At 36.4% G+C, this 57,671-nt stretch carries 44 protein-coding genes, 1 tRNA gene and 1 pseudogene (2 of these 46 cut by a window edge); 32 read left to right on the top strand and 14 right to left on the bottom strand.

Features of this window, described 5'->3' with window-relative positions:
• From C1A40_RS05215 to C1A40_RS05145, 16 genes are all read left to right on the top strand, one after another.
• Positions 1-789, top strand: the final stretch of a protein-coding gene (locus C1A40_RS05215) for a SusC/RagA family TonB-linked outer membrane protein (protein WP_102994970.1). The gene continues 2,427 nt to the left of window position 1, outside the view; only the last 789 of its 3,216 coding nucleotides appear in the window; its start codon lies beyond the left edge, outside the window; it ends in the stop codon at positions 787-789.
• 6 nt (positions 790-795) lie between these two features.
• A complete protein-coding gene (locus tag C1A40_RS05210) occupies positions 796-2,343 on the top strand; it encodes a RagB/SusD family nutrient uptake outer membrane protein (RefSeq protein WP_102994969.1) in 1,548 nt (515 codons plus the stop codon).
• A 13-nt stretch (positions 2,344-2,356) separates the two neighbouring features.
• Positions 2,357-3,550 (top strand): hypothetical protein, encoded by a 1,194-nt coding sequence (locus C1A40_RS05205; protein WP_241910492.1) that lies wholly within the window; start codon positions 2,357-2,359, stop codon positions 3,548-3,550.
• 12 nt (positions 3,551-3,562) lie between these two features.
• Positions 3,563-5,053, top strand: a complete 1,491-nt coding sequence (locus C1A40_RS05200) for a PKD domain-containing protein (protein ID WP_102994967.1) — start codon at positions 3,563-3,565, stop codon at positions 5,051-5,053.
• Between the two features lie 37 nt (positions 5,054-5,090).
• Complete coding sequence (locus C1A40_RS18735; protein WP_338418080.1) at positions 5,091-5,246, top strand: hypothetical protein; 156 nt, start codon at positions 5,091-5,093, stop codon at positions 5,244-5,246.
• Positions 5,243-6,016, top strand: coding sequence for a polysaccharide lyase family 7 protein (locus C1A40_RS05195; protein WP_338418079.1), 774 nt, complete (start codon positions 5,243-5,245; stop codon positions 6,014-6,016). Before C1A40_RS18735 ends, C1A40_RS05195 begins: the two co-directional genes overlap by 4 nt.
• A gap of 241 nt (positions 6,017-6,257) precedes the next feature.
• On the top strand, positions 6,258-6,965 hold the full coding sequence (locus tag C1A40_RS05190) for a FadR/GntR family transcriptional regulator (protein WP_102994966.1): 708 nt from the start codon (positions 6,258-6,260) through the stop codon (positions 6,963-6,965).
• Positions 6,966-7,205: 240 nt separating this feature from the next.
• Positions 7,206-8,450, top strand: a complete 1,245-nt coding sequence (locus C1A40_RS05185; protein ID WP_338418078.1) for an MFS transporter — start codon at positions 7,206-7,208, stop codon at positions 8,448-8,450.
• Positions 8,451-8,483: 33 nt separating this feature from the next.
• Positions 8,484-9,248, top strand: a complete 765-nt coding sequence (locus C1A40_RS05180) for an SDR family NAD(P)-dependent oxidoreductase (protein ID WP_102994964.1) — start codon at positions 8,484-8,486, stop codon at positions 9,246-9,248.
• Positions 9,249-9,508: 260 nt separating this feature from the next.
• Positions 9,509-13,492, top strand: coding sequence for a hybrid sensor histidine kinase/response regulator transcription factor (locus C1A40_RS05175; RefSeq protein ID WP_158651275.1), 3,984 nt, complete (start codon positions 9,509-9,511; stop codon positions 13,490-13,492).
• Between the two features lie 166 nt (positions 13,493-13,658).
• Positions 13,659-16,622 (top strand): SusC/RagA family TonB-linked outer membrane protein, encoded by a 2,964-nt coding sequence (locus C1A40_RS05170; RefSeq protein ID WP_102994962.1) that lies wholly within the window; start codon positions 13,659-13,661, stop codon positions 16,620-16,622.
• An 18-nt stretch (positions 16,623-16,640) separates the two neighbouring features.
• The gene (locus C1A40_RS05165) at positions 16,641-18,203 is read left to right on the top strand and encodes a RagB/SusD family nutrient uptake outer membrane protein (protein ID WP_102994961.1); all 1,563 of its coding nucleotides are present in this window, start codon (positions 16,641-16,643) and stop codon (positions 18,201-18,203) included.
• Between the two features lie 20 nt (positions 18,204-18,223).
• Positions 18,224-19,393, top strand: a complete 1,170-nt coding sequence (locus C1A40_RS05160) for a SusE domain-containing protein (protein WP_102994960.1) — start codon at positions 18,224-18,226, stop codon at positions 19,391-19,393.
• Between the two features lie 182 nt (positions 19,394-19,575).
• Complete coding sequence (locus C1A40_RS05155; RefSeq protein WP_102994959.1) at positions 19,576-20,820, top strand: glycosyl hydrolase 53 family protein; 1,245 nt, start codon at positions 19,576-19,578, stop codon at positions 20,818-20,820.
• A gap of 18 nt (positions 20,821-20,838) precedes the next feature.
• Entirely contained in the window at positions 20,839-23,382 is a 2,544-nt protein-coding gene (locus tag C1A40_RS05150) for a cellulase family glycosylhydrolase (protein WP_158651274.1), read from the top strand.
• The gene (locus C1A40_RS05145) at positions 23,383-26,250 is read left to right on the top strand and encodes a glycoside hydrolase family 2 TIM barrel-domain containing protein (RefSeq protein WP_102994957.1); all 2,868 of its coding nucleotides are present in this window, start codon (positions 23,383-23,385) and stop codon (positions 26,248-26,250) included.
• A 9-nt stretch (positions 26,251-26,259) separates the two neighbouring features.
• Here C1A40_RS05145 and C1A40_RS05140 read toward each other — a convergent pair whose 3' ends face one another.
• Positions 26,260-27,321: a LacI family DNA-binding transcriptional regulator gene (locus C1A40_RS05140; RefSeq protein ID WP_241910491.1), complete on the bottom strand. Its 1,062-nt coding sequence runs from the start codon at positions 27,319-27,321 to the stop codon at positions 26,260-26,262.
• Between the two features lie 129 nt (positions 27,322-27,450).
• Here C1A40_RS05140 and C1A40_RS05135 point away from each other — a divergent pair, with 129 nt between their 5' ends.
• Genes C1A40_RS05135 through C1A40_RS05125 form a run of 3 tightly spaced genes read left to right on the top strand, consistent with a single transcriptional unit; the run spans position 27,451 to position 30,447 of the window.
• A complete protein-coding gene (locus C1A40_RS05135) occupies positions 27,451-28,497 on the top strand; it encodes a sugar kinase (protein ID WP_102994956.1) in 1,047 nt (348 codons plus the stop codon).
• A gap of 48 nt (positions 28,498-28,545) precedes the next feature.
• Entirely contained in the window at positions 28,546-29,763 is a 1,218-nt protein-coding gene (locus tag C1A40_RS05130; RefSeq protein WP_102994955.1) for a 6-phosphofructokinase, read from the top strand.
• A 15-nt stretch (positions 29,764-29,778) separates the two neighbouring features.
• Positions 29,779-30,447 carry a bifunctional 4-hydroxy-2-oxoglutarate aldolase/2-dehydro-3-deoxy-phosphogluconate aldolase gene (locus C1A40_RS05125; protein WP_067147016.1) on the top strand — a complete coding sequence of 223 codons (669 nt, stop codon included), beginning with the start codon at positions 29,779-29,781 and terminating at the stop codon, positions 30,445-30,447.
• A gap of 88 nt (positions 30,448-30,535) precedes the next feature.
• Here C1A40_RS05125 and C1A40_RS18460 read toward each other — a convergent pair whose 3' ends face one another.
• Both C1A40_RS18460 and C1A40_RS18455 read right to left on the bottom strand, forming a co-directional pair.
• On the bottom strand, positions 30,536-31,057 hold the full coding sequence (locus tag C1A40_RS18460; RefSeq protein ID WP_241910490.1) for a hypothetical protein: 522 nt from the start codon (positions 31,055-31,057) through the stop codon (positions 30,536-30,538).
• 21 nt (positions 31,058-31,078) lie between these two features.
• Positions 31,079-31,618, bottom strand: coding sequence for a sialate O-acetylesterase (locus C1A40_RS18455; protein ID WP_277871392.1), 540 nt, complete (start codon positions 31,616-31,618; stop codon positions 31,079-31,081).
• A 389-nt stretch (positions 31,619-32,007) separates the two neighbouring features.
• Here C1A40_RS18455 and C1A40_RS18450 point away from each other — a divergent pair, with 389 nt between their 5' ends.
• From C1A40_RS18450 to istB, 3 genes are read left to right on the top strand one after another with little or no spacing between them, the layout of a single operon-like run.
• Positions 32,008-32,673: a helix-turn-helix domain-containing protein gene (locus C1A40_RS18450; RefSeq protein WP_241910488.1), complete on the top strand. Its 666-nt coding sequence runs from the start codon at positions 32,008-32,010 to the stop codon at positions 32,671-32,673.
• Positions 32,674-32,731: 58 nt separating this feature from the next.
• Positions 32,732-33,562, top strand: coding sequence for a Mu transposase domain-containing protein (locus C1A40_RS18445; RefSeq protein WP_241910487.1), 831 nt, complete (start codon positions 32,732-32,734; stop codon positions 33,560-33,562).
• Positions 33,563-33,599: 37 nt separating this feature from the next.
• On the top strand, positions 33,600-34,340 hold the full coding sequence (gene istB / locus C1A40_RS05110; RefSeq protein WP_102994954.1) for an IS21-like element helper ATPase IstB: 741 nt from the start codon (positions 33,600-33,602) through the stop codon (positions 34,338-34,340).
• Positions 34,341-34,412: 72 nt separating this feature from the next.
• On the opposite strand, the pseudogene C1A40_RS05105 reads toward istB, so the two are convergent.
• The 7 genes and pseudogenes from C1A40_RS05105 to polA form a co-directional block, all read right to left on the bottom strand.
• Positions 34,413-35,039, bottom strand: a pseudogene (locus tag C1A40_RS05105) (IS256 family transposase); the annotation flags it as partial.
• Positions 35,040-35,214: 175 nt separating this feature from the next.
• Complete coding sequence (locus C1A40_RS05100; protein WP_102994953.1) at positions 35,215-35,517, bottom strand: type II toxin-antitoxin system RelE/ParE family toxin; 303 nt, start codon at positions 35,515-35,517, stop codon at positions 35,215-35,217.
• Entirely contained in the window at positions 35,514-35,756 is a 243-nt protein-coding gene (locus C1A40_RS05095) for a type II toxin-antitoxin system ParD family antitoxin (RefSeq protein ID WP_102994952.1), read from the bottom strand. Before C1A40_RS05095 ends, C1A40_RS05100 begins: the two co-directional genes overlap by 4 nt.
• A gap of 160 nt (positions 35,757-35,916) precedes the next feature.
• The gene (locus tag C1A40_RS05090) at positions 35,917-39,054 is read right to left on the bottom strand and encodes a DUF3427 domain-containing protein (RefSeq protein ID WP_102994951.1); all 3,138 of its coding nucleotides are present in this window, start codon (positions 39,052-39,054) and stop codon (positions 35,917-35,919) included.
• Entirely contained in the window at positions 39,051-39,437 is a 387-nt protein-coding gene (locus tag C1A40_RS05085) for a (deoxy)nucleoside triphosphate pyrophosphohydrolase (protein WP_102994950.1), read from the bottom strand. Before C1A40_RS05085 ends, C1A40_RS05090 begins: the two co-directional genes overlap by 4 nt.
• Positions 39,438-39,440: 3 nt before the next feature.
• Entirely contained in the window at positions 39,441-39,689 is a 249-nt protein-coding gene (locus C1A40_RS05080; RefSeq protein WP_158651273.1) for a hypothetical protein, read from the bottom strand.
• A gap of 18 nt (positions 39,690-39,707) precedes the next feature.
• The gene (gene polA / locus C1A40_RS05075) at positions 39,708-42,563 is read right to left on the bottom strand and encodes a DNA polymerase I (protein WP_102994948.1); all 2,856 of its coding nucleotides are present in this window, start codon (positions 42,561-42,563) and stop codon (positions 39,708-39,710) included.
• Between the two features lie 549 nt (positions 42,564-43,112).
• Between polA and C1A40_RS05070 the strand changes: the two genes are divergently transcribed.
• Positions 43,113-44,348: a metallophosphoesterase gene (locus tag C1A40_RS05070; RefSeq protein WP_102994947.1), complete on the top strand. Its 1,236-nt coding sequence runs from the start codon at positions 43,113-43,115 to the stop codon at positions 44,346-44,348.
• 151 nt (positions 44,349-44,499) lie between these two features.
• The gene (locus C1A40_RS05065) at positions 44,500-44,796 is read left to right on the top strand and encodes a thioredoxin family protein (RefSeq protein ID WP_068601051.1); all 297 of its coding nucleotides are present in this window, start codon (positions 44,500-44,502) and stop codon (positions 44,794-44,796) included.
• On the opposite strand, the gene C1A40_RS05060 is transcribed toward C1A40_RS05065, so the two are convergent.
• Positions 44,793-45,455, bottom strand: coding sequence for a polysaccharide deacetylase family protein (locus C1A40_RS05060; RefSeq protein ID WP_102994946.1), 663 nt, complete (start codon positions 45,453-45,455; stop codon positions 44,793-44,795). The genes C1A40_RS05065 and C1A40_RS05060 overlap by 4 nt on opposite strands.
• A gap of 17 nt (positions 45,456-45,472) precedes the next feature.
• On the bottom strand, positions 45,473-48,781 hold the full coding sequence (locus C1A40_RS05055) for a glycosyltransferase family 117 protein (RefSeq protein ID WP_102994945.1): 3,309 nt from the start codon (positions 48,779-48,781) through the stop codon (positions 45,473-45,475).
• A gap of 151 nt (positions 48,782-48,932) precedes the next feature.
• Here C1A40_RS05055 and C1A40_RS05050 point away from each other — a divergent pair.
• A tRNA-Gln gene (locus C1A40_RS05050) sits at positions 48,933-49,005 on the top strand.
• Between the two features lie 159 nt (positions 49,006-49,164).
• Here the strand turns inward: C1A40_RS05050 and C1A40_RS05045 are convergent.
• Positions 49,165-49,995, bottom strand: a complete 831-nt coding sequence (locus C1A40_RS05045) for a universal stress protein (protein ID WP_102994944.1) — start codon at positions 49,993-49,995, stop codon at positions 49,165-49,167.
• Between the two features lie 128 nt (positions 49,996-50,123).
• Here C1A40_RS05045 and C1A40_RS18105 point away from each other — a divergent pair, with 128 nt between their 5' ends.
• The 6 genes from C1A40_RS18105 (at position 50,124) to C1A40_RS05020 (ending at position 56,438) form a co-directional block, all read left to right on the top strand.
• Positions 50,124-50,285: a hypothetical protein gene (locus C1A40_RS18105; RefSeq protein ID WP_158651272.1), complete on the top strand. Its 162-nt coding sequence runs from the start codon at positions 50,124-50,126 to the stop codon at positions 50,283-50,285.
• 118 nt (positions 50,286-50,403) lie between these two features.
• Positions 50,404-50,865: a ribosome assembly cofactor RimP gene (gene rimP / locus C1A40_RS05040; protein ID WP_102994943.1), complete on the top strand. Its 462-nt coding sequence runs from the start codon at positions 50,404-50,406 to the stop codon at positions 50,863-50,865.
• A 12-nt stretch (positions 50,866-50,877) separates the two neighbouring features.
• Positions 50,878-52,110, top strand: a complete 1,233-nt coding sequence (gene nusA / locus C1A40_RS05035; protein WP_102994942.1) for a transcription termination factor NusA — start codon at positions 50,878-50,880, stop codon at positions 52,108-52,110.
• A gap of 79 nt (positions 52,111-52,189) precedes the next feature.
• Positions 52,190-55,051: a translation initiation factor IF-2 gene (infB, locus tag C1A40_RS05030; protein ID WP_102994941.1), complete on the top strand. Its 2,862-nt coding sequence runs from the start codon at positions 52,190-52,192 to the stop codon at positions 55,049-55,051.
• Positions 55,052-55,155: 104 nt separating this feature from the next.
• Complete coding sequence (locus C1A40_RS05025) at positions 55,156-55,740, top strand: phage tail protein (RefSeq protein WP_241910486.1); 585 nt, start codon at positions 55,156-55,158, stop codon at positions 55,738-55,740.
• Between the two features lie 11 nt (positions 55,741-55,751).
• Positions 55,752-56,438, top strand: coding sequence for a T9SS type A sorting domain-containing protein (locus tag C1A40_RS05020; RefSeq protein ID WP_102994940.1), 687 nt, complete (start codon positions 55,752-55,754; stop codon positions 56,436-56,438).
• Between the two features lie 80 nt (positions 56,439-56,518).
• On the opposite strand, the gene C1A40_RS05015 is transcribed toward C1A40_RS05020, so the two are convergent.
• Positions 56,519-56,902: an SPOR domain-containing protein gene (locus C1A40_RS05015; protein ID WP_102994939.1), complete on the bottom strand. Its 384-nt coding sequence runs from the start codon at positions 56,900-56,902 to the stop codon at positions 56,519-56,521.
• 216 nt (positions 56,903-57,118) lie between these two features.
• Here C1A40_RS05015 and C1A40_RS05010 point away from each other — a divergent pair, with 216 nt between their 5' ends.
• A protein-coding gene (locus C1A40_RS05010; protein ID WP_102994938.1) for a c-type cytochrome crosses the window boundary here: on the top strand, positions 57,119-57,671 show its 5' end (the start). 743 nt of this gene lie beyond the right edge of the window; 553 of the gene's 1,296 nt are visible here — the first part of the coding sequence; its start codon is at positions 57,119-57,121; the stop codon falls past the right edge of the window.

Genomic DNA, 57,671 nt, shown 5'->3' with positions numbered 1-57,671 from the left:
TATACTTCAGAAAATATGAGCTGGAAAGCTTCAGGTCAGTTTGCCTTAAATAGAAATGAGGTGGTAAGTTTAGGTAAAAATGATCAAATTCTTTCTAGAATTGATCAAGATACCAGACCAACAGAGTTTATTGCACGTGTTGGACAACCAATTACGTCATTCTATGGTTGGGTTTATGAAAAAGAAATGCCTTTAGAATGGGTTGATAATCCTTTCAATAGATTTAATAATGATTTTGCACACGTTTATGTAAAAGATTTAAATGGCGACGGTATTATTGATGGTGAAGATAGAACCGAACTTGGTAATCCTTATCCAGATTTTACATGGGGTTTCAACTCTGATTTTTCTTACAAAAACTTAGATTTCTCTTTCCAATGGCAAGGTTCTCATGGAGGTGAAGTTAGGGTAGCCGATTTAGATCAAATGTATTACGCTAGTGAGTCTGCTGTTAACGCCGTTTCTAATTTCCCAGATAGAGATTTATTAGTACATAGAAGATATACCGACGATCATATTCAAGATGCTTCTTTTATAGCATTAAGAAATATTACGCTTGGTTACACGATTCCAGAATCTTTTACTTCTAAGTACAGTATAGATAGATTAAGACTTTATTTAACAGGAGAGAATTTATTATTCTTTACTGCAGCCGATTACGAAGGGTTCAACCCGGAAGCTGCTGGTCAAACTTCAGACAATGCCAATACGCCTTTAACAGCTGGTTATCAAAGAGGGGATGGTCCAGTAGTGAGAACAATTTCAGCAGGGATTAACTTTCAATTTTAACGAACTATGAAAAAGATATATAAAAATATTATTGCTTGTTTTTCTGCAGCAGCCTTACTAACAGGTTGTGCAGAAGAATTAGACCTTAGTAACCCAACGGCACTTTCAATCGATGAGTTACTTCAAACCGAAAACGGATTTCAATTTTTAGCAAACGGTGTGCTTGATGCGTATCAAAAAGTACCGGCTAACGAGTTTTTATTAACAGAACTTAGATCGGATAACGTTAGAGCGAATTCTGAAAATGGAAACTATCCAGATTTTAATGCTTTTAATATCGATCCTAACAACGGTGATGTAGCAACTTATTATTCTAATAATTATGCGACTATAAAACATGCTAATACTATAATCGATAACCGCTTTCTTGCTCCTGAAAAATATCAGTATGCCGTAGGTGAAGCTTATTTTATGCGTGCGTTATGTCATTTTAACTTGGTAAGATCGTACCAAAACATTCCTTATGTTGATAAAGTTTTGGATGTTACTAAAGATGAAGCTTTAGATTACCCACAATTACCAGAAGAGGAAGTTTATGAAAAGATTATTGAAGATTTTAAAACTTCGATTGCTTATTTAAGTGGCGAATCTTTAAATAGATACCGTCCTTCTGCAGGTGCTGCTATTTGTTTAGCTGCTAAGGCATATTTGAGTCAGCCAAATCCTAATTATACAGAAGCAGAATTATTATTGGCTTCTGTAATTGATAATAACGATGATTATGGTTTCGATTTAATCACAACACCTAGAGGTGGTAACTCTATTACCGATCATTTTGAAAATTTAATCAAAGATTATGGTCATGTATTTGGTAATGCTTTAGATAGCAATGGATTTACCGATGGTGTGCCAGATGGTTCTTGGGTTAACAGTCCAGCTTTAGAGATTAATAAAGAGGTGATATTTTCTATCGCTTATGATTTAGCCTTAAGTGATAATTATGTTACGGCTGATAGTGACTTAGGTTCACAAGTTCAAACAGATTCTGAATCTCATAGTTTTGCGATGACCTTACAAGGGCCTTCTAACGGGGTTAATATTGCATCACTAGATTTTTTACAAGTGATGACGCCAGATTTACAACCTGTTAGATTCTATGGCAGTATTGATGCGTTGTCTTATAACCCTTCTATTCCTACAAATGATACTTTTAATGCCAAATTTCCTACTGCAGGTGAAATTGGAGATAACGATTGGATTGTTTTAAGATATGCCGATGTGTTATTATTATATGTTGAAGCCATCATGGCAGGAGGTGAAACAACTACAGATTCAAGAGCCTTAGATGCTTTCAATCAAGTTCGTGAACGTGCAGGTTTAGATCCAGAGTTTATCATTTCTAAGCAAATCTTATTAGATGAAAGACGTGTTGAATTTGTTTATGAAAACCAACGTTTATTCGATTTAATACGTTTAGGTGAAGCTGATCGTGTGTTACAGAAATTCTCTGATGACAACAGCTTATTCTATACCAATGAAAAGAAATACCTGCCTTTCCCTCAAAGAGAAAGAGATAACTTACCTAATTTTTATAAACAAAATGATGGATACTAAAAACTTAAAAATTATGAAAAAACACTTGTTTAATTTAAAGTATATAGCCGCAGGCGTAATGGTATCCCTAGCTTCTTGTGTTAGTGATGATTTACCAGAGGTAGGTGATTTACCCGACTTTACTGGACCTACACCATTTTATAGTTATTCCGACGTGACATCGTCTGAGTTTGACTGTAATGATATAGAATTAGCAGCTAATTATGATTACTTTTTCCAAGCTGGTACAAATCTGGCGGTTAATGGAATACAATATGATTGGACAATTACTCCTGATACGGGTGTAGTTTTAATCAATAAAGATTTACCTGTTTTAGAGCAAAGTATCGCAGCAGTTGACGCTACTGTTGTTGGTATTCAGTCTGAAATCGATAAGTTAGAATTTAAAATACCATGTGAATCAGATCCAGCGAAACAGGCTGTAATGCAACAGCAGGTAGATGATTTAAAGGTGCAATTAGCTGCAGCGGAAGCTAACCGTAGCGATGAAACAATTCAAGCTATTCAGGATTTTGAAGAGCAAATTACTAATTTGCCTCCGGCGACTTTACAAGATCGTGAAGTTATTTTCCAGTTCCCTGGACCAGGGGTTTATGATGTTGTTTTAAAAGTTACTGATAAACTTGGAAAATCGGAAGAAACTGTAAAAACGGTTAATGTTTTACAAGCGGTTCCTACGATACCAGTTCCTGAAATTTCTGAGGCTGGTTTTGAAGATAACGATTTATTTGATGGATCTGGAGACGGTAGAGATTCTTGGAGAGTACCTAGCAATGCCGCTTGGAGTCCTCTAGGTGGTGGTACAACAGTACCTCAAATTAACTCGAACTCAGAACTTGGTTCTGTACCTGAAGGTTATCAGTCAGCTAAATTCCCATCGGGTGGTGATCGTGTAGCTTATCAAGAAATTGAAGTGACGCCAGGAGCTACCTATGTGATTTCGTACTTTACTGCATTTAACCTAGATAATCCAGGAGAAATGACCGTGTCTATCTTAACACCTAATACTTCGTCTTACGCCGAGTCTCTATTACCTGAAAATATCATAGTTTCAAGAACTGAAACTAATACGGATAGAATCCCGGATGTATTTAAGAAGCATGCTGTTACTTTTGATGCAGGTACTAACGAATCTGTAATCATTTATGTTACCAATTCTGGTGACGAATACAGATTAGATGCTTTTGAAATTTCTGTTAAAAATTAAAAAAACTAAACTATGATGATTTATAATATAATTAAAAAACACACAAAAAGTATTATAGCGCTGTTTGTGTTGTCTTTGGGGGTGGTATCTTGTTACGATGATGGATACGAACCGTTTGAACCGCCTACTGGTAATGTGAACAATATTCAGCCTAGTACCGAGTTTACTACAAGTTTAGATGCTTCAAACCAATTGACGGTTATTTTTAGAAGTTATTCCACAGATGCGACAGCTTACTTATGGAATTTTGGTGATGGTAATACATCTACCGATGCGAATCCGAATTATACTTATGCCCAAGGCGGATTGTATGATGTTAAATTAACAACTACAAGTTCTGATGGTCTGGTTGCTAAAGATTCTACTCAAGTAGGCCCTGTTTCTGTAGCTTATGATTATTCAGTAGTGGATTCTGAAGTATCTTTTAATAATATGAGCTCTGGAGTTAAAAGTCTAACTTGGGATTTTGGTGATGGTAATTCAGTTTCATGGAATTCTGAACAGGATACGGCACAAGATCCAGATTATAGTCCTACACATATATATAGTGATGTAGGGCCATATGAAGTGACTTTAACAGTTGTAAATTTTGCTGGTGATGATTATTCAGTTACTAAAGAAATTGATGGTTTAGTATTGTCGACTGTTCCAGATTTTACTTTTAGTGTTTCTGGATTAGAAGCTACTTTTACAGATGCTTCTTTACTTGCGGAATCACATTCTTGGGATTTTGGAGATGGTAACACGTCTACGGAAGTAAACCCAGTACATACTTATGCCACAGGAGGTACTTATGAGGTTGTATTAACAACAACCAATGCCGCTGGTGTGTCTAAAAGTAAATCACAGTTTGTACCTGTAGGAGGTGTTGTTCCAACATTTAAAGCTATTGTGCAAAATGCGACTTGTGATGACCATCAGAAAAATACCAGTGATAATGCTGATGCTTGGGATATGACACCAAATGCCGAAATAGAGGATGATGTATTAGGAGTTATTCCTAGCCCTTATAGAGCTGTTTGGAATAATACCGCTTTAAACGGTTATATCGACACCGCATATTGTACTAGCGAGCAACCAGGTTCTTCTAGTGATGGAAATTATGTTAATGGTGTTAAAACAAGAGGTGTTAAAATTTCACAACCTTGTCGTCGTCTGTATCAACGTTTAAAAGTTGAACCGGGTGTAGAGTATACCTTTACAATCGATTCTAGATCTGAAGCTGCTGGTGTTAACTCTGAAGTTTTCATATTAAACAATGAAATTTCTACCGAAGCTGGTATTGATGCAGATCCTATGTCTGAGTCTGACGCTTATTACGAAATCACAAACGATTTTAATCCTGATAAGCCTTCAGCTGGGAATGATACCTTTACAACATCAACGTTTACATTTAAAGCATCAGGTGACTTTATTGTAATTTACGTAAGAGCTTTAAATGCGGTTGATGATGCCCATGAAGTATTCTATGATAATATTGATATCATCACTCCTGGATTCTAGTATTAAAACGAATCCAAAACATTAAAAATAAAGTAAAATGAAAAATTTTCGAAAAGAAATTTTAGGATTATTACTTATAGCTTTTATATCTGTAAACGCTACTTGTCAAGAAAAGACAAGTAGCGCTACAGATTCTAAGGCGAAAACGGAAAAAAAATCTAAAAAGAAGAAAAAAGAAAAGGTAAGAAAGTGAGACTTCCAGATATAGACTTAAGTCATTGGAAGGTTACCTTACCGGTTCTTAATGAAAAGGGTAAACCTTACGAAATTGACCCACCAGAAATTTTAGATTTTTCATCTAACGAGGTTGCAAAACCTTATATGTATATTGATTCTACCGATGGATCTATCGTTTTTCACGCTATGCCAACGAAATCAACTACAAAGAACACCAAATACACAAGGTCGGAACTTAGAGAACAAATGGTTCCTGGTGAAAACAATGTGAATTGGACCTTTAAAGATGGTGGTTATATGAAGGGTACCATAGCCATGGATGCGGTTTCTAAAGATTCAAATGGGAAGTATCATAAAGTTATCATTATGCAAATTCACGGGCGTTTATCTAATGAGCAACGTGATTTAATAGGTGAAGATGACAATAATGCACCTCCAATTTTAAAAATTTATTGGCAAAATGGTAAAGTGCGTGTTAAAACTAAAGAGTTGAAAAATATCTCGGCTTCGAATGAAGAGATTTTACATGAAGACGCTTGGGTTGATGATGAAGGGTTTAATTTTGAAGACCAAGTTGATTTTAGGAAGTTCACTTTAGAAGTGAAAATATCGGAAGGAAAGATGGTAATTGTTCTCAATGGTAACGAGTATAAAGTATATGAAAATATACACATGCAACGTTGGGGTGTGTTTGAAAATTATTTTAAAGCAGGTAATTATTTTCAATCTAGAGATGATGGTGCATTTGCCAAGGTTAAGTTTTACGATTTAGAGGTAAGTCATTAATAAGTAATTAATTAAAAAGATAATTGGCTATAGTACTTTTATGGGTAATTTGTTAGAGTCAGATATCTCTTAAAATACAACTCTTATAAAATAATAATATTTGTTTCACTTGTTGTTAAGTGTTAGTTTAGCAGGTTTTTTTTGAGTTTGTAAAAAGGTATGAACTTCGTTATATATTTGTATGTTTTTAAAATTTAAAGAAAGAGCTAAATTAATTTGGTTATAAAATCTCGTAAGAAAAATGAAATTAGACGTATTTACAGTAAGTGACAACAACAATAAAGCGCAAAAGGTTATTATAAGTCAGATTAAGGAATTAATTAATTATAAAAATTTAGAACCTGGCGATAAATTACCTTCTGAAAGAATGCTTTCAGAAAAGTTTGGAGTTACTCGTGGATTAATACGTGATACCATTCAAAAATTGGAATTTTACGGTTTGTTAAAGTCCATACCACAAAGTGGAACTTTTGTTGCCAATATTGGTGTTGTAGCAATGAATGGGATGATAGACGATATATTAAGGTTAGAATCACCAGATTTTAAATCTCTAGTCGAAACAAGGATTTTGCTAGAGTTAAAAACAGTGAGCTTAGCAGCACTGAGACGTACAGATGAGGATCTTAAAAATATTGAAGAGGCTTTAGTGGCTTATGAAGTTAAAGCCCTTGCTGGTGAAGATGCCGTTCAAGAAGATTTACTTTTTCACTTGTCCATTGCAAAAGCCAGTGGTAATGCAACCATGAACATGTTCATGTTAACCATAATCCCACAAATTATTATGGATTTTGAAAAGTACCATGTTTGCGATAAAGATAAATCAGTGTTAGGTATTCAAGAGCATCGTTGTATTTATGAGGCTATTAAAACTCAAAATTCAGCGCAAGCAAGAGATAAAATGAAAGAGCATTTTAGTTTCTTATATCAGTACTGTTACAGTACGCAATAACAAAATAATAATAGTGTTAGTTATAATATTTATGGTGTAACTAGTGCTTATAAGTAGTGTTTTTAGTAAAAAACAACTTTGTTGGTAAGCTTTAAATACAATTTATTAAAAAAAATACAAATAACGATTTGTATAATGCTTTTAAGACTTTTGTAAGTTTTGAAGTGTCATTAATGTTTATAAATAAATAGAAATATGAAAGTAAAAGGTTTACGTTGGTTCATAATTGGACTAATCTTTGTGGCAACGGTTATCAATTATATTGATAGAAGTGCGCTGGCAATTATGTGGGGGAGTAGTGATCAGCCTGATTCTATCTCTGGATCATTAGGACTCACAAAAAGTGATTATGGTCTAATTCTAAATATTTTCATGGTGTTTTATGCACTAGGACAATTATTTTCAGGTAAATTATTTGATAAAGTAGGGACTAGAATTGGTTATGTAATTAGTATTGGTGTTTGGGGATTATCTTCATTCTTACACTCTACAGTTCGTGGTTTAGTTGGTCTTACTATTTTTAGAAGTACATTAGGTATATCTGAAGCTGGTAACTGGCCTGGAGGTGTTAAAAGTAACGCCGAGTGGTTCCCAATTAAAGAACGTGCATTTGCGCAAGGTTTATTTAACGCGGGAGCTTCTATTGGTTCGGTAATTGCACCACCTTTTATTGCTACTTTATTCGTTGCTTTCGGATGGAGAACAACATTTATGGTTATTGGTTCTTTTGGTATCCTTTGGATTATTCCATGGTTAATTATTAACAAATCAGGACCTAAAACTCACCCTTGGATTACAGAAGAAGAACAAAAATTTATTATTGAAGGTCAGAGTAAAGCAGATCAAGCAGCTACAGCAGATACTAAAGGTTTAAGCTTAGGACAAATTTTATCTCACAAAGAATCTTGGGCTATTGTATTAGGACGTTTCTTTTTAGAGCCTATCTGGTGGTTATTTGTAGGTTGGATGCCACTTTACTTGGCCGATGTTTACGGTTTTGATGTAAAAGAAGTTGGTATGTTTGCATGGGTGCCTTACGTTGGTGCTGCTCTTGGTAGTATCGCTGGGGGGTATGTTTCAGGACAAATTATCTCTAAAACACATTCTATAGATAAAGGTAGAAAATTAACCATTCTAATTGGTGGTGTTATCATGTTCTTAGGATTAATTGCTACTATTATGTTTGGAGATTCTCCAGAACGTTTTGTGGCTATCGTATTCTTTGTATTATTTGGTTTCCAATTTGCTATCGGAAATGTTCAAACATTACCAAGTGACTTATTTAGTGGTAAATCTGTTGGATCATTAGCAGGACTTGCTGGTATGGTTGGTGTATTCTCTGTAATCTTAATGAACTTCTTAGTTCCTATTATTCAAGAGAAATTTTCGTACACGCCAATTTTTGTAGCCATTGCTATTGCGGTTCCATTAGGATTAGGTTCCATTTACTATTTCGCAAGAGAAATTAAATCAGTAGAAGAATAAATAAAAAATAATCAAATTTAAATTATAATAAAAATGAGTAATTCAGGAAATAAAGTAGCGGTTGTAACCGGAGCCACAGGTGGTATAGGGTTTGAAGTTGCAAAGCGCTTAGGAAAAGACGGTTATACTGTTGTATTAAATGGTATTGAAGACGAAGCTGGAGCTAAAAGAATTGAAGAACTTACAGCTTTAGGTATTAAAGCTGAGTACTACGGTTTTGATGTAACTAAAGATGAAGAGGTTACTGAAAACATTACTAAAATTGGTGAAAAGTATGGTAGAATTGACGTTCTTGTAAACAATGCAGGTGGTATTGGTGTGAGAGCTAGATTTGAAGAAATGACAACGGAACAATACCGTTTTGTTATGGCTTTAAACCTTGATTCGGTATTTTTTGCTTCAAGAGCAGCGATTCCTTTCCTTAAAAAAGGTGAAAATGCATCTATTATTAACTATACATCAAATGCTGCATGGAATGGAGCAGGACCTGGTGCTGGAATCTATTCTGTATCAAAAGGTGGTGTACAATCTATAACAAGAGCATTAGCTAAAGATTTAGCGGAATATGGAATTAGAGTAAACGCAGTATCTCCAGGTACAATTGATACGCCTTTCCATGCGCAAATTAAAGCTACTAAGCCAGAAGTTTTCGCTTCTTGGGCAAATAGTGTTTTACTAGGAAGATTAGGACAACCAGAAGAAGTTGCTGGTGTTGTTTCTTTCTTAGCGAGTGATGATGCATCTTTCATGACTGCTGAAACTGTCCAAATTGGTGGTGGTCAAGCTTTAGGTATCTAATTAGTACACTTTATTCAATATTTGAAGAGGCTGTCTTATACTTTTAAGGCAGCCTCTTTTTTCGATTTAAAAAGTTGCAGGAGGTATTTTATACTAAATTTGTAGTTTTAGGTCCTGTTTATCAAAACAAATCCTGAACTATTAATTGACCCATGAATATGCCCATCCTAAAAAAGAAATTACGCTTACTTTCTTTGCTGTTCCTTTTTTCTAGCTTTCATGGCTTCGCGCAATCTCAAGTGAAATTCGATAAAATTGATATGGGAAACGGCCTTTCAAGCAACCGTGTTTCTAGTATCATTAAAGAGAAGGACGGCTTCGTTTGGGTGGGGTCCGACGATGGTTTGAACCGTTACGATGGCAATCAATTAAAAGTATATAGTAAAAAAAATAGCGGTATCAGTTCCAATAATATTACCGATGTGTTGTTGGACAAACAGGGGCAAATTTGGATTGCAACGCTTGGCGGCGGGTTAAACGTTTACGACCAAAGGTTAGATGAATTTACCGTGTACAAGCATGACGAGGATCGCTTAAATTCCATTGGATCCAATCACCTTAGAACCCTATTTCAAGATTCTAAAGGTCAATTGTGGATAGGGACCGAAAACGGCGTGAGTGTTTTTAATCCGAATTCGCTAAGCTTCACGAATTACACCTATAACCCCAACGATAATCACAGCATTAGCCACAATAGTGTTACCAGTATTTTTGAAGATGAAAACCATACCATTTGGATAGGGACTTTTGGAGGCGGATTAAATAAGTTTAATCCCGAAAGCAGTAATTTTCAAAGGATAAGCTCCAATAATACAAATGCCACGCGTTTAATTCATACGGTTTCAGACCTAGACGACCATACGTTGTTGGTAGGAACTAGTGGTGGCGGACTCCTAAAATTCGATATAGCAAGTTTACAATACCGTCCTTTCTTCAATGAAAATTTAAAGGTTAAGGAACCGCCAGAAATTGTGCGTTCGCTTCTTAAAGATAGCAATCATGATATTTGGGTGGGCACTGATGGAAACGGTGTCATTAAAGTCGAGTTCTCAGCAAATAAAACCAAACCTAATATTGTTAACTACAGTTATAATACGCAATTTGAATCTTCCTTATCTGGAAATGCCATTTATGAAATTATTGAAGATGATGCGTCCAATATCTGGATTGGAACGGCTTGGAATGGGATTAATATTTTAAATCCGAATAACAATTTCGAATTTCTATTTAGTGATATGGAAGGTCAAAATTTAGCCCCTGTGTTATCGGTTTTTAAAACCGACAAGCAGCTTTTTCTTGGTCTTGATGGCGATGGATTAACGGTGTACAACCAACAAACAGGGCAGGTAGAGCAATATACCGATAGGCTTAATACCGCTATTGGAGGCGATTATATTCAAAATATTTACCAAAGTAGCGAAGGTATGATTTGGATGGGAACTTTTGCCAATGGCCTCATAAAATACGATGCTAAAACCCATAAGTTTAAACAATACAAGCACGACCCAGCGCGCAGCCATTCCATTAGTTTTAATGATGTACGAAGTATTGTAGAAGATGAAAAGTCAAATCTGTGGATTGCTTCTTGGGGAGGGGGACTCAATTATTTTAATCCGAAAACCGAAGTGTTTCAGAGTTTTAGAGAAAACAAATCGGAAGCAAACGCCATCAGCAGCGATAATATCGTGTCTGTTGTCAAGCAAGGAAATCAGCTTTGGTTAGGGACTTTTGGAGGGGGCTTAAGCCTGTTCGATATCAAAAGTAAAACCACAACAGCTTTTAGGTTTTCCGATGCCGATTCTAAGTCCATAAGTAGTGATAATATTTTCAGCTTACTTTTAGATAGCAAAAATCGACTTTGGATTGGCACCGCTGGTGGTGGCGTCAATCTTTTTGACACAGAAAATCATACGGTCAACAGGTTTGAAGATGATGAAGAAATGCGCTACCAAACCATTACAGGTATTGTTGAAGATGATCATGGTGCCATTTGGTTAAGCACCAAATTAGGGGTTTATAAATATGATGATACGACTAAACATTTTTCCAATTACCCCAATTTAGCTGGGGAGTATAATATTAATGCTGTTTTTAAGGATGATATGGGCCTGATTTATTTCGGGACTAAAAATGGAGTTGTTCGATTTAACCCGAACATGCTATTGCACCAAAATACCACTCCAAATGTGAAAATTATCAACTTTAAGTTGTTTAATAAGGAGCTTCTTATTGGTGAAAATGAGATTATTTCCCAAAACATATCATTTGCTCAAAACATTACCTTAAAACATAATTTGAATGTTATTACCTTCGATTTTGCAGCTATTAAATTGCCGTTTTCTACAAAGTGCGAATACGCGATTCAAATGGAAAATTTCGACAAAAATTGGCGTTACATTGGCAAAGATAGAACCGTAACTTATACCAACTTAGCTCCAGGTAAGTATACCTTTAAGGTAAAAAGTAAAACAATAGGTAGCGATTGGGGCAATACTTATTCTTCTTTAAATATTAAAGTTTTAAAGCCATTTTGGCTGCAATGGTGGGCTTTTGCTATTTATTTTGCCTTGGTTGTTTTAATTTTTTACCTGTTTAGAAAATACATTATTGCTTGGGAACAAATGAAAACTACTCTAGAATTGGAGCGGGTAACTCATGAAAAGGATATTGAACTTTATAATTTAAAACATCAATTTTTTACAAACATTTCACATGAAATTAGAACGCCAGTTACGCTTATCATTGGAGCGGTAAACAAACTTTTAAAATCCAATACCCACGATGGCGAAGTCGATTTTAATTCCGTGAAAACGGTAAAGAAAAACGGAAATCTATTACTCAATTTAGTTAACGAGCTTTTGGATTATAGAAAGCTGGAACAAAACGAAATAAAATTGAATGTCACCAAGCAAAACATCGTTAGTTTTTGTGAAGAAATTTATTTGTCGTTTAAGGAATTGGCCCATCAAAAAGGGGTGCAGGTGGGGTTTCATGCCACTTCGGATGCCATCGATTTATGGTTCGATAAAAACCAAATGGATAAAGTACTGTACAATTTATTGTCCAATGCCATTAAATTTACGGAAGAAAACGGATTGGTAGAATTGTCGATTCTAGAAAGGGAGGAGCAGGTGGTTATCGAAATTCGCGATGAAGGTATCGGGATTCCTAGCGGTCAATTGTCAAAAATATTCAATCGATTTTATCAAACTAAAGATTCAGAATCCTTGGCGAAACCTGGTTTCGGACTCGGTTTAACCATTGCCAAGGAGATTGTAAAAATCCATAAAGGTGATATTTATGCTTTAAGTCAGAAGGGAGAAGGTAGCGTTTTTAAGATTGAATTGTTAAAAGGCAACAACCATTTCACTAAGGCCGAAATTGGTCGGCATGAAGATGTGAGTGAAAGGATTGAAAATTATGTAGAAAAAAGTCCGACTGAAGTTTCAACCATAAAATTATTCGATCAAGACACCCAAAATAAAGAAGGCATTCAAACCCTGTTAGTGGTTGAAGATAATAAGGACATTCGCCAGTACATTGTTGAATTATTGCAAAATGAATTTAACATTATGGAAGCTTCCGAAGGCGAAGAGGCTTTAAGAAAAGTAAATAGCACACCACCAGACTTAATTATTAGCGATGTGATGATGCCGGTTATGGATGGGGTTTCGCTTACGCGGAAATTAAAAACCAATGCGAGAACCAGTCATATACCCATTCTTTTGCTAACCGCACGAGCGTCTTTAGCACATCAAATTGAAGGGTTTCATATTGGTGCCGATGATTATATAACCAAACCTTTTAATGAAGAGATACTACGAAGTAGAATTAAAAATGTTTTAGCTAATAGAAAATTATTACATGAAAAATTCTGGAAAAAGGACTTGGTACCCATTAGCGAAATGGAACTGAATCATAGCGATGAAAAATTTATGAGTAAGCTTATTAATATTATAGAAAAGCATATCAGTTCACCAGATTTAAGCGCACAATTTGTGAGTCAAGAATTAGGGATGAGCCACTCTGTGGTGTACAAAAAAATAAAAGGTCTTACCAATATGACCTATGTGGAGTTTGTTCGAGACTTCAAATTAAAAACGGCTAAAAAACTTATTTCAGAGCAGCATTTTTCGGTTTTAGATGCCAGTATTCATGTGGGATACGCCGATAGAAAGTACTTTAGCAAGCTTTTTAAACAGCATTTTGGTCATGCGCCTTCCTATTATATCAAAAAAGATTAATATATAAAACCCTTGTAAGTACTTGTTTTTATTAGTGTTGTCTTCTTTGAGATGAAAACTTCCCCCTATATTAAACGGATTTTTCACCTGTAAAAACGCTTTATATCTGCTTATTTTGAAAAACCAAATATGACTATTAAACCTTTAATAGTAAAAACTAAACTAAATGATAAACCGAAAACGACTAAGGGTGAACTCCACCCTTAAAGGCAGGCTTTATTGTGCATTGCTTTTATTTTTAACCCCAGTGGTGCTTTTTGCCCAAAATATTTCAGGGGAAGTTACAGACGAGTTTGGCGCACCTTTGCCAGGAGCCAATGTTATTGTTAAAGATAGCAACACAGGAACTACAACAGATTTTGACGGAAAGTTCAATTTGGATTTGCCTTCGGGAGCCAAAGTGCTGGTGGTGTCTTTTGTTGGGTATTTTCAACAAGACATACCTATTAACGGTAAGCAATCCTATATTATTAACCTTATTGAAGACGTAGATAAACTGGATGAGGTTATCGTCATTGGATATGGTACTTCCAAAAAGGAAGATTTAACAGGTTCTGTGGCATCTATCGATTCTAAAGAATTTCATAATGTACCTATTACCAGTGCCGAAGGTTTAATTGCTAATAAAATGCCTGGGGTACAAATTACCCCGTCTAGTGGTCGTCCAGGGGCTGGAAGTAATATTTTAATTAGAGGAGGCTCTTCTTTAAATGCTAGTAACGACCCTTTAATTGTTATTGATGGTGTACCTCTTGAGGGGTCTGGGGCGAGCAATGGCCCTAGTGTTTTAAGTCAACTAAACCCCAACGATATTGAAAATTTTACCGTGTTAAAAGATGCCTCTGCTGCAGCAATTTATGGTTCTAGAGCTTCAAATGGCGTGATCATTATTACCACTAAAAAAGGAGATATTGGTGATCTTAAAATAAATGTTACCTCGAACACCAGAGTTTCTCAGGTTGTAAATTTTATAGATATGCTAACTGCCGATCAATACCGAGAAGTGGTAAACAATCTTGGCGGAAGTGCCACTCCAGTAGGCGATGCAAATACCGACTGGCAGCGTGAAATTTTTAGATTAGGAATTGCTGCCGATAACAATATCAGTGCTAGTGGGGCTATAAAAAATATTCCTTATCGCGCTTCTGTAAGTTATTTGAAGCAAGACGGTGTGGTGCTATCAGATGCTTATGAAAGAACCACGGCTTTATTAAATATTAGTCCGAAGTTTTTCGACAACCATTTAAAAGTCAACTTAAACTTAAAAGGCTCCATCGAAAATCAAAATGTTGCCGACACCGAAGTTGATGCTGGTAATGCCCTTTATTTGGGCACAAATTTTGATCCAACCCAACCTGTGTATGACTACAAGCATCCAGAATATGGGAACTACTTTCAATACACGCAATTTGCCACCAATCCGGCCTTAGCGAATATCAATCCTGTGAGTATTTTGGAACAAAAAATTAGAAGAAATAAAACACGTCGTGCGATTGCAAATTTACAGCTCGATTATAAATTTCACTTTCTACCAGAATTGCATTTTAATGTCAATGCAGGTATTGATATGTTTCGAGGAACTTGGCGAGAAGAAGTGCCTATTACGCATTTTGCCGAAGCTAATGCTGGCGGGTATATTGTAGATAATAACCCTTCAAGAGATACCGAAAATAAATTACTTGAGGCGTATTTCTTTTATTCAAAAGATTTAGAAGCTATAAAAAGTAAGTTGGAATTAACGGCTGGTTATTCGTATAACGACTTTTTAACGACCAATTATTTTTATCCGTCATATTTTGCAAACGGTACTCCAAATCCGATTTCAACACCAACTTTTCTTTTTGATGAACCTAGTCATGCGCTGATTTCTTTTTACGGAAGATTAAATTATCAGTTTAATGATAAGTACTTGTTAACGGCTTCATTGCGTAACGATGGTTCCTCTAGATTTCCAGAAGATAACCGTTGGGGGCTTTTCCCTGCGGTAGCCTTTGCTTGGAAGATCAATCAGGAAAATTTTTTAAAAGATAGTCATGTGGTAACCGATTTAAAATTAAGATTGAGTTACGGTGTTACGGGGCAGCAAGACGGTATCGCCAACTACGCCTATATTCCAGGTTATAGCACGGGCGGTTTAAACACACAATACACCTTTGGAAACAACCGCTATTTTACCGTTACACCAAATGCTTTTAATCCGAACTTAAAATGGGAACAAACAGAATCCTCAAACCTTGGATTGGACTTTGGTTTCCTAAATAATAGAATTGCTGGTAGTGTCGATTTGTATTATAAACGTACAAACGATTTATTGAACACCACAGTTATTCCGCTAGGAACTAATTTTGCAGAAGAATTGTTGCTTAATATAGGTAGCATGGAAAACAAAGGTGTGGAGTTTAATGTAAATGGTTACCCCGTTAGAACCGAAAATTTCTCTTGGCGCATTGGGGTCAACGTAACCTTTAATGAAGGTAAAATTACCAAACTTGCCAATGTGGACGATGGTACGGTAGGCTTGTTTAGTGATGCCACTTTAGTAAATACTATAGGCTACCAACGTAATACCTTTTATTTATACAAGCAGGTTTACGATCAAGATGGCAAGCCGTTAGAAGGGCAAATGGTTGATGTAAATGGCGACGGACAAATTAATGCCGATGATCGCTACATCACAGATAAGTCGGCCACGCCCAAATACCTGTTCGGATTTAATACCAATTTAAATTATAAGAATTGGAGTTTAGGAGCAGCAGGTCATGCTAATGTTGGACATTATTTGTTCTTTAAACCTGCCGATGATGCTTCTGCGATTACAAGCTGGAACACCTCTCAAAATTTACACAGCTCCTACTTGTTTACCCGTTTTCAAAATAATGATGGCTTACAGCCTTTTAGTGATTACTATTTGCAGAATGCTTCATTTTTTAAACTGGATAATATTAATTTGAGTTACAATTTTAACGAAGTGTTTGGTCATGCTGAGGTTGGTATGAACGTGAATTTATCGGTTCAAAATGTGTTTACCATTACCGATTATACCGGTCGTGATCCTGAGGCAAGTGGTGGGTATGAAAATGCCTATCCGATTCCAAGAATTTATGCTTTGGGGATAAACATCAATTTCTAACTTACAAACGCTAAACTCATGAAAAATTTAAAAAATAGATATTTTAACAAGTTTGCAGCCACACTTTTGCTTTTGGTTATAAGTTTGAATTCTTGTACTGGAGATTTAGAAAAGTTGCCAACCAATATAGAAACAAACAACGATCAATTTGCAACGGTCGATGGGTATAAGCAAGCCTTAGCTTCTGCTTTCGGAAATCTGGTTTACTCACCATTTTTAAGAAATTTTTGGAAAATGCAAGAGCATACCACCGATATGGCTGTAAGCACCTGGAACGTAGACAGCGATCGAACTTTTCATAATTTTGAATATAGTGCCGATACGCCTGCAATAACTTATGTGTACGAAAGTGCCTTGCAAACCATTACTTTAGCCAATAATTTTATTATTGAATCGGATCCTGGAACCGTTTCAGAGCGTGGTTTTTCTGGTGCTGATGCCGATGACATTGCACAGTTTCAAGCTGAGGTTAAATTTTTAAGAGCCTATTGCTACTGGGTGCTTATGGATCTTTATGGAAATCCGCCACATCCAACCGAAACCGATTTAGGTGGTGGTTTCCCTGAGCAAATTCAACGTGCCGATTTATTCAATTGGATTGAAGCGGAACTTACGGGAATTGAAGGGGCTTTGGCCGACCCAAGAACTAATGAAAGAGGTCGCGCCGATAAGGCTGCGGCTTGGGCTTTACTGTCAAGGTTGTATTTAAATGCCGAAGTTTATATAGGCACCGCACGTTATGATGATGCAGCCAATTATGCAAGTAAAGTGATCAATGCAGGCTATGCTTTAGAGCAAAATTACCAATGGCTCATGCTAGGAGATAATGAGCTTAATACGAACGAGTTCATTTGGACCATTAACTACGAAAGTATGTTTGAAACTTGGGACGGTACTAACTTCTTAACGGTAGGGCCTTGTGGGGTAACTGCCGAAGTTACCGGTTCGGTGTCTTCTTGGAGTATGTACCGTTTTACGCAACAAATTGCCGATTTATTCCCAACCACAACAGCAACAAACTGGGATGATGATAAACGCGCCATGTTCTGGACCGACGGACAGCAGTTAGAGGTTGAGGTACTAAACGATGCCACTCATGGTTATGGAGGATACAAGTATAGAAACGTTAAAAGAGATGGCTCTAGAATGCCGCAAAATAATACCTATGGGAACCTATCGGATATCGATTTTCCTGTGTTTCGTTTGGCTGAAGTGTATTTAACTTATGCTGAAGCCGTGTTAAGAGGAGGAAACGGAAATAGAGCTGATGCTTTAATGTATGTGAACTTTATTAGAGGACGTGCTTACGATAATAACCCTTCGAGTACCCTTGGAAATATTACCGATGCCGAATTGACCTTAGATTTTATTTTAGATGAACGAGCCAGAGAATTGTACTGGGAAGCGCAAAGAAGAACAGATTTAATTCGTTTCGATAAATTAACTACGGGCGATTATTTATGGGCTTGGAAAGGCGGCGTGAAAGAAGGACGCCCTGTGGATGCTAAATACAAATTATTTCCTATTCCAACCTCAGATTATTTAGCTAATCCGAATCTGGAACAGATTGATGGATTCTAATCAAAAACAAAACATTAATTATGAAAACAATATTAAATATCATAACTATCATGCTTGTGGGGATATCCTGTTTAACCTTTCAAGCATGTACCGATGACGATCCTGTAGCGGTTGCACAAGCGCCATCAGACGAAAAACAGGTGGTGCCTAGTACCGATGCTGTGGTTCTAGAACAACGTGATGCCGATAACCAAACCGCCATTTCATTTACTTGGGATGAAGCTTGGTACGGTGTGAGTACACCAACCACATTCACCTTACAAATCGATGCCGAGAATGGCGATTTTTCAAATGGCGTGAATAATGTAGTTACTGGCGGTACTGTGTCGTATACACACAGTCAGTTAAACGCTTATGCTATAAAATTAGGTTTAGAGCCAGAAGCCGTTGGAAAACTAAAAGTGCGCCTAAAAGGAAACTTGAAATACGACGAATTGGTAGCCTATACCGCCGAAGAGATGATATCGGTTACGCCGTATAAAACCTTGTCTTTAGAGTTTCCTATGCCAACGAATTTGTATTTGCAAGGGGGTGCTGTGGCGTCAAATTGGGGATACCCGATTCCAGATGAGCAAATGATGGTACAGGTAGACGATCATAGGTTTGCTTTAATTTTGGAGTTATACGAATGGGGTAATTTTGCTTTTATCACCAATTCGGCAGCATGGACCGATCCTGCTTATAAAGCAGAAACCGATATGGAGCCTTACGAAGGTGGGAATTTCATTCCTTCAGGTGCCGAAAACAACTGGGGTGGTAGCGATATTCAAACGCCTGGTGCCACAGGAACGTATAAAGTGATTATGGATTTTACTCAAGGTACTTTTATAGTAAGTCCAGAGGCGTCTTTAATGGATGCGCCAGCCGAATTGTTCATTACTGGTGAAGCCACGCCTTTAGGTTGGGACGCCCCAGATACTTCGCAGCAATTTACCCAAGTGGACGACCATACCTTTACATTAACCGTTGCCCTTGAAGGAGGAAAAACCTATGCTTTGCTTACTGAATTAGGTTGGGACCTCGCTTACAAAGGCAAAACGGCTAACGAAAATCCTATGGCGGGCGATTTAAAAGCTTCAGGGCCAAATACGAATCCGGCCTGGGGTGGTTTTGATATTGTAGCGCCAGATACAGGGACCTACACCATTACCGTTAATTTTAAAGCAGGAACCTTTGTATTGTCCTTGTAATTAAAAAACTAATTGAATGTCCGCAATCCATCATAAACTATAACGACAACTTGTTTCAGCTTCTCACAATAAGTGATCCTATTTACAGTATTATGAGATACTGAAACGAGTTCAGCATGACGCCAAAAGTAAAGTTATAACACAAAACGGGCAATCAGAAAAAACTATAAAAGTAAAACACAATGAAATATCTATATAAAATATTAGGACTCTTTGTTATTTTAACGCAGATTAGTTGTTCGGAGGATAAGCCTGTAGAAGCACCGGTTTACCCAGATCCGCCAAAGTTAGATAACTTTGTTATTGGTACCACCATGGGGTTTGCTAGTCATCAAGAAAAGTATGGCGGCGTTGTTTTTAAAGAAAATGAAGTGCCTAAAGACCCATATTTAAGTATGAAAGATCACGGTGCTAATATGGTGCGTTTACGTATCGATTTACCACCTTACACCAATAGGTTTACCGTTGATGGTATTCCTGTGGATTTTCGCTCGGTTGCTAATGTGAAAAAGGATTTTAAACGCGCTCAGGATGCCGAGTTGGGTGTGCTTTTAACTTTTGGTTATACGTCTATGGCCTTGGAAGATGATCAGAAATTAAACGACTATGTGGCACCATTAGAATGGCAACCTATTGCCGACGATTTAGGGAAGCTGCAAGACAAGGTTTACGAACATACCTATTCGGTTTTAGAAGATTATATTTCAGATGGTTTTGTACCAAAAATTGTATCGATTGGAAATGAAACCAGTGGTCGTTTTTTAGAACCGAATTTACCAGAATCGGAATTGGATCCCTATACCTTATCGCGTGTGGTTCCTTTGCTAAACTCAGGGACTAGAGCTGTTAGAGACATCAATGAAAAACATGGATTAAATATTCCTGTTTCTGTACATATTCCAGATACTTCCGATATGACTCGCTTTGTTAATGCAGCCATGTTACAAAATTTAGATTTCGATATTCTATCGGTGTCACATTATCATGAATGGCATAGCTTGGGTGCATTTGCTAATTGGAAGGAGGCTGTTTCTTGGTTGAAAAACACCTATAACAAAGATTTTTTAATCATTGAAACTGCTCAATTGTTTACTGATGTTAACTACGATAATAAACCAAACCGATTAGGCGTTTATAACATCCCTGATGGTTATCCTAATAATCCGCCTACCACCCAAACGCAAAGGGATTATTTAGCCGATTTTGGTAAAGAACTTAAAGTGGCCGGCGCTGTAGGTATTGTTGCTTGGGGTGGCGAATGGGTTGGTTCGGAAACCATTATTTATGCCGATGAATGGGGGCCTCATGGTTCGGCATGGGATGATAAAACGTTTTGGGAAACCAATAAACCAGATGGAACACTTGGTTATTATAACTTGCACGATGGCGTAAACTGGATGCAAGATGTTAGAGATTACAATCCTTAATTTTTAAAAAGTGAACTGTTGAGAAAGATTTGTTATTTGTTTGTTTTGTTTTTTGTTTCTGCCTGGGCAGTATTTTCCCAGCAGTCCACTTTTGTTGATGATGCTGGGGTTTTTCGTTGGACGGATTCTAAAAAAGAAGTTAGACTATTTGGTGCGAATTACACTTTACCTTTTGCGCATGGCTTTCGTGCGATTAATTACTTAGGAAAGGATCATAAAAAAGCCATCGATGAAGACGTGTATCACATGACACGCTTGGGACTCGATGCTTTTAGAATTCATGTTTGGGACACCGAAATTAGCGATAGTTTAGGGAATGTTATTCCCACCAAACAATTGGATTTATTGGATTATACCTTAGCGCAATTTAAAGCACGTGGTTTTAAAACCATTGTGACACCTTTTAAAGTTGGCGATAACGGTTACCCAGAAAAAAGCTTTCCAGCTCCTGGTTTTAGTGCCAATTTAGAGAAATATGAAACCTATGATGATGAAGCGATTCTGCAAAAGCAAGAACGTTATTTCGAGCAGTTTTTAAATCACGTGAATCCTTACACAGGGCTTGCCTATAAAGATGATCCCGATATCATTGCTCTAGAAATTAACAACGAGCCTAGACATGATAATGCCGAGGTCGCCACGAAATACATCAATAGAATGGTTGATGTCATTCGAAAATCAGGTTTTAAAAATCCAATTTTTTATAACGTAGCCGAGCGTCATGAGTTTGTAGAGGCTTATTGTGAGGCAGATATTCAGGGTTGTACGTTTCAATGGTATCCTACCGGATTGGTTTACAACAAAACCTTAAATGCCAATTTTTTGCCAAATGTAGATGTGTATAACATTCCGTTTGAAAATTTGGAAGGGTTTAAAAATAAGGCCCGAATCATTTACGAATTTGATCCTGCTGATATGGCTGTGTCTTATCTGTATCCCGCGATGGCTCGAAGTTTTCGTGAAGCTAAATTTCAGTTTGCCACACAGTTTGCTTATGAGCCTTTGGAATTAGCCTTTGCCAATACCGAATATCAAACGCATTATTTGAACCTGTTGTACACGCCTTCAAAAGCTATTTCCTTGCTTATTGCTTCTCATGTGTTTCATGATATGAAAAACGGAGAATCCTATGGGCGTTATCCCAAGAATTTGAATTTCGGTCATACAAAATTGGATACAGAACAGGATCGTGCAGAATACCTTTCCGATGAAAACTATTTTTATACCAATGGTTCTACCAGCGCTGTCGTTTCAGAAAAAAAACTGAAGCACATTGCCGGAGTAGGATCCTCTTCCGCAGTAAAATATTCTGGAACAGGCGCCTATTTTTTAGATAAAATTGAAAAAGGCGTTTGGCGCTTAGAGGTGATGCCCGATTATTTATGGGTGAAGGATCCTTTTGAAAAGGCGAGTCTGGATAAAACTGTGGCCGTTATTCGGCATAATGAACAGACTATGACGGTTCTCTTGGAGGATTTGGGCAATCATTTCAGCATAAAGCCTTTAAATGCTGGAAACGATTTTCAAACGGTAGTTAAGGATAAACAGTTTAACATCGTTCCTGGTACTTATTTAATTCAAAAGCATGGGGCGACATTTCAAGAGAATGCCGCTCAGAACATAAATCATTTGGGGCTTACCGAGTTTGTTGATTTTACGCAAGAAATTGATGAAGTTTATGTGGTACATCAGCCTCAAGAATATGTTTGGGAAGACCAGAATATAGAAATTGAAGCCCAAGTTGTAGCACCAGATGCCATTGAAAATGTTGCCGTGGTTTTGCCTTCAGGCTATCAAAAAACCGATAACTATAACATGACTAAAACGGGAGCTTTTACTTATAAGGTAAGCATTCCTAAAGCGAAGATTCATGGTGATGCTTTTCGATATTATATCGTGGTTGAAACCAAATCTGGAAAAACAACCTATCCAAATCAAATAGAAGGGAGTCCAGAAGACTGGGATTTTATAGCTCAAGAACGTTTTGAAACTTTTATCACCAAAAAACCACAAAATATCGTGCTTTTTGATGCGAATAAAGGTATGGAAAATACCCTTTGGCCAGATTATTACAATAATATTAAGTACCGTTCAAATTTTGTTTGGGATGCGTTTCACAGCACAAAACAACTGGAGGTTTCTGTAGAAAATTTAGAAGGACGAATTCCTGATTTCACTTTTAAAATTTTAGTGGATAAAGATTTGAGTGTCGTAAGTCAGGCTTCAGAATTGGTGGTTAGGGCTTCATCTGGCGCGCTGTCTCGTCAGAAAGTGCAGGTGGCTTTGCAAATGCAAAACGGTGCTGTTTTTGGAACGGTTATCGATTTGCCTTCCGAAGAAAAAACTATTAGAATACCGCTTAAAGATTTAAAAATCGTGAAACAAGTGGTGCTGCCAAGAGCTTATCCTGTTTTTCAGCCGTATAGGTTTCAATCGGAAGCTAAAACCGATTTTGATGCTACTAAAATTGAAGCAATTCAATGGTCTTTTGGTCCTGGACTCCATAAAAATGACCATCAGAAAGAACAAAAAATGATTATAGACAAAATATTTTTAAACTAAATGAAGTATTTCAAATATAGCTGGTACGCCTGTGTTTTATTACTCGTTTTTTCTTGTAATGAAACAGAAAGCAACTTTGTGGAGGAACAAAATTTTAATGAAGATTGGTTTTTTAATCGTCTAGAAGCCTCTGAAATCTTAACAGATTTTGCGCAACCTGATACCGATTTTCAGCATTGGGAATCTGTACAGTTGCCTCATACCCCTAAAATTGAACCCGAAGTGGTGAATAACCAATGGCAAGGGATTTGTTGGTACCGAAAGTCATTTGTTTTGGATGATAACATGCAGAGTAAAAAGCTATATCTCAAGTTTGAAGGCGCCATGAATATCGCCAAGGTTTGGGTGAATGGCGAAAAACTTTTAACGCATCAAGGCGGCTATTTGCCTTTTGTGGTCGATTTTACTACCGTAGCTAAATTTAAAGCAAATAATACGGTTGCCGTGAAATTGGATAACAGAGATAACCCTGTTACAGGGCCAAAACCACTCAAAATATTAGATTTTAATACCTATGGTGGTTTGTATAGAAATGTATGGCTCATCGCTAAAAACCCTTTACATATTACCGATCCTATTTTAGAAAATAAAAAAGCTAGCGGTGGAGTTTTTGTGACTTTTCCTCAGGTTTCAAAAGAAAAGGCTACCGTACAGGTGCAAACACATGTTAAAAATGAGGGGCTTTCGGTGAAAACATTTCAAGTAAGAAATACACTTTTGAGGGATGGGGATGAGGTAGTTTCTGTTGAAAGTAATACCCAAACTTTAGAGCTTGGGAACGATTTGGAAGTCCAAGCGAATTTAATTGTAAAAAACCCAAAATTATGGTCGCCTAGTGCTCCAAATTTATACCATTTAAAAACGGAAGTTTTTGTAAACGGCCAAGTTGTCGACCAAGAAGTGCATCGTATAGGTATTAAAACGATGAAGTTTATTGGGCAAGATTTCTATTTGAATGGTGAAAAAACCTTTTTACGCGGTGTTAATCGTCACCAAGAATATCCTTACATCGGGTATGCGCTTTCTGAAAATGCCAATTACCGCGATGCTAAAAAAATTAAAGAGGCTGGGTTTGATTATGTGCGTTTGTCTCATTATCCTCAAAACAAAGCGTTTATGGATGCTTGTGATGAACTTGGATTAGCCACTATTGATGCTATTTTAGGATGGCAATATTTTAGTGAAGATGCCGCTTTTCAAAATCATGTGTTTCAAACAGCCCGCGATTTAATTCGTCGTGATAGAAATAGAGCCTCAGTTATCGCTTGGGAAGTGTCGTTAAACGAATCGTGGATGCCAGAACCTTTTATTGACGAGTTACACAAAATTGCCCATGAAGAATATCCAGGTGATCAATGTTTTTCAGCAGGATGGCAATCGTATGGTTGCGATATCTATTTGCAAGCCCGCCAACACCGTTTGGAACATTATGACGAAACGGTGAAAAAACCATACAACGTATCTGAGTACGGCGATTGGGAATATTACGCTATGAATGCCGGTTTGGATCAAAGCAGTTGGAGCGATTTGTTGCAAGAAGAACGCTCTAGCAGACAATTACGTGATGCTGGAGAGGCTGCTTTGTTACAACAGGCTACCAACATTCAAGAAGCGCATAACGATAATTTAAACACGCCTGCATTTGCCGATGGTTACTGGGTGATGTTTGATTATAATCGAGGCTATGCCGATGATGTAGAAGCTTCAGGAATTATGGACATCTTCCGTATTCCAAAGCCTTCGTATTATTTTTATCAAAGTCAGCGTAGCGCTAACGAGCCCTTTGGAAAACCTGTTATTCATATCGCGAATCAATGGACACCTGAAAGTTCGTTAGACGTACGTATTTTTAGTAATTGTGATACCGTTGAATTGTTTTTAAACGGAAAAAGTTTAGGACGACAAACTCCAGATCAAAACAGAACAACCACCAACCTAAAGCATCCGCCGTTTACCTTTAGGTTAAAAGCATTTGAAACTGGGAAGTTGGAAGCTAAAGGTTATATGGATGATAAGGTTTTAGTTACGCATACAAGGCGAACCCCACAGGAAGCAGCTAAAATTGAAGTGGTTATTGATGATGGCGATTTGGATGTTGAAGCCAATGATATCTTTCTTGTACACGCTCAAGTTACCGATATTCACGGTACGGTAATTCCTGATTTTTCTGAAGCTGTCACTTTTCAAGTAGCAGGTGATGCCGAACTTATTGGTGAAAACCCTGTGAAATGCGTAGCAGGTATCGCATCTATTTTACTTAAAACAAGCGTGAGTTTGGATGATATTAAAGTCAGTGCAAAAACGAGTAGCCCTTTATTGTCTATGACTAATAAGGGTGTTAATACGAAAAAAAATGATGAGATGAATAACGTTGGAATTTCAGACTTTTTTTGGCAAGGCATAAATATTGAAAGTCAGTTAGATGTTGTAAAACTTGTTAAAGAGCAGGGGCATCAAATTGAAAACCATAGCTGGAATCATGAAAACGGATCGGCTTTTTCAAATGTAGATTTATGGGTTAATCAGGTTCAAAAAACTTTCGATGAATTTGAAACAAAAGCCAGTTGCACTGCTACTTATTACAGACCACCTTTTGGAGCTATTACTCAAGATCAAATTAATTTTTTAGCTGAAAAAGGGATTAAAACCGTGCTTTGGTCGTTTAGTACAGACGATTGGGATGTAACAAAAAACAGCAAAGACAACTTGTTGGAAATGTTTAAAAATCAATTGCATAACGGAGCCATTGTGCTTTTGCACGATGCTGATTATGGCCGTTTGGAAGACAAGCTAGTAGCTATCGAGCAAATGATTATATACGGAAAATCAAAAGGTTTTGAGTTTGTTTCGCTTAAGGATGTTATTTAACACCTAGGGTTAACCCTTAATTTGCGAAGAATCACGAACAATTAGCTCGGCATCCAAAATCTTTTTATTTAAACTTTGTTTTATTACAGGCGCTTTCATGTACTCTAAAAAGGTTTCCGCTGCCAGTTTTCCAATAGCCTCACTGTGTTGGTTGATACTGGTAATAGATGGGTTAACCATAGACGTAAAAGGTTCGTTTCCAAAACCAACTAATGCGATGTCGTTCGGTACACTAATTTGGTTTTCTTGAAGAATTTGTAAGGCTCCTAATGCCGCATAATCACTAGCTGCATAAACGGCATCTGGGCGGTTTTTTAATTGTAATAGCTGCTCCATTTTTGCTCTACCATCTTCAATAGTTAAACTGCCTTCCAATAATAATTCTGGTTCTACAGGCAAATGGTAGGTTTTTAATGCATCCATGTAACCTCTAATGCGGTTATTAAAAATGCGGGTATGCTTGTAGCCCCCAATATGGGCTATACGTTTACAGCCCTGTTCTACCAAATGCTGAACAATAATGCGACTACTTTTATAATCGTCTATCCCGATGTAATCAACGTTTAAATCATTTTCACCACGATCAAAAAGAATGAGCGGAATGCCCTTGGTTTTAATTTTATTGTAATAATTCAAATCGATCGTTTCATTGGCCATCGAGGCTATAATACCATCAACTTGGGTATATAATAGGGTGTCTATATTATCACATTCTTTTTTATACGATTCGTTGGAATGCGTCATGATGATATTATACCCCTTTTTGTTTAAAACCTCTTCCATGCTTTGTACAACAGACGAAAAAAAATGGCTGTTTGTACGTGGCGCAATAATACCAACCAAGTTACTTTTTCCCTTGCGTAGGGCACTGGCTAAGTGGTTTGGGTGATAATTCAAGTTTTTAGCAACTTGTTTAACTGCCTTTTTTGTTTTTTCACTAATGCGCGAATCGTCGTGCAGCGCTTTAGAAACCGCAGCAGGAGAGATGTTTAGCACGTTGGCTATATCTTTTATGGTCGTTTTTCTTTTGATATTTATTTTTTTTATATCTTTGCTTAAACGTTTAAGCAAATGTAGTTCTTAAATTTGTATAATCAAAACAGATTAAGAAAACTGTTTTGAAGACAAAGGCTTTTTACATCGTAATGCTTAAACGTTTAAACAAAACATAATTTTTTGAATTTTAAATAATAAAAAGAAATGAGTAAAGTAGTAACGTTTGGAGAAATCATGTTAAGATTAGCTCCTCAAGGATTTTTAAGATTTTCTCAAGCTAACAATTTTGATGTTGTTTATGGTGGGGGTGAATCTAACGTGGCAGTATCATTAGCTAACTATGGTATTTCTTGTGATTTTGTAACACGTTTACCTAAAAATGATATTGGTGAGTGTGCCATGATGGAAATGCGCAAAAGAGGCGTTGGTGTTGATAAAATTGTTTGGGGTGGTGATCGTTTAGGTATCTATTTTTTAGAAACTGGTGCTGTTTCAAGAGGTTCTAAAGTCGTTTACGATAGAGCGTATTCTTCTATGTCTACTATTGAGTCTGGAATGATCGATTGGGATGCTGTTTTTGAAGGTGTTGAGTGGTTCCACTGGACAGGTATTACACCAGCAATTTCTCAAAGTTCTGCTGAAGTATGTTTAGAAGCTGTTAAAGCAGCTAGCGCAAAAGGTATTACTATTTCTACAGATTTAAACTACCGTGCTAAATTATGGAAGTACTGTGATGATGCTCATAGAGAATCTATCATGACTGAATTAACATCGTACTGTGATGTTGTTTTAGGAAACGAAGAAGATGCTGAAATGCACTTTGGTATCAAACCAGAAGGAATTACGGTTCAAACTGCTGGACATGATGTAAAAGCTGAGGCTTTCTTATCTGTTTGTAAGCAAATGATGGAGAAATTCCCAAGAGCTAAAAAGGTAATTACTACTTTAAGAGGTTCTATCTCTGCATCTCATAACACATGGGCTGGAGTTTTATATGATGGAAAACAAATGTTAGAAACGCGTCAGTACCAAATTACAGATATCGTTGATAGAGTAGGTGGTGGTGATTCATTCATGGGAGGTTTAATCTACGGATTATTAACTTACCCAGATGATGACCAAAACGCACTTGACTTTGCTGTTGCAGCATCTTGTTTAAAACACACTATTAAAGGTGATGCCAACTTAGTAACAGTTGATGAAGTTAAAAAATTAATGGGTGGCGACGCTTCTGGTCGTGTAGCTCGATAATAAATATGTAAAAAGGTAATGAGGCAACTCATTACCTTTTTTTTATATATGGAAAAATCTATTGCAATTATATGTGGTGGTGGACCCGCTCCAGGCATTAATACTGTGATTAGTACCCTTGCAAAAACCTTTATTAAAGATGGTTATAATGTGTTAGGCGTACATCATGGGTATAAAGGCTTGTTTTCAGATGATCCTCAAGTTGAAATTTTCGATTTTAATAAAGCAGATCGCATATTTAGTCGAGGTGGTTCAACTTTAGTAATGAGCCGTTTTAAGCCTAAAGATTCCGATTTTAAAGCCGATTTCTTTCAAAAAAATAATGTCAAATTATTGGTTACTATTGGTGGCGATGATACGGCCTCAACAGCAAGTCGATTAACAAGATTTCTTGTTAGTAAACAGCTGGATGTTGCCCATATTCACGTTCCTAAAACCATTGATAACGATTTGCCTTTGCCGGATAGAAACCCCACTTTTGGATTTCATACAGCAAAAGATGAAGGTGTTCGTATAGGAAACACCGTTTATGAAGATGCTAGAACAAGTCAGAACTGGTTTGTTGTTTCGGCCATGGGGCGATCAGCAGGGCATTTGGCTTTTGGTATTGCTTCAGCTTGTCATTTTCCTATGATGATTATCCCAGAAATGTTCCATAAAACGAACATTACTTTCGATAAGCTTATCAAAATGATTATTTCATCAATCATTAAAAGTAAAATTAAAGGGATTGAATATGGCGTGGCTTTAGTAAGTGAAGGTGTTTTTCATTTTATGGATGAAGATGAAATTACAAATTCAGGTATTAATTTCACCTATGACGATCATGGACACCCTGAATTAGGAAACGTTAGTAAATCACATATCTTCAATTACCTTTTACAAGTCAAACTGAAAGAATTAGGATTAGAAATTAAGTCGAGACCCGTAGAAATTGGTTACGAACTAAGATGTTGTAACCCTATAGCTTTTGATTTAACTTTGTGTACCTTATTAGGAATTGGTGTTAAAAAATTATTTGATGAAGGCGTTACAGGTTGTATTGTAAGTGCTAATTCAAGAGGTGATATAACCCCTTTATATTTAAGTGATTTTGAAGATGAGAACGGCAAAGTTCCTCCAAGATTGGTTGATATAAATTCAGATATGGCTCAGTTATTCATTAATCACCTTATCTATATTAGAGAGCGTGATTATGAAGAAGCAAAAAAATATGTAGTTAATCCAGAAGACTACGATGTTAAGAAAATTTTAAACTGGAATTAAACAAAATAAATAATTATGGCACAATTTTCAAGATTAGAAGTGGCGCAAGCCATGAAAGATACAGGAATGATTCCTTTATTTTTTCACAGTGATATAGAACTAAGTAAAAAAGTATTAAAAGCTTGCTACGATGGTGGTGCGCGTTTAATGGAGTTTACAGCTCGTGGTGATTTCGCTCACGAAGTTTTTGGAGAATTAACGAAGTATGCTATTGCTGAATTACCAGGAATGATTATGGGTGTTGGTTCTGTAACCGATGGTGCTGCGGCTTCATTATACATGGCTTTAGGTGCAAACTTTATCGTAACGCCTGTATTAAGAGAAGATATAGCAATCGCTTGTAACCGTAAAAAAGTACTTTGGTCTCCAGGATGTGGTTCATTAACTGAAATCGCTAGAGCGGAAGAATTAGGATGTGAAATCGTAAAATTATTCCCTGGCGATTTATACGGTCCAAAATTTATTAAAGGTATTAAAGGTCCTCAACCTTGGACTAGCATTATGCCAACTGGTGGTGTTTCTCCAACAGAAGAAAACCTTAAAGGATGGTTCGATGCAGGCGCAACTTGTGTTGGAATGGGATCTCAATTAATCTCAAAAGATATTATTGCAAATAAAGATTACGCGAAGTTAGAGCAAGACGTAAAAGATGCTTTAGCTATCGTGAAAAAAGTTAGAAAATAAGGTCCTTTATTTTAAATTAAAAAAGGTGGTAGCTTTATGGTTGCCGCCTTTTTTTTGTTAAAAATTTAGCAACCAGAAGTTGCTCTAGTTATCTGTTTTTATGCACTGTAGTAAAGCTAGAGAGTGGTAAGTTTGCTTTGTTAAAGATGTTGGATTGAGCGTTGTTTTTCCAAGCAAATCTTACGTATTTTGGTACTCTAACTTGTTTTGATATGACCCTAATACCTTGTTTCTCTATTTTGAATTTAGCAGGATGAAAAATAAGGTCTTCACCTGCTATTTCGAATAAGGATTTTGAGGTTTTTTGATAGAGCCCCTCCGCATAATTAAATGATAAAATGGCTTTATTTTTTCTGAAAGTAACAGATGAAAAATTTGGGCTTTCAACCAAATCATTAATGACTTTATAATGTTTTTTTAAGGCCAAATTCGCTAAGCGAACACCTACCGATTTTTTGTCTTTTGGATGAATTTCATCAACAGAGGATATATCGCTAATGACTACCATTTCGGTATGTACAATGGTATTTGAAACTCGGCGTTGCGCATCCCGAATTTGTACGCTGCCAAAATGATTATCACCATAATTATAAGGCGCAATTTGTACCAAATAAAAAGGAAAGTTTTTTTGCTATACTGTACGCCAGGATGTTATTAAGGCTTCTAATGTTTTATCGTAAACTGTTGAGCCGCCATTCGATTCGCCTTGGTACCAAAGTACGCCAGAAATAGTGTAGCCAATAAGGGGGTAAATCATGCTGTTAAAGGCTCGGCCAGGTTCAATTGGACCGTATTTTGAAGGGTTAAGTTTTTCAGCTGCTTTTTTTAGGGTGTCATTATTAGTAATTGTGTTTTCGAGCATCCATATTTCTGCTGGCGTGCCTCCCCAGGCAGATACCATAAGCCCGACAGGTACATTTTTTAAGGTTTCCTGAAGTTTGGTTGCGAAAAAATAGGATAAAGCGCTAGATTTTTTCATGGTTTCTGGTGTGCAAATTTCCCATTGTGTTAAGCTATTATTTTGCGAATTTTTTGCTGCAATTTTTGGAGCCGTAAAAAAACGAATGTTTGTATGGTTGGCAGCCGCAATTTCTTGTTCGCCATTTTTTATGCCCCAACTGGCAGGCATTTCCATGTTAGATTGTCCCGAACAAAGCCAAACTTCACCAATTAGAACATCTTTTAAAACAAGCTCGTTATAGCCGTTAATTTTAATTTGAAAGGGGCCGCCGTATTTTGGAGTTTCTATTTTTAATTCCCAAAAGGCTTGGTTTGATGTTTTGGTTTTGTATGTTTTGTTATTCCATGATGGTGAAATTACAATGTCTTCATTTGGGGCTGCCCATCCCCAGATACGTACGTGATCTTTTTGTTGTAAATGGCTAACACGGTTCGATTTGTGCCAGTGATTTCGGAGTTACTGTGCCGTTGATTTCGGTTTAAATTGTGCCACACGGAAATTGAGTTAGCTAAAAACGGTTTGATTTGTGCCAATGTTTCCGTTTCGATTTGTGCCACTTTAAGAGATCAAGTAATTACCTTATTGCTCTAAAAAGCGATATGGCCAACACACTTGATCCAAAGGACCTAAAACAAATTATCAACTTAAAACAAGATGGTTATAGTAACCGTCAAATTGGAGCCACACTTGGCATTTGCCGCAACACTATAAATAGCTATATACACCTATTTAAAGGTAGTGGTTATAGTTTTAAGGAGTTATTAAAGCTAGACAACCACACCCTAGAAAAGCTCTTTACATCTCATACAACCATAAATAACAAACGCTATGATGAATTGATGCTTTATTTTGAAAGTATTAATAAGGCTCGGAACCACCCAGGATTTACTTTTTTGTACCACTACACAGAATATAGTCAAAAGGTTAAAGACCCTTATAGTTACACTCAATTCATGGAGCATTACCATCGTAAATATGCCAAGATCAAGGGATCTATGAAACTTGAACACGAGGCAGGGAAAGAGATGTTCGTGGACTTTGCTGGAAAAAAACTTCAGATAGTAGACAAAATCACAGGCGAGATACTTCCAGTAGAGGTCTTTGTTGCCATGCTCCCTAACAGTCAGTATACCTATGTTGAGGCTTGTATGAGCCAAAAGCGTGAAGATTTTATAAGTTGTTGCGAAAACGCCCTTCATTTCTACGGGGGGAGTACCCAAGGCCATCGTATCAGACAATCTAAAATCAGTCGTTACCAGATCTAGTAGATACGAAGCTCAGGTTAACCGTAGTTTTAAAGACTTTGCCCGCCATTACAACTGCGTGGTCAATCCAACGCGTAGTTACTCCCCTCAAGATAAAGCGCTGGTGGAAAACGCGGTGCATCTAGCTTATCAACGGATTTATTATCCCCTTCGGGAAATGACCTTTTTTTCTTTAGCAGATCTAAACAAAGAGATAAAACTTCTACTAGAGCGCTACAACAACCTATTATTCCAACGCAAAGAAGCTAGTCGTCTGGAGCTCTTCCAAAGCGTCGAACGAGAGTATCTAAAACCCTTAAGCAGTACACGCTACGAGATAAAAGAATATAGAAGAGCTAAGGTTCAGAAAATAGGCTATATCTATTTTTCACCAGATAAGACTTACTACAGCGTTCCATATCGTTACATTGGCAAGGAAACCACGCTACACTATACCAAAGGCATGGTAGAGGTGTATTATAATCAACAGCGCATAGCTATACACCAACGTAGCGGTTCCAAAGGCGCATACATAACCAACAAGGATCACCTTAGTAGTTCTCATAAACAATACAGCCAGTGGAGTCCGCAATACTTTAAGAACAAGGCAGTTGTCCATGGTAGTTATGTTGCAGCATGTGTCGAGCGGATTATTGCTGCGTTGGATTATCCTGAAACAGGGTATAAAAGAGCTATGGGCGTTATACAACTCCATAAGTCTTATGGCTCCCAAAGGTTAGATAATGCTTGCAAAAGAGCCATACAGGCTGATGCTGTAAGCTACAACAGGATAACCAACATACTGAAGAATAATCTAGATCAAAGCTCCTTATTCCTACAAGAAGAAACAGACCGAGGTTCTCATATCCCCAAGCATGCGAACATCCGTGGGGCATCCAATTATAAGTAAAAACAACACGAAAAAATCACTTAAATTTTATACATATATGAATACAAATCACACCATCGAAAAACTCAGAAAAATGAGATTAACAGCTATGGCTGAACTCCATCACAACCACCTTAGTGATAACCGAATAGAGGGTCTTACGCCAGATCAATATCTAGCATTGCTTACCGATCACCAATGGGAAGACCTTCAGAATAGAAAGATAAAAAGGCTTACAACGCAAGCAGCCTTTAAGCAGGGAGCTACACTTACAGATATTAATTACCTGCACAACAGAAGCTTGGACAGAAATATGTTCGAGCGTTTGGCTACTCTAGATTTTGTACAAAAAAAGGAAAACTTGATTATCACAGGATCCTCTGGAGTGGGTAAAAGTTATATAGCTCAGGCATTGGGACATCAAGCTTGTATGATGAATAAAAGAACCCTATACACAAATACTGCTAGACTGATGAAACGATTAAAACTAAGTAAAGTAGATGGCACTTACCTTAAAGAACTTGCAAAACTATTAAAAGTAGATCTGCTTATCCTTGATGATTTTGGTTTACAGAGCTTCGACAATCAGGACAGAGAGGCGCTTATGGACATAATCGATGAAAGATATGATAAAAAAGCAACGATTGTAGCTTCACAAATACCTGTATCCGCTTGGTACGATATTATCGGCGAAAGCACTATCGCTGATGCGATACTAGATCGTATTGTAAATTCATCGCATAGGATAAACCTTACTGGAGAATCCTTGAGAAAAGGTAAGTTGAAAGAACAGTATTAATTAAATTTAACTATTATTGTATGATCTCTTAAAGTGGCACGGTTTGACCGAAATACGTGCCATGGTCACTCCGAAATAGCCAGCCGATTCATTCTTACCCAGCCAAAGTCCTAAGACTTCCTTTTTACCATCTCTACGGAGTCCTACGGCGATGTACATGGTTTTGTTAATGACTTTAGAGTTCTCCCGAACCTTAAATACAATACCATCCATCCAAGTAATTAAATATACGGGCTCCAGGGGTCTGTTTTGCCAAGCAATAATATCATTGGTAACTTTATCTGTGATACGTGATATGGTAGATGTAGATACATCAAAATCGTAAACTTCTCGGATTTGCTCTTCAATATCAGAATTACTCATACCCTTGGCATAAAGGCTGATAATGACGTTTTCTATGCCGTCAACCATGTTTGTGCGTTTAGGAACCAGCATAGGGTTAAAAGAAGCTTCTCGGTCTCTGGGAACTTTAATATTAGTCTCTCCTAAAGCTGTTTTTATCCTTTTAGATCCATAGCCGTTACGGGTATTGCTATTATTGGATTGCTGATGTTTGTCATAGTCTAAATGAGCGTCAAGTTCTCCTTCTAGCATCTTTTCAATACCTCGCTTTTGGATGGATTTTAGAAAGGAGGTTAGTTCGTCTCCTGTTTTGAACTGTTTTAAAAAATCGTCGTTTAGAAAATCTTCTTTCTTCATAAGTGTGTAAACAAAAAATATCGAGGGTTGCAACCCTCGATATTTTTTGTTTACACACTTTGTGAGATACTGCCAAGCATTAGAATATCAATACGTTAATTTTGTTTAGGAACCCCTTTAAAGTTTTCTCGAGAGGCTATAGGGATGTATTTTATACGTTGTTGTGTGCAGTGTTTTATTTCAGTCGTTTTTTAAGATCCATTCTTTCATGTAAAATTCTAACGATTTCGACAATGTCATGCTCAACCTTTCTGTAAAAAATCAGATGCGATTTGATTTTTGTTACGCGATAGTTTTTTCGAGTTTGTTCAGCCGATTTTCCAATTAAATAGTGGTCCGCTATAAATTCAATCTCTCCGATTATCAAGTCGTAATATCTGTCGGCTTGTTCTTTAGACCATTTGTGAAAAGTATATACCCAAATATCATTTAAATCATCAATCGCTTGTTTACTTATTCGATATTTGTTTTTACTCATAAGTGTTTGCGATGTAAATCAGTCAGGTTTTGTTTTGGATCAAAATTTTCAATAAAACCACTATTTTCACCTACTTCGAGTGCTTTAATTAATTCTCTTTCCTTTTTTTCTTCACGTTCCAGCAAACGTAATGCAGAACGGATAACTTCGCTTACCGAACCATATCTGCCTGATTTTACTTCTTCTCTGATAAAATCCTCAAAATGATTTCCGAGTGAAATTGATGTGTTTTTTCCCATTTTGACAATATTTTTACTCAAAAATACCAAATCTTGGTAACGCAGCCAAATGGCACAGAACAAAAGAATATCAATACGTTATATTTCGTTTCGGATACCCCTTAAAGTCTCCTCGGGGGACAATGCTTCACGTTTTTAATTAAGAAGTCACTCTGTTTTTTTAACCGACAGAAAGCTTTGCGGCATCTTTCCACAAATAATGTGGCATCGGCTCATGGAGTTCCCAGTTGATGCTCATAGGTTTTGAGCCGTAATAATCTTTCAATTCACCTTCACCTATAAAAACGTAGCCTAGACTATTTCCAAATTCGTTTTTAGCTTTTTCTCTGACAAAAAGTAGGATTCTTTTATCTGTTTTTTTATGATTGATATATGACAGTCCTTTACCTGAATCTGGTCTAGCTGAGTTTTGAGTTTGCCAATGAAATAATAATTCATTTACAGCATAATCATCATACATTGTGGTTGGAGAGAAGTTTTCTTCTGATTTTATGAGATTGATAAATAATATTTCGGTTTTTAAATCTTTGTTTTCCGCCGTTCCCTCCCTATTTGATGATTTTTTTTCAAAACTACTCATTCTAAATGCTGCTAAAACCTGATCTCTCGTGTAACGACTATGAAGTTTTAACGGTTGTTCATAAGGAAGCTGAATAGGTAGTTCTTTAAAGTCTATTTTTTCTATTAATACTTCAAGTACCTCTTTTATTTCATCAATTAATACGGGGTTTATGCCAATGGCTTTTATGCTTTTCTCTAAGGAATCAAACCCTCCTTCTTTTTGCCAAACATCATAATGCAACATTAAAAGCATTGTTCGCTCATTTGGTTGAAAATCAGAAATATTTATGTTGAAATTTAGCTTTGCAATTTTTAGAACGAAAGTAAAATAACTTAAAGAATTTGTTGAAAGCCATTTTTTCGAAATAGCAGATACAATAACTTTTTCGTTTACAGAATCAAAATCCTCTATTTTTCCTGCCAATTGGCATAAGCGTTTCCAACTTCCTCTTTTGTAAATTGATTGTAATGGAATATTATAAAAGGCACTAAAATTGCCAATGGTTAATGGTAAATTGGTGTCATGTTGAAATTGTTGAATTTTTTGAATTAATTTGTTTTTATTTAATGAAGTTGCTGCAGAGATATTTTTAAGAATTGTTTCTTTAGTCTTCTTTTCTAACACAATGGAGCAGCCTAAAGGAAGGTGAGGGAAATCATCTTCAATTTCTTTTAAAACAGTCGTGTTTGTTTTACCTATTAAGGCTCTAAATTTGCTTTCAAAATTGTATTCAGGTTTAGAATTACCAACAAAGTCCAAAACAGTTAGACAGTCTTTATCTTCATGAAGCCTTAAGCCTCTGCCTAGTTGCTGTAAAAATACAGTTAAACTTTCTGTAGGTCTTAGAAATAGGACTGTGTCAATTTCAGGGATGTCAATACCTTCGTTAAACATGTCTACTACAAATAAGTAATTGATTTCTTTTTTTTCTAATTTTTGACGAATAGAAACTCTGTCATTACTGTTTTTACTTGTTAAATAATCGGCTTTAAATCCTGCTAGAGTAAATTTTTCGGCCATGTATTTCGCGTGCTCCATAGAAACACAATACCCCAAAGCTCTAACGTTACTTATGTCTTTTGTATATTTTTCTAGGGCATCAATTACCTCTCTAACTCTTCTGTCGCTTCCTGTATATAAACCGGTTAACTCGCTAGCTACGTATTTTCCTCTTACCCATTTAACATTGGTTAAATCGATACTGTCTGTAATTCCAAAGTATTGAAAAGGACACAGTAGTTTTCGGTTCATGGCTTCGGGTAACCTAATTTCTGCTGCAATTTTATTTTCAAAATCCTCTAAAATATCTCCACCATCCATTCGTTCAGGGGTTGCTGTAAGACCTAGTAGAATTTTTGGTTTAAAATAATTAATGATTTCTCGGTAACTATTTGCTATTTGGTGATGACACTCGTCAATAATGATGTAGTCATAATATTCTGGTGTCAAATTATAATTCTTGTACTGATTGTTTATCGTTTGAACTGAAGCAAATACGTATTCAAAATTATCAGGGACGAGACCGTCGACCCATAATTCTCCAATATTATTATTTCTTAAAACACCTTGAAAGGTTGAAAGCGATTTTTGAAGTATCTCTTTTCTATGAGCAAGAAAAAGTAGTTTTGCTGATTTATTTTCTTGTTTAAATCGTTTATAATCGAAAGCAGAAATAACTGTTTTTCCTGTTCCGGTAGCTGCAACTACCAAATTTCGATATCGATTGTGAATGCTTCTTTCTACTTCTAATTTTTCTAAAACTTCATATTGATATGGAAATGGTTTAATGTCAAAAAAAGTAGTTGAGTTTTCATAAGGCTTACTAAATTTACTTTGTTTTAGTGCATTTTGAAGCTTTTCCTTATGAATAGAGTCATCAAATAATTCGAAGTCATCACTTTGCCAATATGCATCAAAAGTTTTTTGAAACTTGTCTATAATATGGCTTACTTCTTTAGTTGTAATTTTTAAGTTCCATTCTAACCCATCGGTGAGCGCAGACCTTGAAAAATTCGAGGAACCTATATAAGCGGTATGAAATGCTGTATCTCTATAAAATAAATAAGCTTTAGCGTGTAATCTTTCGTTAGACGTATTATACGATATTTTTACTTCTGTATTTGGTAGCTTTGCTAGTAATTGAATCGCTTTATAGTCTGTTGCTCCAATATAAGTTGTAGTAATTACTTTTAATTTTCCGCCACGTTCAGTAAATTCTCTTAATTCTTTTTCAAGAATAATGATGCCTTTAAATTTTATAAAAGAGACTAATAAGTTTATTTGGTTAGATGATAGAATTTCTTTTTTGAGTTCGCTTTCTAATGATAGTCCACCATTCCCACCTGTAAATAGTTCACTTTGGGTTAATGTTGTGTATGGTGTTATTTCCTTGAGACGTAAATCTAAATTTGTAAAATGAGCATCAGTTTTAGAAAACACGGCTTTTAAAATCTCACCTTCAATATCTACTAAATCATCTTTAAATTCTTGCTTGTTTAGTTCTTCTTTAAGTAGATTTATAATTTTATTCGCAATTTTTATCTGTTCCTCTACTTTCGTTTTTCCAATAAAATCAAAAGCTTGTTTTATTGTTTTTCCTAAATGTTTAGAAAGAATTGTTGAAGCTTCCTCCTTATCAATTAAGCTTTTCTTTAAAAAGAACTCATCTTTATCAAGTTCACTCAATTTTGTATTAATAAGCTGAGTGATTAATTCTTCGTAAATACCTTGATTCATAATGATAAATATTCTTTTAAAATTGGTAAATCTGCTTCTGCCCAATCTAAATTAGGTAACTCTTCTTTATCGGCTAAGATAAAATCAGTATGTTCCTTAAGTTGCAATTCTCCTGAAACAAATTTAGCAATGAAGGGGATGAGTTTAATTTTGAAACCTGGGTATTCATGAATTACAGGAGTCAATCTTTGTAGGAGCTCAATTTGGATGTTTAATTCTTCAAAAATCTCCCTGTGAATACAGTCTGTTTCTGTTTCTCCAGCTTCAATTTTACCGCCTGCGAATTCCCATTTCAAAGGAAGTTTCATTGCTTTACTTCTTTGAACGGCTAAGGTTTTATCATCAAATTTAATGATAGCACATGTAACGGAAATGGTTTTCATGTTCTAGGCAGCTAATTTGACTTCAGATAAAAAATCATCAAGTTCATTTTTTGAGCTAAAATGAAAATCGCTATCTAATTTATCTAAGAAAAAATTTATTAAGCCTAGATGCGTTTTAAATACTCTAAAAGAAATTCCTTCATAATTGTAAACAAAGAAAACTTCACTTGAGTATTCATTTTTAACTAGTACCGTTTCTATTGTTCTTGAAGGTCTTAAATATTCTGTGTGAAATACTTCAAATTGGTTCATTTTTGAATATTTTTCCAATTAATGCGCCTCCAACCAATCACGACCAGTACCTAATTCTACATCAAGAGGAACCTCTAAAGTATAAGCGTTCTCCATCTCCGTTTTTACTAAAGTACTTATGGTTTCTAGTTCTGGTTTATACACATCAAATACCAATTCATCATGCACTTGTAAGAGCATTTTAGTTTTATAATTTCCAGCTTCCAGCTTATTATAGATGTTAATCATGGCAATTTTTATAATATCGGCGGCACTACCTTGTATGGGAGCGTTTACGGCGTTACGTTCTGCTGCACCACGAACTACGGCATTTCTGGAGTTGATGTCTTTTAAATAACGGCGACGCCCTAAAAGGGTTTGCACATAACCGTTATCGCGAGCAAAATCTACCTGTTCGCTAATGTAAGCGCGAAGCTTCGGGTAGGTTTCGTAATAGGTGTCGATAAGCTCTTTGGCTTCCCCTCGAGATAAATCGGTTTGATTGCTTAGTCCGAATGCCGAAACGCCATAAATAATACCAAAATTAACCGTTTTAGCATGGCTACGCTGTTCGCGAGTTACTTCTTCTAAAGGCACATTAAAGACTTTAGAAGCGGTTGAAGCATGAATATCTTCGCCATTTTTAAACGCCGAAATCATGGTTTCTTCCTTGCTTAAAGCCGCAATAATACGCAGTTCTATTTGCGAGTAATCGGCAGCTAGTAAAATATAATCTTCGTTTCGCGGGATAAAAGCTTTTCTAACTTGTCGGCCACGTTCGGTACGAATCGGGATGTTTTGTAAATTCGGGTTGTTACTACTCAAACGCCCTGTCGCGGCTACTGTTTGCATATAATCGGTGTGCACGCGTGCGGTAACTTCATCAATTTGATTTGGTAAAGCGTCTACATAAGTGCTTTTTAATTTCGATAAACCTCTAAAGTCTAATATGTCCTGAACAATAGGGTGCTCCTTGGCTAAATAACTCAGGATATCTTCACCCGTTTTATACTGTCCCGTTTTGGTTTTTTTAGGCTTGTCTACCAGTTTCAGTTTCTCAAAAAGCACTACACCCAATTGTTTTGGCGATGCAATATTAAAGGTCTCGCCAGCCGTTTCGTAAATACGGGTTTCTAGGGTAGCGATGTCACTATTAAGTTGCTCCGAAAGGCTGTTTAAAAAGGCCTTATCTAAATTAATGCCTTCCAATTCCATAGCCGCTAATACACGAAGTAGCGGAATTTCAATATCATCAAATAAGGTTTGGGTATTAGCCTCGCCCAATTCATTTTTAAAATGTTCTTTAAGCTGTAAGGTAATATCGGCATCTTCAACGGCGTATTCGGTTTGTTTTTCTAAATCGACGTCACGCATTGATAACTGATTTTTACCTTTTTTACCAATTAAAGTTTCAATAGAAACTGGCGTGTAATTCAAATAGGTTTCGGCTAAAACATCCATGTTATGACGCATATCGGCGTTAATTAAATAATGCGCGAGCATGGTATCGAACAATTTGCCTTTTACCGAAATGTTGTATTTGGCTAAAACTTTAATGTCGTATTTTAAATTCTGCCCCACTTTTTCGATGGCTTCATTTTCAAAAAACGGACGTAATTGTTCTATCAGTTCTTGAGCTTCGTCTCTGTTTTCTGGAAACGGTAAGTAAAAGCCTTTGCCTACTTCCCATGAAAATGCAATGCCTACCAATTCGGCCGATAACGGATTTAAACCTGTGGTTTCGGTATCAAAACACACGCTGGTTTGGCTCAATAAATTTTTAATAAACAATTTGGTGGCCATGCCCGAAGGGACACTTTGGTAAAAATGTGGGGTGTTGGCTATGTTTTTGCGCTCGAAAGTGTTTGTTGTTGGCGCTTCCGCGGAAGCGGGATCTGCTCCAAACAAAGAGAATTGCCCTGCTCCAGCAGCCTTTACTTCTTTAGGCGTTTCTTTGGTTTCTGCTACTTCTGAAGCTTTAGTAGTTTCGGTTGATGTTCCCGGAACCCCTTCAACAGCAAATGTCTTGGTGAAATTATCAATTAATCGTCTAAACTCTAATTCTTGGAAAATCTTGGTTACCGCCTCAATATCCGGTTGATCTAATTCAAAATCTTTGGCATTAAATTCCACCGGCACATCCAGCATAATAGTGGCAAGTTTTTTAGAAAGTAAGCCCAATTCACCGTTAGCCTCCACTTTCTCTTTCATCTTCCCTTTAAGCTGATCGGTATTAGCAAGCAAACCTTCCATGCTTCCAAACTGAGCAATAAATTTTTTGGCTGTTTTTTCGCCAACGCCTGGAAGTCCAGGGATGTTATCACTGGCATCACCCATCATACCAAGGAAATCGATCACCTGCAAGGGATCTTCCACTTCAAACTTGGCTTTCACCTCAGGAATGCCCCAAGTTTCGTAACCGCCTCCAAAAACAGGGCGGTACATAAAAATATTTTCGGTTACTAACTGGGCAAAATCTTTATCGGGAGTTACCATGTAGGTTTTATAACCTTCTTTTTCCGCTTGACGGGAAAGGGTACCAATTACATCATCGGCTTCATAACCGTCCTTAACCATAATAGGAATGTGCATGGCTTTTAATATCTCGTAAATGTATGGTACAGCTGTTTTTATGCCTTCGGGTGTTTCATCTCTGTTGGCTTTGTAAGCCTCGAACATTTCAACACGATCGGCGCTGCCGCCTTTATCAAAACAAACTGCTAAATGATCTGGGCGTTCACGCTTTATTACATCTAATAAAGAGTTCATGAACCCCATAATGGCCGAGGTGTCTTCACCCTTGGAATTGATTCTTGGATTCTTTATAAAAGCGTAATAACCACGGAAAATTAATGCATAAGCATCGACTAAAAAAAGACGTTTTTGATCGGACATTGTATTTGTTTTGATAGAAAGTCAAAACTACGAAAACTTAGGCTTAATTTAAGAAATATAATACCTTGCTTTGCTGAGGGTGGGGTTTTATGGTTTAAAATAGTTAACATCAAAAAGATTTATTTAAAAGGTCTGCAGTTGCCTTTTTTTTGAAACGTGGTACATGGCCTATCGAAGATTTATCGTGAAATTTGAAGTGAAAACACGGTAAAATTTCAGGCTGTTTGAGCTGAACGGAGTTTTCTTTGAACTTTAAATTCTCATAGCGAGTTCCTAAAATTTAGGTGACGAACGAAAAATTTAGATAAAGGTTCGTAAGCCTAGATTTGCTTGTCCAGAGCGAAGTCGAAGGATTGGTTCGTTTTTTTATCAATGAAATCGACGAAGGACATTCATGAACTCATTAATTTAAAATAATAAGGTGTGAACTAAAAAAATGAACATTATTATCATTCAAATAAAGCATGTCAATTCTTAACGATTCGTTAAATAAAAAAGCCTACGTTAACTATTCCCTGATTATACGACTATCTTTAGAAAAAAATTTTAATGATACGTTGGATTATTTTTATTGTTATTTTTTTAGTGGCCGATTTTTATGCTTTCCAAGCGTTTAGAACCGTTACAAAAAATAATATACTTCTTGCTTTATATTGGGTGATTACCCTTTTTGTACTTGGTAATTTCGTTTTTCAGTTTTATGGTTTTAACCGTAGCGATGGATTTTCACATACTCATGGTTATGCGGTTGGTTTTTTAATAGCCGTGGTTGTACCCTTTATTTTTTTAATAGGAGCCATGTTTTTGGAAGATGTTTTTAGAGTGCCGCAAGCCTTATACAGGTATTTTACCGAAGGACAGAATGAACAAGGAAAATATATGGCTTCGCGTCGCCAATTTATAAGCAAAATAGCCTTGGGCCTTGCTGCCATTCCTTTTGCGTCTATTATTTATGGGATTTATAAAGGACGATACAATTACAAAGTTTTAAAATATACCATGTATTTTGAAGATCTTCCAGAGGCTTTCGATGGTTATAAACTCACCCAATTAAGTGATATTCATTCGGGAAGTTTTGATGATATGGAAAAGGTGGAATATGCGGTCGATTTAATTAATGAACAAGATAGCGATGTGATTCTCTTCACTGGTGATATGGTGAATAATAAAGCCGAAGAACTGATACCCTATAAGTCTGTTTTCGGACGATTAAAAGCGAAAGATGGCTTGTATTCCGTTTTAGGAAATCATGATTATGGCGATTATGTGAAGTGGGAGTCTGCTGCCGCAAAAAAGAAAAACCTTGACGACTTAAAGGCGATTCAAAAAGAGATGGGCTTTAATTTGTTACTGAATGAAACTAACTTTTTAGAAAAAAATGGCGAACGTATTGCCTTGGTAGGCGTAGAAAACTGGGGCGTAGGTGGTTTTAAGCAGGTTGGCGATTTAAAAAAAGCATCTCAGAATGTTAAGGCATCAGATTTCAAAATATTAATGAGTCATGACCCTACACATTGGGAAAAACAAGTGATTGATGACGATTACCACTACCATTTAACGTTAAGCGGACATACCCATGGGATGCAGTTTGGGATTGAAATTCCAGGCTGGTTTAAATGGAGTCCTGTAAAATGGCGTTACAAATATTGGGCAGGTATCTATAAAGAGAAAGACCAATTTATTAATGTGAATCGCGGATTTGGATATCTGGCTTTCCCCGGGCGTGTGGGTATTTGGCCGGAAATAACCGTTATTGAACTAAAAAAGGGGTCCGGAGTGGCTTAAAAGCTATAATTTCCTTAAAAAATTGCAATTGACTAGAAATTGCGTATTTTTATGCTAATACACTGGTAATTAATAGCTCGTAATCAATAGATGTCTAAACAAATCTAAGCGAAATTTTTTAATAGTGTAATTGAAAAATAAACTACAGAATATGTCAAAATTTGGGGAACTTATAGATGTGAATATTCCGGTATTATTAGATTTTTATACCGAATGGCATTCGCAATCAGAATCCATGAATCTCACACTTAGAGATGTGGCTGCCGCTTTAGGGGATAAAGCGAAAGTTATTAAAATTGATATTGAAAAAAACAAAGCGCTTGCCGATGCTTTGCGTGTAAAGGCTTTGCCTACGCTTATGATTTACAAAGATGGCGAAATGAAATGGCGTTATAGTGGTGAGCAGGATGCTAATACGCTTATTGGTATTATTCAAGATTATATTTAGAAGCTCAAAGCTTTAAATGAAAAGCCTTGCTTTGTGTAATATTCTAAAACTTTAGGTAGCGCATATTGCATATTTTTTGCGGCTTTTACACTATCGTGAAATACAATAATACTTCCAGGTACGGCATTTGAAAGTACGTGGTCGAGACACTTTTCTTGGCTTATTTCCCGATCCCAATCAAACGAGATAACATCCCACATGATGATTTTATAACCTAAGGCGATTAGTTTTTTGCCTTGTGAATTTTTAATTCTGCCGTATGGTGGACGAAATAGTTTTTGGGATTGAGGTTTTAGATCCTGATCTTGATCTAGTATGTCGTTGATGAGGTTTTGGGCTCTCGCAACATCTTTAAGATAGGGTTCTGTTTTGGTTTTCCAGCCCTTAAGGTGATGATAAGTATGGTTTCCTATGGCATGGCCGTCTTTTACAATGGCTTTAAAAATACCGGGGTGTTTTTCTATATTATTTCCAATACAGAAAAATGTAGCTTGAGCTTGATATTCGGCCAGTTTCTTTAAAGTCCATTGGGTAACCTCTGGTGTGGGGCCATCGTCGAAAGTGAGGTAGATGGTTTTATCGTTGGTAGGGATGTCCCAAATATACTTTGGGAACATCTTTTTTACTACCAACGGAACTTTTACAGGAATTAAGGGCATACCACCTTAATTTAAAATTATTTCAGACTGTCTATAATCTGTAAACCTTCAACCGCTTCAGGCGGTGTTACGGGTTCTACAGCATCTTCAGGTTCATCTTCACCATAAAAATGCTTAAAGGCTCGTAAGTGGTTGTTAAAAATATCACCTTCACTTTCAGCGAATTTAATATCATACTGAATTAAAACATCAATTAAGCCTTTGTAGCGCTGGATATCGGTATAAATATCTTCAAATAAACGCTCTTGGTTTTCAATTTTTAAGCCGCTATAATAACTTAAGTTTTCTTGGTATTTTTTAGCGACATCTTTAAATAATTTACGAGCTTTTTCTTGATTACCAACTTCGTAGTACAAGCTAATGTAAGGTTCTAAAAGTGTGTAGTAACCAAAGTATTCTACAGGCATATTTTTCATGGCGATGTCTGCAATTTCTTCAGCTTTATCTAATTTGCCTTCATTAATTAATTGTTCACCCAAACGAGCGAGGTTACCACGATATGTAATAGAGTTTTTTCTGGTTTCTACATCATGGTAAATGTCAGGGCTTCCACTGTTACCCCAATACCATTTTTTTACTTTTTCATACATTAAATCGCTATCTACACGTCCCATGTCGAATGGGTTATTTTTATCAATAGGCGTTCTAATAGGGACTAATTTATAGCATAAACCATCCAATTGTAAATAGTCTTTCATCCATAAATAGTCGTCGTCACCAAAACTTCCGCCTGTAAAGTAAATAGGGCGTTTCCATTCGTTATTTGCCACAATATCTAGCATAAGAAGCCTGTTTTTGTAAAGTGCGCCACCAGATACTGTGATGTCTATATGAGGCACAATTTTATCGGCATCCTTTTCTTTTACAATGCCATATTTTAAAACATTCTCTTTGTTAACTGGAATACGTAAATGAGGCGTTGGTAAGTAAGTCGCATTGGCATCCTGACTTCTTACTTTCGATAAGTCCACGCCTTGTTGTTGTAATACGTATTTGTATTTCGTTTTAGGGTTGTTGCTTCCAACAAAATCTAAGAACTGTTTAACCTGTAAGGTGTCTTTAATGACGGGTTGAATGATAATATAATCATTTGTGCCAAAACGGTATAAATCGTGTGTGAGCTGAGAAGGAATCGGGTCGCTCTCGTAAGCCTTACGCTTCATTTGATCGATATACCAATCGGTTTGGAATAAACTGGTGTTTACAACACGCACATCGGTTCTATAACCTTCAATTTCTTGAGCGTACCAAAGGGCAAAGGTATCGTTATCGCCAATGGTAAATAAAATAGCATTTTCGGCACAGGAGTCTAAATACATTTTAGCCATAGAATTGGCCGTGTATTTACCCGAACGGTCATGGTCATCCCAGTTGCTAGCTGCTAAATTAATAGGCACCAATATGAAACAAAGTGCCGAAACCAAAGGCGCTGCTATTTTTTTAGGAATATAGGTTTTAATAAAATCATAAGCGGCATATACCCCAAACCCTATCCAGAGTGCAAATACATAAAATGATCCTACCACCGAATAGTCACGTTCTCTTGGTTCAAACGGACGCACATTCGTGTATACCTGAATAGCTAAACCTGTAAAAAGGAAGAATACTAGGGTTACCCAAAATATTTTCTTGTCTTTATTAAAAAGGAAGAAAAAACCTAAAAGCCCTAATAAAAGCGGTAAGAAGTAATAGGTGTTTCTAGCTTTGTTGTTTTTTACATCACTAGGTAAATTCTCTTGAGGAAGCCCTAAGTGCCACTCGTCTATAAAGTTTATGCCCGAAATCCAATTACCGTGGTTATCATAGCGACCTTGAATATCATCTTGTCTTCCTGTGAAATTCCACATGAAATAACGCCAGTACATATAGCCTAATTGGTATTCAAATAAATAGGAGATATTACTGAAAAGCGATGGTTTTTCGATGTCGATATAGTCTTTAAATCGTTTTAGGAAATTATTATAATCTTCGTAATCGACATTGCCCATGGCCACATCTTTTTGGAAATTAGCTACCGAGGCACGAAGCTCGTTTTCCATTTGATATTCTGGTTTTAATTTGAATTTTAAAAATCCAGTAAACATCATATAGTTCTCGGCATGCTCGGCACTCCACATACGCGGTAAAATAGAGGCGTGTTTAGAGTTGTAGTTTTGTTTGGCGTTTTTGTAGTCGTTTACGATAACATATTTACCAGCTTCTTCGTCCTTTTCGTAATTCGGTTTGTCGTCTACATAAGGATTGTTTTCATCCAAATAAGCGTATTGATCGGTGAATTGCGGACCATAGAACAAATGGGTTTCTGGGTATTGCTCTAGGTTATAGTATGCTAAAAGTTCTCTAGCACTATTAGGGTTGTTTTCGTTGACAACTACATTCGCATTGGCACGAATAGGAAGCATAATCCAAGTAGCAAAACCTATAATAACAAAAGTGACACATAGAATGGCCGTATTTAAATGCACATAACTTTTGTTTCTCGTGTATCTTAATGCATAGTAAATAAGAGCAACTAAGGAAATACCCGCAATAATGGATCCCGAATTGAAGGGTAATCCTACTGTATTCACAAAGAAAATTTCAAAAACACTAAATATTTTTAGAATGTTAGGTGCAAGTAATTTAAATACAAAAAGTAGGATACCAACCGCAACAGCATTGGCAATAATGAAGTTTTTAACGGTTATGGTTTTGTAATTTTTAAAGTAATAGATTAAACCAATGGCAGGAATGGTTAAAAGACCCATAAAGTGAACCCCAAATGAAAGTCCGATGATAAAAGCAATTAAAATGAGCCAACGGTTACCTCTAGGTTTGTCCATGTCCTGTTCCCAACGTAAGCCAAGCCAGAAAAGAACAGACATAATTAAGGTGGCCATGGCGTACACTTCGGTTTCAACGGCATTAAACCAAAACGAATCTGTAAAAGAAAAGGCTAAACTACCAACAAAACCACTTCCTAAAATAGCGATAGCTTTGCTTTGCGTCATGTTATCATCCTGCACTACCATTTTTTTTAAGAGTAGGGTAATGGTCCAAAACATGAATAAAATAGTGAAGGCACTGGCCACAGCACTCATCATATTCATCATAAAACCAACTTGAGAAGGTTCTAGTGCGAACATGGAGAAAAAGGCACCAAGCATTTGAAATAAAGGGGCTCCGGGTGGGTGTCCTACTTCTAGTTTTGCAGAGGTTAGTATATACTCTCCTGCATCCCAAAAGCTTACTGTAGGTTCAACGGTTAAACTGTATGTTGTAAGTGCTATTAAAAAAGAAAACCAACCTAAAATGGTATTCCATTTTTTATAGTCAAAATTTGCCATGTATATCGTTATTTTTTTGCAATGCGAATTTAAGAATAAATATGGTATAGCAGGTGATTTTATATTAAGCTTAAGTTTTTTGAAATATTTTTTTGTAAAAATGTTTGCAGAACTAAAACTTTGTTTTAAATTTGCAGCCTCATTACACGAATGGCCTATGGTGTAACTGGCAACACGTTGGTTTTTGGTACCAAAGAGTCTAGGTTCGAGCCCTAGTGGGCCAACAGAGAATCCTAATTTCGAAAGAAGTTAGGATTTTTCTTTTTTGAGGATATATGTGCGAGAAGTTTATATCGAGCGCAGTCGAAATAAGCCCTAGTGGGCCAACAAAAAAAGTCTTCCTTGATTTGAGAAAGACTTTTTTTATTTGAAATATACTGTAATTAAACTTTAAAGGTAATCACGGGGCGCATCGCATGATTTACTAAATCTTCACTAATGCTACCGTTAAAAAAGTGCGAGATGCCTTTTCGACCTCTCGTACTCATGCTTATTAAATCGGCGTCTATGCTATAACTGTAATTCGTAATACCTTTTTCAATCGTGATATCGTTGTAAATGGTTGTGGTAAAATCTTCAGAATTTAGGTTTTTTACAAACTTTTTAATGCGTTCGGTGGCTGTTTTTGTGGTAATAAATTGATTTGGGGTATTTACTAAGAGTAAATGGATTTTAGCTTGCCAAAGTTTAGCAAAATCTGCGGTTTTTTGTAGCGCTGGTATGCTTTCTTCAGCAAAATCTGATGCAAATACAATCTTGTTGATGTCAAATTCGGTGTGTGGTCTTTTAATTACCAAAACTGGAGTTTCAGAGTTTCTAACCACTTTTTCGGTGTTACTTCCTATTAAGATTTCTTCAATACCACTAGAGCCATTCGAACCCATTATAATGAGGTCGATGTTGTTTTTTTCGCATTGTTTAGAAATGCCGTTGTAAATTTCTGTAAATTCGATACTGTCAATCACACGAATGTCTTTTAGGTAATCGCGTTTCAGTAAATCGTCAAATTTTTGTTTTGCCAGTTTCATAAAGAATAACGCCTCGGGTCCTGAAGAGAAATTCATAGTGTTTACAGGGTCTATTTGCTGTAATGGTAAGTCTAAAATATGCAGTAGGTGGATTTTACAATCATGCTTCTTAGCGAGTTGTGCAGCGACTTTTAAAGCGTTTTCTGCCTGTGGTGAAAAGTCGGTAGGGACAAGTATTTTGTTCATAATTTTAGTTTTTGTTTTGAAATAAAATTCAAATTTTAAGACTACCTCTAAAATAAGAAATATTCTATTAATAGTAAGTGAATTTACCCGCTTTTAACGTTTGGTTTTGGGTTGCTTTTTGTTAATAAATGGAAGTTGTGGTTATGGTTGGTAAGGGTAGTGGTGTATTTTTAGCGGATAAATCGTGTAATGAATCGAAAAAAATGATTTTATATGAGGTGCATGTCTCTGTGGTAATGGGTGTTATGAAAACTGAAATTTCTGGTGTTAAGCGTTTTGTAAAGCTTTAAGTTTATACATATTTTGCTTAGGGGCTTTAAGAATCAATAAAATATTGTATATTTGCACCGTTGAAAGGCAAATTTAAAGATATGAGGGGACGAAAAGTCCCCTCTTTTTATACTAAAAATGTTTAAAAATAAAGTTACAGAATTATTAGATGCAGCACTGGTTGAAAGACCAGATTTGTTTCTTATTGATTTTTCTATAAATAATGAAAATCACATTAAAGTAATTATTGATGGCGATTCAGGTGTGTTAGTCGAAGACTGCATGTTTATCAGTCGCGCTATCGAGCACAATTTAGATCGTGAGGAGGAAGATTTTTCTTTAGAAGTGATGTCGGCAGGAGCAGCATCACCGTTAGTTCACAATCGTCAGTATAAGAAAAATTTAAACAGAACCCTTAAGGTAAAAACAAAAACCGAAGAGATGGAAGGGACACTTGTGGAAGCTACCGAAATTGAGGTGGTTTTAGAGTGGAAAGTTCGTGAGCCAAAACCAGTTGGTAAAGGCAAGGTTACTGTTAAAAAGGAAGGGCGTATTCCTTATGAAGATATTGTAGAAGCAAAAGTTATGATTAAATTTTAATTTAAAAGAGTTATGGAAAATATCGCGTTAATTGAATCTTTTTCGGAATTCAAAGACGATAAGCTAATTGATAGGGTAACCTTAATGGCAATCTTAGAAGATGTATTTAGAAGCGCCTTGAAAAAGAAATTTGGTGATGATGATAATTTTGATATTATTGTAAACCCAGATAAAGGTGATTTAGAGATATGGAGAAATAGAGTTGTTGTTGCCGATGGTGAAGTAGAAGAGCCTAATCAAGAAATCTCTTTAACTGAAGCGCGTAAAATTGAGCCAGATTTTGAAGTTGGTGAAGATGTGTCTGAAGAAGTGAAACTTATCGATTTAGGTAGACGTGCTATTTTAGCTTTGCGTCAGAATCTAATTTCTAAAATTCATGAGCACGATAATACTATAATTTATAAGCAATTTAAAGATTTAGTAGGAGAAATTTATACTGCAGAAGTACATCACATTCGTCATAGAGCCGTTATTTTATTAGACGACGAGGGGAATGAAATTGTATTACCAAAAGATAAACAAATACCTTCAGATTTCTTCAGAAAAGGAGATAATGTAAGAGGTGTTATTGATGGTGTAGAGCTTAAAGGCGCAAAACCTACCATCATCATGTCAAGAAGTTCACCTGTATTCTTAGAGAAATTATTCGAACAAGAAATTCCTGAGGTTTTCGACGGTTTAATTACTATTAAAAATGTGGTTAGAATTCCTGGAGAAAAAGCAAAAGTTGCTGTAGATTCTTATGATGATAGAATCGATCCTGTTGGTGCTTGTGTGGGTATGAAAGGATCTAGAATTCACGGTATTGTTCGTGAATTAGGAAATGAAAATATCGATGTGATTAATTACACAAGTAATTTACCACTATTTATAACTAGAGCATTAAGCCCAGCACGTGTAACATCAATTAAAATTGATGAAGAAACGAAACGCGCTGAGGTTATTTTAAAACCTGAAGAGGTAAGTAAAGCGATTGGTCGTGGTGGTCACAACATTCGTTTAGCTGGTCAATTAACAGGTTTTGAAATTGATGTATTTAGAGAAGGAGCGGAAGAAGATGTTGAATTAAGCGAATTCTCAGATGAAATCGAAGGATGGATTATTGAGGAGTTTAGTAAAGCAGGTTTAGATACCGCTAAAAGTATTCTTGAGCAAGACGTTAACGACTTGGTAAAAAGAACAGACTTAGAAGAAGAAACAATAAGTGAAGTGATCCGTATTCTAAGAGAAGAATTTGAAGATTAAAAAAATTAAGTGCAGATTTGCACGTTTGTTATGCCTTAACCGGTATAATGCATATATTTGAGTATTTTAAAGGCGATTTATGGCTGAAACAATTAGATTAAATAAAGTATTACGCGAACTTAACATCTCTCTAGATCGCGCCGTAGAATTTTTAGATTCTAAAGGTGTGGATATAGAGAAGCGACCAACTACAAAAATTTCTGAAGAAACTTATAAGATTCTTTCAGATGAATTTGAGACGGATGCTAATAAAAAGGTGAGATCGCAAGAAGTTAGTGAAGCGAAGCAAAAGGAAAAGGAAGATTTACGTGTTAAGCGTGAAAAAGAATTGGAAGCTAAGCAGAAAGCACAAGAAGCCATAGAAAAAGCCAAGCAAGAAGAGGTTGTAAAAGCTTCAAAAGCACTTTCAGGTCCTAAACAAGTTGGTAAAATCGACTTAGAGCCTAAAAAGAAAGTTGAAGAAGCACCTGTTGTTGAGAAAAAAGAAACCCCTGTTAAGGAGGAGCCTGTTGCTGAAAAGAAAACAGAGCCTGCTAAAGAACCAGAGGTTATTAAAGCTCAAGCACCTAAAATTGGATTAAAACCTGTTGGCGTTAAAAAGGTAGAGATTGACCCTAAAAAGGTTGAGCCTGCTAAAACTGAAGCGCCTAAAAAGGAAACACCTGTTAAAGAGGAACCTAAAAAAGAAGCTACGCCAGCTAAGGCTGAAGCTACTGGTAAGGTTGATGAAGATGGTAATCCAATCGTTGAGGAACGCGTTAAAACACAATACCAAAAGCTTTCTGGGCCAAAAATTGCTGGCGATAAAATTGATTTATCACAGTTTAATAAGCCTAAAAAGAAGGTAGAGAAAAAAACAGATCCTAAGCAAGGTGGTGATCCTAAGAAAAAACGTCGTCGTATTAGTAAAGCTGGGGCGCCTAACACCGGTGGTCAAAACAGACCAGGTGGAGGAAGACCAGGAGGTAACGATCGTTTTAAAGGAAAACCAGGAGGTCCAGGTGCAGGACGTCGTAACATTGTTAAAGAAGAGCCTTCAGAAGAAGATGTTAAAAAGCAAGTTAGAGAAACGCTTGAAAAACTTCAAGGGAAATCTAACAAGGGTAAAGGTGCTAAGTATAGAAGAGATAAAAGAGATCAACACAGAGAACAATCTGAGATAGATCAACAACTCGAAGCTGCAGAAAGTAAAATCATTAAAGTTACCGAGTTCGTAACCGCTAGTGAAATGGCAACCATGATGGATGTGAGTGTGACTCAAATTATATCAGCTTGTATGTCACTTGGTATGATGGTAACGATGAACCAACGTCTGGATGCAGAAACTTTATCTATCGTTGCAGATGAATTTGGCTACCAAGTTGAATTCGTAACAGCAGATATTGAAGAATCTATTGAAGAGGTTGAAGATAAACCTGAAGATTTATTACCTCGTGCTCCAATTGTTACCGTTATGGGACACGTTGATCACGGTAAAACATCGCTTCTAGATTATATCCGTAAGGAAAATGTAATCGCAGGAGAGTCTGGTGGTATTACACAACATATCGGTGCTTACGGTGTGGCGTTAGAAAACGGACAAAAAATTGCTTTCTTAGATACACCAGGTCACGAAGCCTTTACAGCGATGCGTGCTCGTGGTGCTCAAATCACAGATATTGCCATTATCGTAGCGGCAGCCGATGATGAAATCATGCCACAAACTAAAGAGGCCATTTCTCACGCGCAAGCTGCAGGTGTACCTATCGTATTTGCTATCAATAAAATTGATAAACCCGATGCGAATCCTGAGAAGATTAAAGAAGGATTAGCACAAATGAACTTGTTAGTAGAAGACTGGGGTGGTAAAATTCAATCTCATGATATCTCTGCTAAAGTAGGTACAGGTGTTAAAGAATTATTAGAAAAAGTATTACTTGAAGCCGAATTATTAGAGCTTCAAGCGAATCCAAATAAAATCGCTCATGGTACGGTTGTAGAAGCGTACTTAGATAAAGGTCGTGGATATGTATCTACTATATTAGTTCAGGCGGGAACACTTAAGGTTGGTGACTATGTATTAGCTGGTCAACACAGTGGTAAGGTTAAAGCGATGCACGATGAAAGAGGACATGATGTTGCTGCAGCTGGACCTTCAACGCCAGTATCTATATTAGGATTGGATGGTGCACCACAAGCGGGTGACAAGTTCAATGTCTTCCAAGATGAGCGTGAAGCGAAACAAATTGCTTCTAAACGTGCTCAATTACAACGTGAGCAGTCTGTTAGAACGCAACGTCATATTACATTAGATGAAATTGGTCGTCGTATCGCTCTTGGTGATTTCCAAGAATTGAATATCATTCTTAAGGGTGATGTTGATGGTTCTGTGGAAGCGTTAACCGATTCGTTCCAGAAACTATCTACTGAAGAAATTCAAGTGAACATCTTACATAAAGGTGTAGGTGCGATTACCGAAAGTGATGTATTATTAGCTTCGGCTTCTGATGCGATTATCGTCGGATTTAACGTGCGTCCTGTTGGAAATGCGCGCATGATTGCTGATAAGGAAGAAATCGATATCAGAACATACTCAATTATCTACGATGCTATTAATGATCTTAAAGATGCGATGGAAGGGATGTTATCTCCAGAGCTTAAAGAAGAAATTACAGGTACCGCTGAAATTAGAGAAATCTTTAAGGTGTCTAAAGTTGGAAGCATCGCAGGATGTATGGTTACCAATGGTAAAATTCTTAGAAGCTCTAGCATTCGTTTAATACGTGATGGTGTAGTTGTTTATACTGGTGAATTAGCGTCATTAAAACGATTTAAAGATGATGCTAAGGAAGTAACTAAAGGTTACGATTGTGGTATGCAAATTAAAAACTATAACGACATTAAGGAAGGCGATGTTATTGAAGCATTCCATGAAGTTGAGGTTAAAAAGAAGTTGAAATAAAGCTTAATTTCTATAATTTTTAAAAAAAGCATCTATTTTTAAATAGGTGCTTTTTTTGTGTTTAATTACTTATATTTAACGGCTATTAATTTTAATTCATTATCATGAAAAAAACAATTACAATTTTATCCTTATTACTATGTTTGAGTTTTAACAAGACCATAAATGCTCAAACAGAATCTTTTATTGGTGAAATTACAATGTTTGCAGGAAATTTTGCGCCAAGAGGATGGGCGTTTTGTGATGGACAACTTTTGGCAATTTCCCAAAACCAAGCCTTGTTTTCCTTATTAGGTACCACGTATGGTGGAGACGGAAGAACTACTTTTGCTTTACCAGATTTACGAGGTAGAGTACCTATGCATGCTGGAAATGGGCCTGGGTTAACACCGCGTACACAAGGAGCAAAGTCTGGCTCAGAAACAAATACGCTTAGCGTTAGCCAAATGCCATCCCACTCCCATCCAGTGAACGCTGTTGCCGAAGACGGAGATCAATCTGTACCTACAGGAAATGTGCCAGCTGGAACAAAAGTGTTGGATAAAGAATATGCTAACGCTACACCAAATACGGTAATGGGTAGTGCAATGATAGGAAATCAAGGTGGTGGACAACCGGTTAATAATATGCAACCTTATACTGCAATTAGGTTTATTATAGCACTTTCAGGAATTTATCCGTCTAGATAGTTAAACCAATTATGAAAACATATATACAAATAGTTTTTATAGTAGGGTTTGTCTTCCCTAGTTTTGCCCAAATTACCTTTAATGGGTGTCATACTTTATTTGAAGATCAAGATTATATTTTTGATTTTATTAGTGCTGATGCTACGGGTAGAAATGTTTATTCTACTATTCCTATAGATGGAAGTCAAACTTGTGGAGGTATTGGGACCTGCGAATTTAAATTGGCATGGAATGATGCTAGTGCTGTATGGGAGTTTGTGGCAGACGATGGAAATGGCGATTTTTCTAACTCATATGTTATCTATTCAAATACTACACCATCATCGCCAAATCCACCAAGTTTATCATTAGGGAGTTGGGTTGAAAACACTTCTGTAACTGAAAGTCATTGTGGAGGAGCATTGTCAACTTCAAATGCAGTTTTAACTGGCGATGTTGAGGATTCACTATTAAGTACGGATGATTTTTATTTAGAAAATCAAATTAGTGTTTATCCTAACCCAGTAAGGGATTTACTAAATATTACACACCCTCATTTGACAATTGACAAGGTAACATTGTTCAGTGTTTTGGGTAAATTGGTTTTAGAAACTAATATTTCTAAAAAAATAGATGTCTCTGGATTAGATTCAGGGATTTACTTTTTGAAAATTGAATCTAACAAAAAGGAGATTGTTAAGAAAATAGTTGTCAATTAATTTGTGTTAGTTTTCAAATACAAAAAAAACGGTGACTTCAAATGAAATTCAAAGTCACCGTTTTTATTCAGTATTTAAAGTTACTTTTTAGGCTTAAAAATAAAAGCACTAGAAAACTTTTGTTTTATTCTTTTTAAAGCACGATCGGCTTCTAAACGCGTTCTAAAATTACCCACCCAAATCTTAAAATTAGGTTGTTCAAAATGTATGGAGGGATTCCAGTCAGAAAAGGATGATTTAAATTCGTTTTGAGCCGCATATGCATCTTGTCGATTGCCATTATAAATTTGAATTTTATAACGATCGGCGTCCTCATTATTCATGTTTTTCTTCAGCTCTATGAGCTTTGAAATGTTTTCATCTTGATTAATTGTTACTGTTCCTTCTTGAGCCGAAACGTAAGTCGTTGTTAATGTAAAACATACAAAAGCGCAGATTGTAATTTTAACTTTGTCGAAAATCATATTTATAATTGTGTTTATGCAAATGTAAAAGTATTAAACTTAAAACTGAGTAAAAATATTATTTAGAATCTCTCTAAATTAACTGTTAACACTTCCTTCTTATTTTGCTAATCGAGTTTAAATATTACTTTTGCGAGAGATTTTAAAGCTATGCTTTTTCATTTATTAAATGACAAAAGTCATACCAAAAGTTAAGAAGTTAATTTAACCAACAATATGAGAAAGGTGATTCACCGTAAATTAAGTAGAAACTTACTTCGTTTAAGCTTAATTGTATTATTAGCGTTTACAAGCTCGCTTTCAGCTCAAGAAGGCGATCCAGCAAAAGGAAAATCTTTATTTAATGCCAATTGTGCCGCATGTCATCAATTAGATAAAAAAATGACAGGGCCTGCATTGCGTCATGTTGAAGCACGTCTATCTGATGAAGAAGGTTTAGATCGTGACTGGATTCATGCATGGATACGTAACAGTTCTGGCTTAATCAAGTCTGGTGATGCGTATGCAAATAAAGTGTACAATGAGTATGGAGGAGCTGCGATGACAGCTTTCCCTCAGTTATCTGATGAAGATTTAAATAACATCTTGGCCTATACCGATGAAGAAAAGAAAGCGGCCCCAGCTCCGGCTGCAGGTACTGCGGCTCCAGCTGCTGCATCTGGTGCTTCAGATGGTATTTCAAATGAACTTATTTTAGGAGCTTTAGCGATCCTGTTTGTTTTACTAGCTATTGGATTATATCTAGTTAATAAAACCTTACGTCGCTTTG

It is taken from the genome of Tamlana carrageenivorans, from assembly GCF_002893765.1.
Classification (GTDB): domain Bacteria; phylum Bacteroidota; class Bacteroidia; order Flavobacteriales; family Flavobacteriaceae; genus Pseudotamlana; species Pseudotamlana carrageenivorans.
The sequence above is the reverse complement of the archived record's forward strand: the minus strand, read 5'-3'. Positions and strand labels throughout refer to the sequence as shown.

Bases quoted from the DNA above. Each gene is read 5' to 3' on its own strand.
- C1A40_RS05210 (WP_102994969.1), top strand. From the start codon at position 796: ATGAAAAAGATATATAAAAATATTATTGCTTGTTTTTCTGCAGCAGCC.
- C1A40_RS05205 (WP_241910492.1), top strand. From the start codon at position 2,357: ATGAAAAAACACTTGTTTAATTTAAAGTATATAGCCGCAGGCGTAATG.
- C1A40_RS05200 (WP_102994967.1), top strand. From the start codon at position 3,563: ATGATGATTTATAATATAATTAAAAAACACACAAAAAGTATTATAGCG.
- C1A40_RS18735 (WP_338418080.1), top strand. From the start codon at position 5,091: ATGAAAAATTTTCGAAAAGAAATTTTAGGATTATTACTTATAGCTTTT.
- C1A40_RS05190 (WP_102994966.1), top strand. From the start codon at position 6,258: ATGAAATTAGACGTATTTACAGTAAGTGACAACAACAATAAAGCGCAA.
- C1A40_RS05180 (WP_102994964.1), top strand. From the start codon at position 8,484: ATGAGTAATTCAGGAAATAAAGTAGCGGTTGTAACCGGAGCCACAGGT.
- C1A40_RS05175 (WP_158651275.1), top strand. From the start codon at position 9,509: ATGGGAAACGGCCTTTCAAGCAACCGTGTTTCTAGTATCATTAAAGAG.
- C1A40_RS05170 (WP_102994962.1), top strand. From the start codon at position 13,659: ATGATAAACCGAAAACGACTAAGGGTGAACTCCACCCTTAAAGGCAGG.
- C1A40_RS05165 (WP_102994961.1), top strand. From the start codon at position 16,641: ATGAAAAATTTAAAAAATAGATATTTTAACAAGTTTGCAGCCACACTT.
- C1A40_RS05160 (WP_102994960.1), top strand. From the start codon at position 18,224: ATGAAAACAATATTAAATATCATAACTATCATGCTTGTGGGGATATCC.
- C1A40_RS05155 (WP_102994959.1), top strand. From the start codon at position 19,576: ATGAAATATCTATATAAAATATTAGGACTCTTTGTTATTTTAACGCAG.
- C1A40_RS05145 (WP_102994957.1), top strand. From the start codon at position 23,383: ATGAAGTATTTCAAATATAGCTGGTACGCCTGTGTTTTATTACTCGTT.
- C1A40_RS05135 (WP_102994956.1), top strand. From the start codon at position 27,451: ATGAGTAAAGTAGTAACGTTTGGAGAAATCATGTTAAGATTAGCTCCT.
- C1A40_RS05130 (WP_102994955.1), top strand. From the start codon at position 28,546: ATGGAAAAATCTATTGCAATTATATGTGGTGGTGGACCCGCTCCAGGC.
- C1A40_RS05125 (WP_067147016.1), top strand. From the start codon at position 29,779: ATGGCACAATTTTCAAGATTAGAAGTGGCGCAAGCCATGAAAGATACA.
- C1A40_RS18450 (WP_241910488.1), top strand. From the start codon at position 32,008: ATGGCCAACACACTTGATCCAAAGGACCTAAAACAAATTATCAACTTA.
- istB (WP_102994954.1), top strand. From the start codon at position 33,600: ATGAATACAAATCACACCATCGAAAAACTCAGAAAAATGAGATTAACA.
- C1A40_RS05100 (WP_102994953.1), bottom strand. From the start codon at position 35,517: ATGAGTAAAAACAAATATCGAATAAGTAAACAAGCGATTGATGATTTA.
- C1A40_RS05095 (WP_102994952.1), bottom strand. From the start codon at position 35,756: ATGGGAAAAAACACATCAATTTCACTCGGAAATCATTTTGAGGATTTT.
- C1A40_RS05090 (WP_102994951.1), bottom strand. From the start codon at position 39,054: ATGAATCAAGGTATTTACGAAGAATTAATCACTCAGCTTATTAATACA.
- C1A40_RS05085 (WP_102994950.1), bottom strand. From the start codon at position 39,437: ATGAAAACCATTTCCGTTACATGTGCTATCATTAAATTTGATGATAAA.
- C1A40_RS05080 (WP_158651273.1), bottom strand. From the start codon at position 39,689: ATGAACCAATTTGAAGTATTTCACACAGAATATTTAAGACCTTCAAGA.
- polA (WP_102994948.1), bottom strand. From the start codon at position 42,563: ATGTCCGATCAAAAACGTCTTTTTTTAGTCGATGCTTATGCATTAATT.
- C1A40_RS05070 (WP_102994947.1), top strand. From the start codon at position 43,113: ATGATACGTTGGATTATTTTTATTGTTATTTTTTTAGTGGCCGATTTT.
- C1A40_RS05065 (WP_068601051.1), top strand. From the start codon at position 44,500: ATGTCAAAATTTGGGGAACTTATAGATGTGAATATTCCGGTATTATTA.
- C1A40_RS05060 (WP_102994946.1), bottom strand. From the start codon at position 45,455: ATGCCCTTAATTCCTGTAAAAGTTCCGTTGGTAGTAAAAAAGATGTTC.
- C1A40_RS05055 (WP_102994945.1), bottom strand. From the start codon at position 48,781: ATGGCAAATTTTGACTATAAAAAATGGAATACCATTTTAGGTTGGTTT.
- C1A40_RS05045 (WP_102994944.1), bottom strand. From the start codon at position 49,995: ATGAACAAAATACTTGTCCCTACCGACTTTTCACCACAGGCAGAAAAC.
- C1A40_RS18105 (WP_158651272.1), top strand. From the start codon at position 50,124: ATGGAAGTTGTGGTTATGGTTGGTAAGGGTAGTGGTGTATTTTTAGCG.
- rimP (WP_102994943.1), top strand. From the start codon at position 50,404: ATGTTTAAAAATAAAGTTACAGAATTATTAGATGCAGCACTGGTTGAA.
- nusA (WP_102994942.1), top strand. From the start codon at position 50,878: ATGGAAAATATCGCGTTAATTGAATCTTTTTCGGAATTCAAAGACGAT.
- infB (WP_102994941.1), top strand. From the start codon at position 52,190: ATGGCTGAAACAATTAGATTAAATAAAGTATTACGCGAACTTAACATC.
- C1A40_RS05025 (WP_241910486.1), top strand. From the start codon at position 55,156: ATGAAAAAAACAATTACAATTTTATCCTTATTACTATGTTTGAGTTTT.
- C1A40_RS05020 (WP_102994940.1), top strand. From the start codon at position 55,752: ATGAAAACATATATACAAATAGTTTTTATAGTAGGGTTTGTCTTCCCT.
- C1A40_RS05015 (WP_102994939.1), bottom strand. From the start codon at position 56,902: ATGATTTTCGACAAAGTTAAAATTACAATCTGCGCTTTTGTATGTTTT.